Annotated in this window: 51 protein-coding genes and 1 pseudogene (1 of these 52 only partly in view); 30 read left to right on the top strand and 22 right to left on the bottom strand. The window is 65.6% G+C overall.

Going from position 1 to position 57,444, the window contains the following annotated elements; all coding sequences use genetic code 11:
* The 3 genes in view from aat to trxB are tightly spaced (at most 48 nt apart) and all read right to left on the bottom strand, a layout consistent with a single transcriptional unit that may run on beyond the window.
* A protein-coding gene (aat, locus tag CSC62_RS13660; protein ID WP_162407238.1) for a leucyl/phenylalanyl-tRNA--protein transferase crosses the window boundary here: on the bottom strand, positions 1 to 89 show its 5' end (the start). Its footprint begins 661 nt before the window's first position; only the first 89 of its 750 coding nucleotides appear in the window; it begins with the start codon at positions 87 to 89; the stop codon falls past the left edge of the window.
* A gap of 48 nt (positions 90 to 137) precedes the next feature.
* Positions 138 to 1,265, bottom strand: a complete 1,128-nt coding sequence (locus tag CSC62_RS13655; protein ID WP_162407237.1) for a GNAT family N-acetyltransferase — start codon at positions 1,263 to 1,265, stop codon at positions 138 to 140.
* Positions 1,266 to 1,304: 39 nt separating this feature from the next.
* Entirely contained in the window at positions 1,305 to 2,258 is a 954-nt protein-coding gene (gene trxB / locus CSC62_RS13650; RefSeq protein ID WP_162407236.1) for a thioredoxin-disulfide reductase, read from the bottom strand.
* Positions 2,259 to 2,422: 164 nt separating this feature from the next.
* Here trxB and CSC62_RS13645 point away from each other — a divergent pair, with 164 nt between their 5' ends.
* The 5 genes and pseudogenes from CSC62_RS13645 to CSC62_RS13625 all read left to right on the top strand — a co-directional run.
* Positions 2,423 to 4,783, top strand: coding sequence for a DNA translocase FtsK (locus CSC62_RS13645; protein ID WP_162407235.1), 2,361 nt, complete (start codon positions 2,423 to 2,425; stop codon positions 4,781 to 4,783).
* Positions 4,784 to 4,851: 68 nt separating this feature from the next.
* Positions 4,852 to 5,484 carry an outer membrane lipoprotein periplasmic chaperone LolA gene (lolA, locus tag CSC62_RS13640; protein ID WP_162407234.1) on the top strand — a complete coding sequence of 211 codons (633 nt, stop codon included), beginning with the start codon at positions 4,852 to 4,854 and terminating at the stop codon, positions 5,482 to 5,484.
* 25 nt (positions 5,485 to 5,509) lie between these two features.
* Positions 5,510 to 6,871, top strand: coding sequence for a replication-associated recombination protein A (locus CSC62_RS13635; protein WP_162407233.1), 1,362 nt, complete (start codon positions 5,510 to 5,512; stop codon positions 6,869 to 6,871).
* Positions 6,872 to 7,130: 259 nt separating this feature from the next.
* A complete protein-coding gene (locus tag CSC62_RS13630) occupies positions 7,131 to 7,529 on the top strand; it encodes a heavy metal-responsive transcriptional regulator (RefSeq protein WP_162407232.1) in 399 nt (132 codons plus the stop codon).
* A 110-nt stretch (positions 7,530 to 7,639) separates the two neighbouring features.
* Positions 7,640 to 8,980, top strand: a pseudogene (locus CSC62_RS13625) (HAD-IC family P-type ATPase); the annotation flags it as partial.
* 399 nt (positions 8,981 to 9,379) lie between these two features.
* Here the strand turns inward: CSC62_RS13625 and CSC62_RS13620 are convergent.
* Positions 9,380 to 10,141, bottom strand: coding sequence for an SseB family protein (locus CSC62_RS13620; protein WP_162109351.1), 762 nt, complete (start codon positions 10,139 to 10,141; stop codon positions 9,380 to 9,382).
* A gap of 2 nt (positions 10,142 to 10,143) precedes the next feature.
* On the bottom strand, positions 10,144 to 10,416 hold the full coding sequence (locus tag CSC62_RS13615) for a BPSL0761 family protein (RefSeq protein WP_046933515.1): 273 nt from the start codon (positions 10,414 to 10,416) through the stop codon (positions 10,144 to 10,146).
* A 213-nt stretch (positions 10,417 to 10,629) separates the two neighbouring features.
* On the opposite strand from CSC62_RS13615, the gene CSC62_RS13610 reads away from it, so the two are divergent.
* Positions 10,630 to 11,127 (top strand): DsbA family protein, encoded by a 498-nt coding sequence (locus CSC62_RS13610; RefSeq protein WP_281353321.1) that lies wholly within the window; start codon positions 10,630 to 10,632, stop codon positions 11,125 to 11,127.
* Between the two features lie 105 nt (positions 11,128 to 11,232).
* On the opposite strand, the gene CSC62_RS13605 is transcribed toward CSC62_RS13610, so the two are convergent.
* Together CSC62_RS13605 and CSC62_RS13600 are read right to left on the bottom strand one after the other, a co-directional pair.
* Positions 11,233 to 13,725, bottom strand: a complete 2,493-nt coding sequence (locus tag CSC62_RS13605; protein ID WP_162407229.1) for a heavy metal translocating P-type ATPase — start codon at positions 13,723 to 13,725, stop codon at positions 11,233 to 11,235.
* Between the two features lie 137 nt (positions 13,726 to 13,862).
* Positions 13,863 to 14,225, bottom strand: coding sequence for a hypothetical protein (locus CSC62_RS13600; protein ID WP_162407228.1), 363 nt, complete (start codon positions 14,223 to 14,225; stop codon positions 13,863 to 13,865).
* Positions 14,226 to 14,337: 112 nt separating this feature from the next.
* Between CSC62_RS13600 and CSC62_RS13595 the strand changes: the two genes are divergently transcribed.
* From CSC62_RS13595 to CSC62_RS13545, 11 genes are all read left to right on the top strand, one after another.
* Complete coding sequence (locus tag CSC62_RS13595; protein WP_162407227.1) at positions 14,338 to 14,781, top strand: hypothetical protein; 444 nt, start codon at positions 14,338 to 14,340, stop codon at positions 14,779 to 14,781.
* A gap of 54 nt (positions 14,782 to 14,835) precedes the next feature.
* Complete coding sequence (locus CSC62_RS13590) at positions 14,836 to 16,104, top strand: TolC family protein (RefSeq protein ID WP_162407226.1); 1,269 nt, start codon at positions 14,836 to 14,838, stop codon at positions 16,102 to 16,104.
* A 10-nt stretch (positions 16,105 to 16,114) separates the two neighbouring features.
* A complete protein-coding gene (locus CSC62_RS13585) occupies positions 16,115 to 17,152 on the top strand; it encodes an efflux RND transporter periplasmic adaptor subunit (protein ID WP_162407225.1) in 1,038 nt (345 codons plus the stop codon).
* A gap of 11 nt (positions 17,153 to 17,163) precedes the next feature.
* Positions 17,164 to 20,352: an efflux RND transporter permease subunit gene (locus tag CSC62_RS13580; protein ID WP_162407224.1), complete on the top strand. Its 3,189-nt coding sequence runs from the start codon at positions 17,164 to 17,166 to the stop codon at positions 20,350 to 20,352.
* A gap of 81 nt (positions 20,353 to 20,433) precedes the next feature.
* Complete coding sequence (locus CSC62_RS13575) at positions 20,434 to 21,330, top strand: cation diffusion facilitator family transporter (protein WP_162407223.1); 897 nt, start codon at positions 20,434 to 20,436, stop codon at positions 21,328 to 21,330.
* A 91-nt stretch (positions 21,331 to 21,421) separates the two neighbouring features.
* Entirely contained in the window at positions 21,422 to 23,041 is a 1,620-nt protein-coding gene (locus CSC62_RS13570) for a phosphoethanolamine transferase (protein ID WP_246194443.1), read from the top strand.
* 111 nt (positions 23,042 to 23,152) lie between these two features.
* Complete coding sequence (locus tag CSC62_RS13565; RefSeq protein WP_162407221.1) at positions 23,153 to 23,524, top strand: diacylglycerol kinase; 372 nt, start codon at positions 23,153 to 23,155, stop codon at positions 23,522 to 23,524.
* A 22-nt stretch (positions 23,525 to 23,546) separates the two neighbouring features.
* On the top strand, positions 23,547 to 24,293 hold the full coding sequence (locus CSC62_RS13560) for a hypothetical protein (protein ID WP_162407220.1): 747 nt from the start codon (positions 23,547 to 23,549) through the stop codon (positions 24,291 to 24,293).
* A gap of 63 nt (positions 24,294 to 24,356) precedes the next feature.
* The gene (locus CSC62_RS13555; protein WP_162407219.1) at positions 24,357 to 26,060 is read left to right on the top strand and encodes an ArnT family glycosyltransferase; all 1,704 of its coding nucleotides are present in this window, start codon (positions 24,357 to 24,359) and stop codon (positions 26,058 to 26,060) included.
* Between the two features lie 70 nt (positions 26,061 to 26,130).
* Complete coding sequence (locus tag CSC62_RS13550; protein WP_162407246.1) at positions 26,131 to 26,865, top strand: glycosyltransferase family 2 protein; 735 nt, start codon at positions 26,131 to 26,133, stop codon at positions 26,863 to 26,865.
* Between the two features lie 5 nt (positions 26,866 to 26,870).
* Entirely contained in the window at positions 26,871 to 27,236 is a 366-nt protein-coding gene (locus tag CSC62_RS13545; protein WP_407073747.1) for a lipid-A-disaccharide synthase N-terminal domain-containing protein, read from the top strand.
* Here the strand turns inward: CSC62_RS13545 and CSC62_RS13540 are convergent.
* Entirely contained in the window at positions 27,233 to 27,871 is a 639-nt protein-coding gene (locus tag CSC62_RS13540) for a cation efflux transmembrane domain-containing protein (RefSeq protein ID WP_162407217.1), read from the bottom strand. The genes CSC62_RS13545 and CSC62_RS13540 overlap by 4 nt on opposite strands.
* 100 nt (positions 27,872 to 27,971) lie before the next feature.
* On the opposite strand from CSC62_RS13540, the gene CSC62_RS13535 reads away from it, so the two are divergent.
* Positions 27,972 to 28,379: a MerR family transcriptional regulator gene (locus CSC62_RS13535; protein ID WP_162407216.1), complete on the top strand. Its 408-nt coding sequence runs from the start codon at positions 27,972 to 27,974 to the stop codon at positions 28,377 to 28,379.
* 271 nt (positions 28,380 to 28,650) lie between these two features.
* Here CSC62_RS13535 and CSC62_RS13530 read toward each other — a convergent pair whose 3' ends face one another.
* From CSC62_RS13530 to CSC62_RS13515, 4 genes are all read right to left on the bottom strand, one after another.
* Positions 28,651 to 28,851: a hypothetical protein gene (locus CSC62_RS13530; protein WP_155944466.1), complete on the bottom strand. Its 201-nt coding sequence runs from the start codon at positions 28,849 to 28,851 to the stop codon at positions 28,651 to 28,653.
* 146 nt (positions 28,852 to 28,997) lie between these two features.
* Entirely contained in the window at positions 28,998 to 30,410 is a 1,413-nt protein-coding gene (locus tag CSC62_RS13525) for a Cu(+)/Ag(+) sensor histidine kinase (protein ID WP_162407215.1), read from the bottom strand.
* Positions 30,403 to 31,083: a heavy metal response regulator transcription factor gene (locus CSC62_RS13520; protein WP_054665569.1), complete on the bottom strand. Its 681-nt coding sequence runs from the start codon at positions 31,081 to 31,083 to the stop codon at positions 30,403 to 30,405. Before CSC62_RS13520 ends, CSC62_RS13525 begins: the two co-directional genes overlap by 8 nt.
* Before the next feature lie 185 nt (positions 31,084 to 31,268).
* On the bottom strand, positions 31,269 to 31,703 hold the full coding sequence (locus CSC62_RS13515; RefSeq protein ID WP_054665567.1) for a hypothetical protein: 435 nt from the start codon (positions 31,701 to 31,703) through the stop codon (positions 31,269 to 31,271).
* A 219-nt stretch (positions 31,704 to 31,922) separates the two neighbouring features.
* Here CSC62_RS13515 and CSC62_RS13510 point away from each other — a divergent pair, with 219 nt between their 5' ends.
* From CSC62_RS13510 to CSC62_RS13480, 7 genes are all read left to right on the top strand, one after another.
* Complete coding sequence (locus CSC62_RS13510) at positions 31,923 to 32,168, top strand: DUF2933 domain-containing protein (protein ID WP_054665565.1); 246 nt, start codon at positions 31,923 to 31,925, stop codon at positions 32,166 to 32,168.
* Positions 32,158 to 32,823, top strand: a complete 666-nt coding sequence (locus CSC62_RS13505; RefSeq protein WP_054665562.1) for a methyltransferase family protein — start codon at positions 32,158 to 32,160, stop codon at positions 32,821 to 32,823. The genes CSC62_RS13510 and CSC62_RS13505 overlap by 11 nt, the downstream gene beginning before the upstream one ends.
* Before the next feature lie 134 nt (positions 32,824 to 32,957).
* Entirely contained in the window at positions 32,958 to 34,910 is a 1,953-nt protein-coding gene (locus CSC62_RS13500; protein ID WP_164490769.1) for a heavy metal translocating P-type ATPase, read from the top strand.
* A complete protein-coding gene (locus CSC62_RS13495; RefSeq protein ID WP_162407214.1) occupies positions 34,907 to 35,908 on the top strand; it encodes a ribose-phosphate pyrophosphokinase in 1,002 nt (333 codons plus the stop codon). The genes CSC62_RS13500 and CSC62_RS13495 overlap by 4 nt, the downstream gene beginning before the upstream one ends.
* A gap of 11 nt (positions 35,909 to 35,919) precedes the next feature.
* The gene (locus CSC62_RS13490; RefSeq protein WP_081420139.1) at positions 35,920 to 37,275 is read left to right on the top strand and encodes an MBL fold metallo-hydrolase RNA specificity domain-containing protein; all 1,356 of its coding nucleotides are present in this window, start codon (positions 35,920 to 35,922) and stop codon (positions 37,273 to 37,275) included.
* The gene (locus CSC62_RS13485; protein ID WP_054665550.1) at positions 37,272 to 38,798 is read left to right on the top strand and encodes a thymidine phosphorylase family protein; all 1,527 of its coding nucleotides are present in this window, start codon (positions 37,272 to 37,274) and stop codon (positions 38,796 to 38,798) included. Before CSC62_RS13490 ends, CSC62_RS13485 begins: the two co-directional genes overlap by 4 nt.
* Positions 38,799 to 38,915: 117 nt before the next feature.
* Positions 38,916 to 40,643, top strand: coding sequence for a DUF3141 domain-containing protein (locus CSC62_RS13480; protein ID WP_246194441.1), 1,728 nt, complete (start codon positions 38,916 to 38,918; stop codon positions 40,641 to 40,643).
* Between the two features lie 62 nt (positions 40,644 to 40,705).
* Here CSC62_RS13480 and CSC62_RS13475 read toward each other — a convergent pair whose 3' ends face one another.
* The 5 genes from CSC62_RS13475 to CSC62_RS13455 all read right to left on the bottom strand — a co-directional run bounded on the left by CSC62_RS13475 (position 40,706) and on the right by CSC62_RS13455 (position 48,522).
* Positions 40,706 to 42,286 carry an ABC1 kinase family protein gene (locus CSC62_RS13475; RefSeq protein ID WP_246194440.1) on the bottom strand — a complete coding sequence of 527 codons (1,581 nt, stop codon included), beginning with the start codon at positions 42,284 to 42,286 and terminating at the stop codon, positions 40,706 to 40,708.
* 126 nt (positions 42,287 to 42,412) lie between these two features.
* Positions 42,413 to 43,450, bottom strand: a complete 1,038-nt coding sequence (locus tag CSC62_RS13470) for a copper resistance protein B (protein WP_246194439.1) — start codon at positions 43,448 to 43,450, stop codon at positions 42,413 to 42,415.
* A 5-nt stretch (positions 43,451 to 43,455) separates the two neighbouring features.
* Positions 43,456 to 45,336: a copper resistance system multicopper oxidase gene (locus CSC62_RS13465; protein ID WP_162407212.1), complete on the bottom strand. Its 1,881-nt coding sequence runs from the start codon at positions 45,334 to 45,336 to the stop codon at positions 43,456 to 43,458.
* A 338-nt stretch (positions 45,337 to 45,674) separates the two neighbouring features.
* Positions 45,675 to 46,148 carry a Cu(I)-responsive transcriptional regulator gene (gene cueR, locus CSC62_RS13460; RefSeq protein ID WP_162407211.1) on the bottom strand — a complete coding sequence of 158 codons (474 nt, stop codon included), beginning with the start codon at positions 46,146 to 46,148 and terminating at the stop codon, positions 45,675 to 45,677.
* A 1-nt stretch (position 46,149) separates the two neighbouring features.
* Positions 46,150 to 48,522: a heavy metal translocating P-type ATPase gene (locus CSC62_RS13455; protein ID WP_211369013.1), complete on the bottom strand. Its 2,373-nt coding sequence runs from the start codon at positions 48,520 to 48,522 to the stop codon at positions 46,150 to 46,152.
* 151 nt (positions 48,523 to 48,673) lie between these two features.
* Between CSC62_RS13455 and CSC62_RS13450 the strand changes: the two genes are divergently transcribed.
* A complete protein-coding gene (locus CSC62_RS13450) occupies positions 48,674 to 48,877 on the top strand; it encodes a heavy-metal-associated domain-containing protein (protein WP_162407209.1) in 204 nt (67 codons plus the stop codon).
* Positions 48,878 to 48,990: 113 nt separating this feature from the next.
* Here CSC62_RS13450 and CSC62_RS13445 read toward each other — a convergent pair whose 3' ends face one another.
* Genes CSC62_RS13445 through CSC62_RS13425 form a run of 5 tightly spaced genes read right to left on the bottom strand, consistent with a single transcriptional unit; the run spans position 48,991 to position 53,654 of the window.
* Positions 48,991 to 49,374, bottom strand: coding sequence for a DUF1622 domain-containing protein (locus CSC62_RS13445; protein ID WP_054665533.1), 384 nt, complete (start codon positions 49,372 to 49,374; stop codon positions 48,991 to 48,993).
* A 12-nt stretch (positions 49,375 to 49,386) separates the two neighbouring features.
* Complete coding sequence (locus CSC62_RS13440) at positions 49,387 to 50,190, bottom strand: multiheme c-type cytochrome (protein WP_054665529.1); 804 nt, start codon at positions 50,188 to 50,190, stop codon at positions 49,387 to 49,389.
* Positions 50,187 to 50,873, bottom strand: coding sequence for a hypothetical protein (locus CSC62_RS13435; RefSeq protein WP_054665526.1), 687 nt, complete (start codon positions 50,871 to 50,873; stop codon positions 50,187 to 50,189). The genes CSC62_RS13440 and CSC62_RS13435 overlap by 4 nt, the downstream gene beginning before the upstream one ends.
* A complete protein-coding gene (locus tag CSC62_RS13430) occupies positions 50,874 to 53,009 on the bottom strand; it encodes a 2Fe-2S iron-sulfur cluster-binding protein (protein ID WP_162407208.1) in 2,136 nt (711 codons plus the stop codon).
* 12 nt (positions 53,010 to 53,021) lie between these two features.
* Complete coding sequence (locus CSC62_RS13425) at positions 53,022 to 53,654, bottom strand: hypothetical protein (protein ID WP_170298374.1); 633 nt, start codon at positions 53,652 to 53,654, stop codon at positions 53,022 to 53,024.
* Positions 53,655 to 53,898: 244 nt separating this feature from the next.
* Between CSC62_RS13425 and CSC62_RS13420 the strand changes: the two genes are divergently transcribed.
* From CSC62_RS13420 to CSC62_RS13405, 4 genes are all read left to right on the top strand, one after another.
* A complete protein-coding gene (locus tag CSC62_RS13420) occupies positions 53,899 to 54,270 on the top strand; it encodes a hypothetical protein (protein WP_056878756.1) in 372 nt (123 codons plus the stop codon).
* A gap of 304 nt (positions 54,271 to 54,574) precedes the next feature.
* Positions 54,575 to 54,970 carry a hypothetical protein gene (locus tag CSC62_RS13415; protein ID WP_162407207.1) on the top strand — a complete coding sequence of 132 codons (396 nt, stop codon included), beginning with the start codon at positions 54,575 to 54,577 and terminating at the stop codon, positions 54,968 to 54,970.
* Positions 54,971 to 55,044: 74 nt separating this feature from the next.
* Complete coding sequence (locus CSC62_RS13410; protein ID WP_211369012.1) at positions 55,045 to 56,349, top strand: TolC family protein; 1,305 nt, start codon at positions 55,045 to 55,047, stop codon at positions 56,347 to 56,349.
* Positions 56,346 to 57,365 carry a heavy metal-binding domain-containing protein gene (locus tag CSC62_RS13405; RefSeq protein WP_246194435.1) on the top strand — a complete coding sequence of 340 codons (1,020 nt, stop codon included), beginning with the start codon at positions 56,346 to 56,348 and terminating at the stop codon, positions 57,363 to 57,365. The genes CSC62_RS13410 and CSC62_RS13405 overlap by 4 nt, the downstream gene beginning before the upstream one ends.
* The last annotated feature ends 79 nt before the right edge of the window (positions 57,366 to 57,444 follow it).

Raw genomic sequence — 57,444 nt, 5'->3', positions numbered from 1 at the left:
AGCAGGCCATCGGGCTCGCGCAGGGCGGAGTCGGCCGGGGGGAAGGGGGCCTCGGGATCGGGGGACAGCAGACGGGGCTGGGCGGACATCACAGCATTCTCGCAGGCCGCAAGGCCCGGCCGCGCCGGCGACAGCCGTCAGGCCGGCTCCCGGAACGGCGAGTGCGCCTGCAGCGCCTGCGCGTAACGCCGCACCGACTGCGCTTCCCCGTCGCACCAGTCGCCGATGGCGGCACGGAACACCGGATCGGCGATCCAGTGCCGGCTGCGGACGAAGGCCGGCAGGAAGCCGCGCGCCAGCTTGTGCTCGCCCTGGGCACCGGGCTCGAACCGGGCCAGCCCCTGCTCGAGGCAGTACTCGATCCCCTGGTAGTAGCAGGTCTCGAAATGCAGTCCCGGCACGCTTGCCGTCGCTCCCCAGTAGCGGCCGTACAGGGTGTCGGTGCCTCGCAGGCAGAGCGCGCCGGCAACGGGATTCTCCCCGTGAAAGGCCAATATGATCAGAAGCTTGCGGGGCATTTCTCGCGCAAGATGTCCGATGAAATCCCGGGTCAGCGCCGGCGCGTTGCCGTATTCGCGGAAGGTCTGCAGGTAGAAGCCGTGGATCGCGTCCAGGTCGGCGGGCGAGGCCTCGTCGCCGTGCAGCCGGCGGAAGCCGACTCCCGCCCGCGCCACCTTCCCCCTTTCCTGGCGGATGTTCTTGCGGTGCTTGTGGTCCATCGCCGCGAGGAACCCGTCGAAGTCGCGCCAGCCGCCCCGGTTCTCCCAGTGGTACTGCACGTCCAGCCGCGGCAGCCACTCCGGACCGAACGCCGCGTCCTCGTCCTCGGAATGGAAGTTGACGTGGGCCGAGGACAGCCCGAGCGCGCCGGCTTCAGCGATGCTGGTCTCCAGCAGGGCGTGCCGGGCCGCGTCGTCCCGGGCCAGCAGGCGTGGCCCGGTGACCGGGGAGTAGGGCACCGCCCCCAGCCACTTGGGGTAGTAGCGGCGGCCGTGGCGGGCGGAGGCATCGGCCCAGGCGGGGGCGAACACGAACTCGCCGTGGGGGTTGTCCTTGAGGTAGCCCGCCGCGGCGGCGACCAGGCGCCCGCCCTCCCAGAGCGTCGGGTGGTGCGGCCGCCAGCCCCAGTCCGGGCGCAGGCAGCCGTGCCGCTCCAGGCCTTCGAGGAAGGCGTGCGCAACGAAGGGATTGGAACCGTCGTGCAGGGCGTCCCAGGCCGAGGCGGGGACCTGGGCGAGCGAATCGAGGAAGCGTACGGTCGGCACGGAAGCGCGGACTGCTGAAAGGCCAGCCCGCAAGGGCGGCTATGCGCCCTTGTCCAGGTAGCGCTCCGCGTCCAGCGCAGCCATGCAGCCGAAGCCAGCCGAAGTGATCGCCTGGCGGTAGTGCTGGTCGGCGACATCGCCGGCGGCGAACACGCCCTCGACCGAGGTCTGGGTGGCGTTGCCGCCCAGGCCCGAGCGGATCTCCAGGTAGCCGTTGTCCATCGCCAGCTGGCCCTCGAACAGGCCGGTGTTGGGGTGGTGGCCGATCGCCACGAAAAAGCCGTGGGCGGCGATCTCGCGGGTGCTGCCATCCAGGGTGGACTTCACCCGCACCCCGGTCACCCCGGCGTCGTCGCCCAGCACCTCGTCCACGGCGTGGTGCCAGACCGTCTCGATCTTGCCGGCCTCGACCTTGGCGAACAGCTTGTCCTGCATGATCTTCTCCGCGCGCAGGGTGTCGCGGCGATGGACCAGGTAGACCTTGCGGGCGATGTTGGACAGGTACAGCGCCTCCTCCACCGCGGTATTGCCGCCGCCGACCACGACCACGTCCTGGTCCTTGTAGAAGAAGCCGTCGCAGGTGGCGCAGGCGGACACGCCGCGGCCCTTGAACGTCTCCTCCGACTCGATCCCCAGGTACTTGGCGGTGGCACCGGTGGCGATGATCAGCGCGTCGCAGGTATAGGTGGCGTTGTCGCCGCTCAAGGTGAACGGCTTCTGCGACAGGTCGGCGGTGTGGATGTGGTCGAACACCACCTCGGTGTCGAAGCGCTCGGCATGGGCCTGCATCCGCGCCATCAGGTCCGGGCCCATCAGGCCATGGGCGTCGCCCGGCCAGTTGTCGACCTCGGTGGTGGTCATCAGCTGGCCGCCCATCTGCATGCCGGTGACCACCACCGGCTTGAGGTTGGCGCGGGCGGCGTAGACGGCGGCGGTCCAGCCGGCCGGGCCGGAACCGAGGATGAGCAGGCGCGAATGCTTGGTGGCGGTCATGTAGTCGGGCAAAGGGAGTAGGGCGGAGGGCAGCGCATAGAGTGGCGGCCGCACCGGGGCGAATCAAGGCGAAGGACGGGACGCAGCGGACTTCTCGCCGCGGAGCATTTAAGATCAATGCCTAACGCAGCATTCCTGCGAACAATTCCATATCCCGGAACGACGTGGCCAAGGCACTGACGGAACGCAGCAAGACCCCCCGCGGCGGCGGCAAGCCCGCACGCGAGGAGCGCACGCCCGGCACCCGGCGCCAGCGCCTGTGGCGCGACCTGACCCTGATCGTGGTCGCGCCCCTGCTGCTGTACCTGCTGGCCTGCCTGTTCACCTATTCGCCGACCGACCCGGGCTGGTCGCACAGCGGCAGCGTGGTCGCGCCGATCCACAACCTCGGCGGCCGCGCCGGCGCCTGGATCGCCGACGTGCTGCTGCAGCTGTTCGGCTACGCCGCCTTCGTCCTGCCGCTGATCCTGGGCGCGGTGGCCTGGATCGCGCTGTTCGGCCTGGGCGAGGAGGACGAGCTGGGCCCGGCCCTGCGCCTGGTCGGGATCGTCGGCTTCCTGATCGCCGCCACCGGCCTGCTGCACGTGCGCCTGCTCGGCGTCGGCGGGGGCGGGGACGTGGCCCAGGGCGGCGGGGTGATCGGCCAGCTGGTCGGCAAGTCGCTGGCCGCCGGCTTCGGGGAGCTGGGCGCCAACCTGTTCCTGATCGTGCTGCTGCTGGTCTCGGTGACCCTGGCCACCGGCCTGTCCTGGTTCTGGGTGATGGAGAGGATCGGCGCCGGCGTGCTGGCCTTGCCGGACCTGCTCCGGCGCAAGAGCCAGCAGGCCGAGGAATGGAAGCGCACCCGCGACCTGCGCGAGGAGCGCGAGGAAGTGCGCAAGACCGAGGCGGTGCGCCAGGCCCGGCGCGAGCCGGTGCACATCGAGCCGCCGGCCGCGCCGGTGGTGGAGAAGAGCGAGCGGGCCAAGCGCGAGACCCAGATCCCGCTGTTCCAGGGCGCCGGCGGCACCGCCGACGGCCTGCCACCGCTGGCCCTGCTGGACGATCCCAAGCCGCAGACCAAGGGCTATTCCGAGGAGACCCTGGAGACCCTGTCGCGGCAGATCGAGTTCAAGCTCAAGGACTTCCGGATCGACGTCCAGGTGGTCGGCGCCTATCCCGGCCCGGTGATCACCCGCTTCGAGCTGGAGCCGGCGCCGGGGGTCAAGGTCAGCCAGATCAGCTCGCTGGACAAGGACATCGCCCGCGGCCTGTCGGTCAAGTCGGTGCGCGTGGTCGATGTGATCCCGGGCAAGTCGGTGATCGGCCTGGAGATCCCCAACACCAGCCGGGAGATGATCTTCCTCTCCGAGCTGTTGCGCTCCAAGGAATACGACAAGTCGGCCAGTCCGCTGACCCTGGCCCTGGGCAAGGACATCGCCGGGCGCCCGACCGTGGCCGACCTGGCGCGGATGCCGCACCTGCTGGTGGCCGGCACCACCGGCTCGGGCAAGTCGGTGGCGGTCAACGCGATGGTCCTGAGCCTGCTGTACAAGGCCAGTCCGAAGGATCTGCGGATGCTGATGATCGATCCGAAGATGCTCGAGCTGAGCGTCTACCAGGACATCCCGCACCTGCTGGCGCCGGTCGTGACCGACATGAAGGAGGCCGCCAATGGCCTGCGCTGGTGCGTGGCGGAGATGGAGCGCCGCTACAAGCTGATGAGCGCGGTGGGCGTGCGCAACCTGGCCGGCTTCAACAAGAAGGTCAGGGACGCCATCGACGCCGGCCAGCCGCTGATGGACCCGCTGTTCAAGCCCAACCCCGAACTGGGCGAGGCCCCGCGGCCGCTGGAGCCGCTGCCGTTCATCGTCATCTTCATCGACGAATTCGCCGACATGATGATGATCGTCGGCAAGAAGGTCGAGGAGCTGATCGCGCGCCTGGCGCAGAAGGCGCGCGCGGCCGGCATCCACCTGATCCTGGCCACCCAGCGCCCGTCGGTGGACGTCATCACCGGCCTGATCAAGGCCAACATCCCCACCCGCATCGCCTTCCAGGTCTCGAGCAAGATCGACTCGCGCACGATCCTGGACCAGTCCGGCGCCGAGACCCTGCTCGGCCACGGCGACATGCTCTACCTGCCGCCGGGCACGGCCATGCCCGAGCGCATCCACGGCGCCTTCGTCAGCGACGACGAGGTCCACCGCGTGGTCGAGCACCTCAAGGCCAGCGGCCAGGCCGACTACATCGAGGGCGTGCTGGACGAGGTGCAGACGATGGGCGACGGGGTGGTGGTCGGCGCCACCGGCCTGCCGGAGAGCGGCGGCGGGGGCGGGGACGAATCCGACCCGCTGTACGACGAGGCGGTGCGGATCGTCACCGAGACCCGGCGCGCCTCGATCTCCGGGGTGCAGAGGCGGCTGAAGATCGGCTACAACCGCGCCGCGCGCCTGATCGAGGCGATGGAGGCGGCCGGCGTGGTCACGGCGCCGGAGCACAACGGCGACCGCAGCGTGCTGGCGCCGCCACCGCCGCGGGACTGAGCCGGGCCGCCACCTGTTCAGGTTGCCCGCGGCACACTTCCGCCCGACCCGATACGGACATTGCCTCCATGCCGCACCGTCTCCGCCACGCCCGCCTTGCACTCCTTGCGCTGGCCCTGCTTTCCGGCACCGCCTTCGCCGGCGCCCGCGACGAGCTGACCCGCTTCACCACCGGCCTCAAGGGCCTGGAGGGCGGCTTCAGCCAGCAGGTGTTCGACGCCAACGGCCGGGCCAAGGAAAGCAGCCAGGGCAAGGTCGCGGTCTCCGCGCCGCGGCTGTTCCGCTGGGAATACACCCGCCCGTTCGAACAGCTGATCGTCGCCGACGGCCAGAAGGTCTGGGTGTACGAGCCGGACCTGCAGCAGGCCACGGTCAAAACCCAGGGCGAGGAGGAGCGCAACAGCCCGCTGGTGGCGCTGTTCGACCCGGGCCGCCTGGACCGCCAGTTCGACGTCAGCGAGGAGGCCACCGCCAGCGAAGGCCTGCAGTGGCTGACCCTGACGCCCAAGGTCGACGCCGAGGCCAGCTTCCAGATGGCGCGGCTGGGCTTCGGCCCGCAGGGCCTGGCGCGGATGCAGGTGGTCGACCTGGTCGGGCAGAAGACCGAGGTCCGCTTCGAGGCCTGGAAGCGCAACCCGGCCTTCGCTGCCGGCACCTTCCAGTTCAAGCCCGGCAAGGACGTCGACGTCGTCGGCGAGTGACGGCCTGGCCGCCTATCATGGCCGCATGAGCCGTACCCGTAGCCCCCGCGCCGACAGCATCGACCTGTTGACCGACAGCAGCCGCCAGGAGGCCATGCGCCCGCTGGCCGAGCGCATGCGCCCGCGCACCCTGGACGAGATGGTCGGCCAGCGCCGGCTGCTCGCGCCCGGCTCGGCCCTGCGCCGGGCGGTGGAGTCGGGCAGGGTGCACTCGATGATCCTGTGGGGGCCGCCGGGCTGCGGCAAGACCACCCTGTCTTTGCTGCTGGCCCAGTACGCCGATGCCGACTTCCGCGCGATCTCGGCCGTGCTTTCCGGCCTGCCCGAGGTGCGTCAGGTGCTCGGCGAAGCCGCCCAGCGCTTCGCCGAAGGCCGGCGCACGGTGCTGTTCGTGGACGAGGTGCACCGCTTCAACAAGACCCAGCAGGACGCGTTCCTGCCGCACATCGAGCGCGGCAGTATCGTCTTTGTCGGCGCCACCACCGAGAACCCCTCGTTCGAATTGAACTCGGCTTTGCTCTCGCGCTGCCGCGTGCACGTGATGGAGGCGGTGTCGGCCGACGACATCGTCGCCGCCCTGCGCCGCGCCCTGGAGGATAGCGAGCGCGGGCTGGCGGGGCAGGGGATCGAAGTCGAGGACCAGGCCCTGCGCGAAATCGCCGGGGCCGCCGACGGCGACGTGCGCCGCGCCCTGACCCTGCTGGAGATCGCCGCCGAGCTGGCCGCCGACGAGGGCGGGCGGATCACCGAATCGACCCTGCTGCAGGTGCTGGCCGACCGCACCCGCCGCTTCGACAAGGGCGGCGAGCAGTTCTACGACCAGATCTCGGCCCTGCACAAGTCAGTTCGCAGCTCCAACCCGGATTCGGCCGTGTACTGGCTGGCGCGGATGCTCGACGGCGGCTGCGATCCGGCCTACCTGGCCCGGCGCCTGACCCGGATGGCGGTGGAGGACATCGGCCTGGCCGATCCGCGCGCCCTGCAGATGGCGATCGACGCCTGGGACAGCTATGAGCGCCTGGGCAGCCCGGAGGGCGACCTGGCCCTGGCCCAGGTCGCGATCTACCTGGCCAGCACCGCCAAGTCCAACGCCGCCTACGCCGCCTTCAACGCGGCCAAGTCCGACGTGCGCGAGCACGGCACCGCGGAGGTGCCCCTGCACCTGCGCAACGCGCCGACCAGGCTGATGAAGCAGCTCGGCTATTCCAAGGGCTACCAGTACGACCACGACGCCGAAGGCGGCATCGCCCTGGACCAGACCGGTTTCCCGGACGCGATGGGCGAGCGCGTGTACTACCAGCCGGTCGAGCGCGGGCTGGAAATCAAGCTCAAGGAGAAGCTCGATCGGCTGCGCCAGGCGCGCGAACAGGCGCGCAAGGGGCGCTGAGGGCGGACCCGGGCGGGGCACGGCTGTGCCCGCCCGCGCTTCATCGGTTCTCCCCATTGGCCGGGCACCCCAGGCCCAGTTGGGATGATAGGTGCAGGAAGGGAGGGATAGTTAGCGGTCACACCGGCTGCGCGCCTTGGGACCAAGGTCCAGAATTTTACATAATGTGCATTATGCGAAATATAGAAGATCCTGCACCCTTGACTCTGGACCAGACTCAAAGCATCACACTGTCTCCGGTTCCTCCCTGGACTCCCCCATGAACATCGGCCAGCTCGCACGCCAGGCCGGCGTGCCGATCGACACCATCCGCTACTACGAGCGCCAGGGACTGCTGCCCGAGGCGCGCCGCGGCGCCAACGGCTATCGCCAGTACGGGTCCGACGACATCCGCCGGCTGCGCTTCGTGCGCCGGGCCAAGGAGCTGGGCTTCTCGCTCGAGGAGATCGGCGGCCTGCTGGCGCTCAGCGATGCGCGCGGCGCCGACATGGCCGAGGTACGCAGGACCGCCGAGGAGAAGCTCGGCCTGCTGCAGCAGCGGATCGACGAACTGGTCCGGGTCCGCGACGCCCTGCGTGGGCTGGTCCAGGCCTGCCCGGGCCATGGCTCGCTGGAGGACTGCCCGATCATGGGCGCGCTGGCCGGAGAGCGGGCATGACCGGCGTTGGCGGCCACGCGCCGGAGGGCAAGTCCTGCTGCGGCGGGCATGCGCCCGACGCCGGTCGCCATCAGGGGCACGCAGTGGCGTCCGCGCCGGGCACCGACGCGATGGCGACCGACCCGGTCTGCGGCATGCGCGTCGATCCTTCTCGCACGCCCCACCATGCCGTCCACGACGGCCAGACCTTCCACTTCTGCGCCGCTCGCTGCCGCGAACGCTTCCTTGCCGACCCGGCGCGCTACCTCCAGGCGGACCCGGCCGCGGCAGCACCGCAACCGCCGGCGCCGCCGGGCACGCTCTACACCTGCCCCATGGACCCGGAGATCGTCCGCGACGGCCCCGGCACCTGCCCGATCTGCGGCATGGCCCTGGAGCCGATGCTGCCGAGCCTGGACGAGGGCGAGAACCCGGAGCTGGCCGACTTCCGCCGCCGCTTCCTGGTCGCCCTGCCCCTGGCTGCGGCGACCATGCTGCTGGCGATGGGCGGGCACCTGCTGCACGGCCTGTCGCCGGCCTCGCGCACCTGGCTGGAGCTGGTCCTGGCTACACCGGTGGTGCTGTGGGCCGGCTGGCCGTTCCTGCAGCGCTGGGCGACCTCGATCGCCACCCGTCGCCCGAACATGTGGACCCTGATCGGCACCGGGGTGCTCGCCGCCTACGGCTACAGCGTGGTCGCCACCCTGGCGCCGGGGCTGTTCCCGGCCTCGTTCCACGAGCACGGCCGGGTCGGCGTCTACTACGAGGCCGCGGCAGTGATCGTCGCCCTGACCCTGCTCGGCCAGCTGCTGGAACTGAAGGCGCGCTCGCGCACGTCCTCGGCGATCCGCGCCCTGCTGGAACTGGCCCCCGCCCACGCCCGTCGCCTGCGCGGGGACGGCGGCGAGGAGGACGTGCCGCTGGCCCAGGTCCAGGTCGGCGACCGCCTGCGGGTGCGCCCGGGCGAGAAGGTGCCGGTGGACGGCGAGGTGCTGGAAGGCCGCTCGCACGTGGACGAATCCATGCTCACCGGCGAGCCGATGCCGGTGGCCAAGGCGGCCGGCGACGCGGTGGTCGGCGCCACCCTCAACGGCAATGGCGCCCTGGTCATCCGCGCCACCCGGGTCGGCGAGCAGACGGTGCTGGCGCGGATCGTGCAGCTGGTGGCGCAGGCGCAGCGCTCGCGCGCGCCGATGCAGCGCCTGGCCGATCGGGTCGCGCGGTGGTTCGTGCTCGGGGTGATGGCGGTGGCCGTGCTCACCTTCGTGCTGTGGGGGCTGTTCGGCCCCTCGCCGTCGTGGACCCACGCGGTGCTCAATGCGGTCTCGGTGCTGATCATCGCCTGCCCCTGCGCCCTGGGCCTGGCCACGCCGATGTCGGTGATGGTCGCCACCGGCCGCGCGGCCCAGGCCGGCGTGCTGTTCCGCGACGCCGAGGCGCTGGAGCGCCTGCGTCGGGTCGACACCGTGGTGAGGGTCGGCAGGGATTCGTGAGAAAAACAGCCGAATCGGCTCTAACACCATGATTCAACGAGGAAACACCCCTCGACGTCAGGCAGTGCGTGGATTACAGACTTAGGCTTGATCGAACCAGAAGCCGCGTGACCCAGGCATTTCTGAAGTGCTGCTTAGGCACGCGTGCCCTTCTTGAATATTGGATTCAAGAGTTTCCACGCTCCTGACCCAACGGAAACCCTCAAGAAGGCTCCGACCATCGCCTGATCCATTGCAGTAGTTCCTCGTGCGGGATCGTACGTCCAGCGTCGACGTCGGCGATACCTTCGCGGGTCCGCCGATCCTTCTCTTCCTCGGTCAATTCCGGAAGGAGTGCTAGCAGTTTGTCTTCAGGGCTCATAGGCCGATGAGCTGCGCTCAAGTTGGCTTGATTCTCGTGAACATGGGCACGATCTGGGGATCATCCAGGCCCGCCGGCAAAGGCTGCGATACGTCGTGGACCGCCAAGTCGATGATGACGTCCAAATCTGAGCATAAGGGCTGTATGGCGGTGGTCACCAGACGAGCCGCCCGCTCGGCGAAAGCCAGGTCGACCACCAGCCAGATCAACAGACCGGGAGGCTGTTCGACGCCCCCCGACGAGTGAGTTTCCAGGAGATACGCCGACGAGACGAAGTCGGCGTGTTCAAGGCTGCCGCTGATGGCCGGAGCGAGCCAAGCCGGTGCGGCTTGGGCAGGTCTCACCGCGAACTCCGCCGGCTCCAGCCGTTCCACCCTGGCCAGAAAGCCCGTATCCAACAATGCCGCAACCTCTTCCGGGTAGAGGACAACGCCGTCGTCGTTGGGATTGAGCATCAACGTAGCGCCGCGAGTACCGGTTAGCAGCTCACGGCCTGGAACTCCCAGAATTCTGACAGCAGCCGAACTGGCCGCCTGCGCCTTGTCGAGCGAGGTAAAGAAGGGGATCGCATCGAAACCGTCAGGATGGCGGAACTGGACCAGCCGCAGTGTCCGCGCGTCATCCGAGACGGGCGCATGCACGTACACGATCGCATCCATCAGTCGCTTGAAGAATGCGCGTTCCTCGGCTGCGCTGTCGCGGGCCCGTTCAAAGGAAGCCTCCAGCGCTGCCTCTGCGGACGTAGTCCCTCTTGCACGCGGCCTGCTCGGTTGCTTCATAGTCAGATGCGATGAGGGCCAAGCGGGTATCCGGAGAACCAATCCGCCTCGATCTCGCTGCTCAGGTAGGGTCGTACGAAGGCCGACTGGGTCAGCGCTCGCAGCCGCTCTTCGTGCTCAGCAATCGCCTCGATGTCGCTGACGGTTGGATAGTGCCGCAGCAGTCGATATGCCTCTTGCCGCACCTCTTTGGGCACGGCTTGGCTGGCCGCTAGCTGCCGGAGGAACGCGCCCGCCTGCAACACATTGCGGGTGCGCTCAGATGGCGTCGTCATGACATCAAGAATGGCTGGAACTAAGGAATGCTTAGCTTATCGCGTCTGTGGCCGGCTAGCGCACGGTGCAACTACAGACCTTGCGATTTCCAAATTAATCCGGTATAATCAATAACTTACTTCGCATAACGTCGCTTATGTAAAGCCGGGGTGCGGCCGGTATCCTTGATTGATTCCGCGCGCTCTTTCTACTGGCCTGCCGGCGCACCGCCCATGGGGCCGGTGACTGCGCCAGGCACGATCGTGGAGTTCTGCGACTCCTGCCGTGCGATGTATCCCCACGTGAAGCAACTGCTGGCCGCCCATCCTAAGGACGTGCGTCTGGTGATCCGCTATGTGCCCTTCCATGGACAGGTCTCCAAGGAAGCCATTGGTGTGCTGGAAGCGGCCCGGGAACAGAAGAAGTTCGAGCCGGTGCTGGAGACCTTGATGAGAAACCAGCCTGTGTGGGCCAGCCATGGCGCGCCGGATCCGAAAAAGGTATGGGAGTTTGCTGTCGCCGTCGGTTTGGACCGTGCGCGTGCACAGCGCTATCTGGCGACCGGGGCGGTCGAGACCCTGATCAAACGCGATGTGGCCGCTGTGGAAGCGGCCGACATTCGTGGCACGCCAACGTTCTTCGTCAACGGCAAGCTGCTATCCGAACTGGGTCCTCAGCAATTGAGCGCGCTCGTGGCAGCCGAGCTCCAGCGCACCCGAAAGAAGCCCTGATCTTGGCGCGGCCTGCCGAGGTACTCGGCAGGCCATGACGACGCGGCGAAGGATCACGATGTGGCACCGCCGCGACCGTGATGTCATCAGCTTGAGGCTGTGGCGCTAGGACCTGTCCTTATAGGCCAACAGACGCAGTGCGTTGAAGACCACCAAGAGTGTGGAGCCTTCGTGCACGGCCACCGCCGGACCGATGCCGAGCCCGAAAATTGTGGCCGGCACCAGGAAGGCGACGATGCCGAGGCTGACGAAGACGTTCTGCCGGATGATGCCGCGCGTGTGACGACTTAAACCCACGGCGAATGGCAGGTGCTTCAGGTCATCGGCCATCAATGCCACATCGGCCGTTTCCAGGGCCACGTCCGAGCCGGCCGCGCCCATGGCGATGCCGACGGTGGCATTGGCCATCGCAGGCGCATCGTTGACGCCGTCGCCAACCATGGCGACCTTGTCCTGATCGCGCAGCTTGCGGATCGCCTCGACCTTGTCTTCGGGCATCAGGTCGCCCCACGCCTCGTCCAGGCCGACCTCCTTGGCCACGGCCTGGGCCACCTTCTGGTGATCGCCGGAGATCATGATCATGCGCTCGATGCCCATGGCCTTCAGGCGCATCAGCGCCTGCTTGGCCGCCTCGCGTGGCGTGTCCATCAAGCCGATCGCGCCGAGCTCCCGATCGCCCAACCGCACGACCATGGTCGTCCTGCCCTGCTCGCGCAACGCGGCGATGGCCGCTGCCGCGGCGGCACCCAGGGCGGGAACCCCGTCCGCGCCGAACATCTCGGCCTTGCCGATCCATACCGGCTGATCGCCCAGACGGGCTTTGACGCCGCGGCCGATCAGGTTTTCCAAGTCCGAGGCCGTTGGCAACTTGCCTCTATCCAATCGGCTGCGACCATCACGCGCGATCGCGGCGGCCAACGGATGATCGCTCAGCGACTCCACCGCGACCGCTACCTGCAGCAGCTCGGTCTCCGACGCCCCGTCAACCGCCACCACATCGGTGATGCGCGGGCGCCCTTCGGTCAGGGTGCCGGTCTTGTCGAAGGCCATCGCCTTCAACGAACCCAGATCCTCCAGCGGCGCGCCGCCCTTGATCAGCACGCCCCCACGCGCCGCGCGGGCGATACCGGACAGGACCGCGCTCGGGGTGGCGATGGCCAACGCGCACGGACTGGCGGCCACCAGCACGGCCATGGCGCGATAGAAGCTGTCGCGGAACGGCTCATCCACCACCACCCAGGCAAACAGCAGCAGGAACGCCAGCGCCAGTACCGCAGGTACGAAGATCCGCTCGAAGCGATCGGTGAAGCGCTGGGTGGCCGACTTGCGTGTCTCGGCCTCGCTCACCATCTTCACCACCCGCGCCAGCGCGGAGTCCTCGGCGCGCTTGGTCACTTCCACTTCGATCGCACCGGCCCCATTGATGGTGCCTGCGAAGACCCGACTGGCCGCATCGACGCTGTCGGGCCTGCTTCGTGCCAGCGCGGCATCTTCCACCGGCCGCTTGTCCACCGGGATGGACTCGCCGGTCACCGGTGCCTGGTTGATGCTAGAGTTGCCCTTCAGCAGGAATCCATCGGCCGGCAGGCGCTCGTTGGGACGCACCAGTACCCGATCACCGAGCTGGAGGTCGCCGACCGGAATCTCGGTGGTGGACTCGCCGCGGATGACGATCGCCGTATCCGGCGCGAGCTCGGCCAGCGCCTCGATGGCGCGCTTGGCGCGTCCCATCGCGTAGTGCTCCAGCGCATGACCCAAGCTGAAAAGGAATAGCAGCAACGCACCTTCGGCCCAGGAGCCCAGCGCGGCGGCGCCGGCGGCGGCGACCAGCATCAAGGTGTCGATTTCAAAGCGCTTGAGCTTGAGGTTGTCGTAGGCCTCGCGCAGCGTGTAGGCGCCGCCAAAGACATACGCACCGATATAGCAGGCTGTGGGCAACCACCCCGGCAATGAAGCGGCGAACTTCTCGATCAGAAAGCCCACCAGCAGCAACGCACCACAGGTCAGGGCGAAGATCAGCTCGGTGTTGGGGCCGAGCAGGCCGCCGGTGTGGTCGTGGTCGTGCTTCTCCTCTCCGTGCTCCCCTTGTTTGCCGTCATGCGCATGACCGGCATGATCCTCGTGCTGGGACGGCTTGCCCGTCACCACGCGTGTAACGCCCATGCGCTTGAGAGAGGCCTCCAACCCGCTCTCGTCGATCTTCTCGCGCTCGAACTCCAGGTACACCGTGCCGGCCGAGCTGGCGCGGGCTTCCAGCACGCCGAACACCGAGCTCATCTGTTCGGCCACAGTGCGGGCGCGTCGCTCATGTCCGATGCCGGTGACCGTCCAGGTGAGGTGACCGAAGCTTTCGGTGACGCGTGCGCCCGCGGCCTGTGTCAGCTCGCGAATGCGGGCCAGCGACATCACCTGCGGATCGAAGTGCACGCATAGCTGGCCCAGCCCCTCCCCTTCGGCAGGTCGAATGTGGACGCGATCCACACCGGGGCGTGCGAGCAGTTCGCTCTGCAGGCGCTCGATGCACGCATCGGCGGCATCTCGCACGTGGGGAAGCACAACGGGAATGTCCAGGCGCAACTTGCCAAGGGAGGTATCCATATCGATCTCGTCAGTGCTGCGCAGATGAACCTGAGTGTCCACAGCGCAAGTGAGTGCCACGCGACAGCACGGTCGTTGCGACCGGCGCACGCGATCCCGAAGCAGCGGCTACGCCAAGGCGGCGTGCGCCGGCGCGATCACGCGATGGGTGGGCGTAAGGGATGCGTAGAGCGCTGGGCCAGCGCCAAGACCGCGGCGATGGGCGTATAGGCCTGGCCGGGGATGAGCGGCCCAGGGGCCGGGAAGTCCGGCAGGATCACCGCGTGTGCGCACACGTCCGAGTGATGGAACAGGCTGTGCGCCCCCTTGGCGTGCTCATCGGGCACCTCGCCCTTGGCATCGTGCGCATGCGCGGCTGCGCGCAGGTGCGGTACGCTGTGCTCCAGACCATGCAGCTGCCCGAGCTGGGTCAGGACCGGATGGGCCAGCACCGCCGCCACGACCAGCCACAGCGCGCCCAAGGCGAGCCAGGATCGGGGATGGGCGGTCAGAAGGCGCACGCGGAGGTCCCGGGCTGCACGAATGGCCCGACGATACCCAACCCGGTCGCGCACGCCAAGCGCTGTTACACCCTAACGCTGCAGCGCGATGACAGTTTCCTGAATTGCGTGATTGTCTAACGCGCAAGGGACTGACTACCATGCGCGCACCATGACGCGTGCCCTACGCCAACTCAGCCGATTCCTGCGCCTGCCGGCGCTGGCACTGCTGTTGTTCGCGGTGGTGGCCAATCCGGTGCTGGCGGCCGTGGGCGATATCCACGAGTCGGCCCAGGCCGTGGCCGATCATGCCGATCCGGAGCACTGCGATGTCAGCGATGACGCCACCAGCGCGGTGGTTGATCAGGATGCCGGCGATCAGGACGAGGGTTCGGCCGGCGATCTGCTGCACGCGCTGGTCCATGGCGCCCATGCGTGCGGCCACCCGGTGGCTATTCCCTCGCCCGCCCTTGTGGTCGATCCGCTCGCTCCTCAGGCGATCGCGCCTGTGCACGAGATCCAGCCGCTGGATTCCCTGCAGCCGCTGTCCCTAACCCGTCCCCCGATTACGGCCTAACGCTGCACGCCGGCTTGCCGGTGCATCGTTCTTTCGCCTAATCGGAGATACCTCATGTGGTTGCGACTGGCAGCGTGCGCTGCCTTTTTGGTCGTGCCCGTTGCGTACGCGCAGACGGGGACGGCGCCCTCTTCTACCCTTTCGTTGGACGACGCCATTGCGCGCGTTGCCACGACACACCCTGACCTGCGCATCTTCGACGGACGTCGTCAGGTCCTGGATGCCAACTTGGCATCGGCGGCCCTCAAGCCCCCGATGACCCTCGGCGCAACCATCGAAAACACGCTCGGCACCGGCAACTATCGCGGTTTCAGCGAGGCCGAGCTCACGGTCACCCTGGCTGGGGTGATCGAGCGCGGCGGCAAGCTCAACGCCCGGCAAGCCCTGGCGCTGGCCAACATTGATACGTTGGCGCCGCAGCGTGAGATGGCAAGGCTGGACCTGCTGGCCGAGACGGCGCAGCGTTATCTGGCGGTCACCGCGGCGACCAAGCGCAAGAGCATCGCCGAGTTGGACATTGTTCAACGTAGGCGCGCTGTCGATGCAGCACGTACCCGCCTGACCGCAGGTGCGTCACCTGAGTCCGTCGTGCTCACCGCACAGGCGGCCTTGGCCACGGCCGAGCTGGATCGGGATCGTGCCATTGCCGATGAAGCGGCCACGCGCCAGAACCTGGCGGCCCTGTGGAATGAGCGCACGCCCAGCTTCACCGTGGCCGCGGGCAATCCTTTGGTGCTGCCGGAACTGCAGAGCTTCAATGCACTGAGTGACTACCTGCAGAACACGCCCGAGCTTGCTGAGTTGGCGGGCGTGGAGCGTGTGCGTGAGGCCCAGCTACGTCTGGCTCGTACGCAAGCTACGCCTGATCTGCAGTGGCAGGCCGGTGGACGCTACAACCGATCTACGAGTGATGTGGGGTTCATGGCCGGCATCAGCATTCCGCTGGGGTCGGCACGCCGTGCCGCACCGGGCATCCGGGCGGCTGAAGCCGAACTGGCCATGACGCCGATCGAACGCGAGTCCCTGCGTATCGATCTGTACTCCGCGCTCACCAACGCCTACGGCAATTACTCCACGGCACGGTTGGAAGTCGGTCGCCTGCGTACCGACGTGATCCCGCGCTTGGAGAAGGCTGAGAAGGCCGCCGAGTACGCGTGGAAAGCCGGTGCGATCAGCTATCTGGAGTGGTCGCAGCTGCAGGCGCAACGCGTGGAAGCCAGCGTGCGCCAGCTGCAAGTGGCCGTCGATGCACAAGCTGCCCTGATCGAGATCCAGCGCCTGACCGGGCAGCCGATCGTCGCCAGCGGCACCACCACTCCATAAGGATTTCCACATGAAGAACGTTGCAAAGATTGCAGCTCCGACGTTGCTGCTGGGCGCTGTCCTGATGCTGGCCGCTTGCGGTGGTTCCAAGGACGCCACGGAAGAGAAAACGGCGCCTGCCAAAGAGGCCAGCGCTGAGGGTGACGATCACGGCGCCGAAGGCGAAGCCGGGCACGAGGAAGGGGAAGCTGGCCACGGTGAGGAAGCCGGCGGTCATGAAGAAGAAGGTGCCGAGAAGACCACGATCCCGCAGGAAGAAGCTGACAAGAGTGGCGTGAAAGTGGCCAAAGTCAGTGAGGGTGCCATCAAGAACGAACTGGAAGCCCAAGGCGTGCTGACGCCGATGGAAGGCGGCGTGGCCCAGGTCACTGCGCGCTACCCCGGCGTGGTGCGTACCCTGCGCGCCAATGTGGGCGATACCGTGCGTCAAGGCCAGGCGCTGGCCGTGGTGCACAGCAATCTGAGCCTCACCACCTACACCATCACCGCACCGATCAGCGGCGTCGTCCTCAGTCGACAAGGAAGTGTCGGTGGCGTAGCCGCCGAAGGCCAGCCGCTGTTTGAGATCGGCGATCTGTCCAAGGTGTGGGTCGACCTGCATGTGTTCGGGGCCGATGCGCAGTACCTGCGTCCGGGCGTGGCCGTCACGGTCAGTCGCCTGTACGACAACGTCAGCGCTACGACGACCATCGAACGCGTGCTGCCCAGCACGTCAACGGCGAGCCAGAGCCTGGTCGCCCGTGCCGCACTGCCCAACGAGGATGGCTTCTGGCGTCCAGGCACCGCGGTCAAGGCGCAAATCACGATGTCCACCAGCGATGCGGGCGTCGTGATTCCGCAGTCGGCCATCCAGAGCATGGACGGCAAGGACGTGGTGTTTGTGCGTGACGGCGATACCTACACGGCGCGGCCGGTGAAGCTGGGTGATCGTGACTCCACGCAAGTGGCCGTGCTGGAAGGCGTGAAGGCCGGCGAGGACATCGTGGTGACCCAGAGCTACCTGGTCAAGGCGGACATCGAAAAGTCCGGCGCGACACACGCGCACTAAAGGAGACCGTCATGCTCGAAAAAATCATAAAAGTCGCGATTAATCATCGCTGGCTGGTCATGACGTTGACGGTGGCCTTGATCGCCATCGGCATCTGGAGTGCCCGTCAGATCCCTATCGATGTCACCCCCGACATCACCAACGTCCAGGTTCAGATCAACACCGAAGCGGCCGGTTACTCGCCACTGGAGGCCGAGCAACGCGTCACGTTCCCCATCGAGACGGCCATGGCCGGTCTGCCGAAGATGGAGTACTTCCGCTCGATCTCCCGCTACGGGCTGTCCCAGGTCACCGTCGTGTTCAAGGACGGGACGGACATTTACTTTGCGCGTCAGCAGGTCTCCGAGCGCGTGGCGCAAGTGAAGGCGCAAATGCCCGAAGGTATCGAACCCACCCTGGGTCCGATTGCCACCGGTATGGGCGAGATCTTCTCCTACACCATCGATGCCGATCCCAAAGCCCGCAAACCCGATGGCACGCCCTACACCGCCACCGATCTGCGTACGCTGCAAGACTGGGTGATTCGTCCGCAACTACGCAACGTTCCGGGTGTGACCGAAGTCAACACCATGGGCGGCTTCAAGCGTGAGGTTCACGTCACGCCTGATCCTGCCAAGCTGCGCTCGCTGGACCTGACCTTTGAAGATGTAGTGACGGCCCTGCAGGCCAACAACCAGAATGTGGGCGCCGGCTACATCGAACGTAACGGCCAGCAGTTCCTGGTGCGTGTGCCGGCACAGGTCTCGGACATTCCTGCCATTCAGAAGATCGTCGTCACCCGTCGTGACGGTGTGCCCATTCGGGTTCGTGATCTGGCCAATGTGGCCGACGGTGAAGAACTGCGTACTGGTGCGGCAACCCAGAACGGCCACGAGGTCGTGCTCGGCTCGGTGGTCATGCTCGTGGGCTCCAACAGCCGTGACGTCTCCCAAGCCGCGGCCGCCAAGCTTCAGGAAGCGGCCAAGAGTCTGCCCAAGGGCGTTACTGCCACGCCGGTGTACGACCGTACCTCGCTGGTGGATCGCACGATTACCACGGTCGCCAAGAACCTGATCGAAGGCGCGTTGCTGGTCATCGTCATCCTGTTCCTGCTGCTAGGCAACTTCCGAGCTGCTCTGATCACGGCTGCGGTGATTCCACTGTCGATGCTGTTCACCTTGACCGGTATGGAGCGCGGTGGCGTGTCGGCCAACCTGATGAGCCTGGGCGCACTGGACTTCGGTCTGATCGTCGACGGCGCGGTCATCATCATCGAGAACTGCCTGCGTCGCTTTGGCGAACGTCAGCATGAACTCGGGCGTGAGATGACGCTGGAAGAGCGTTTTGAAGTGGCCTCCAGCGCATCGGCCGAAGTGATCCGACCGAGCTTGTTCGGTCTGGGCATCATCACCGCCGTCTACCTGCCGATCTTTGCCCTGACCGGTGTGGAAGGAAAGATGTTCCACCCGATGGCCATCACCGTGGTGCTGGCGCTGACGGGCGCGATGATCCTGTCCCTGACCTTCGTGCCCGCTGCCGTGGCGATGTTGCTCGGTGGCAAGGTCGAAGAGAAAGAGAACTGGCTGATGCGCTGGTTCCGTGGGCGCTACGAACCTTTGCTGGATCTGAGCCTGCGTAGCGGCAAGCTGGTGGCCATCGGTGCGATCGCCCTGCTGGTTGGCAGTGGGCTGCTCGCCTCTCGCATGGGTAGCGAGTTTGTTCCCAGCTTGGATGAGGGCGACTTCGCGCTTCAGGCCATGCGTATTCCCGGCACCAGCATGACCCAGTCCTTGGGCATGCAACGCATCGTGGAAGAACGTTTGCTGCAGTTCCCAGAAGTGGAGCGAGTGTGGTCGAAGATTGGTACGGCTGAGGTCGCCTCCGACCCGATGCCGCCGTCGGTGGCTGACACCTTCGTGATGGTCAAGCCGCGTGATCAGTGGCCCAACCCGCGCAAGCTCAAGGCGGACCTGGTGGCGGAAGTTGAGGCGGAGATGAAGAAGATCCCCGGCAACAACTACGAGTTCACCCAGCCGATCCAAATGCGTACCAACGAGCTGATTTCGGGCGTGCGCGCGGACGTGGCGATCAACCTGTACGGCGATGACCTGGATACGTTGCTGGAAGTGGGCCAGAAGATCGAGGCCGCCGCCCGCAAGGTACCCGGTGCAGCTGACGTTCGCCTGGAACAGGCTGCTGGCCTGCCCATGCTCTCGGTGCTGCCCGATCGGGAGGCCTTGGCACGCTATGGCCTGAATCCGGCTGACGTGCAGCGCAACGTGGCCACGGCCATCGGGGGTGAAGTCGCCGGCCAGCTGTTTGAGGGTGATCGACGCTTCGACATCGTGGTCCGTTTGCCAGAACAGCAGCGACTGGATCCCACTGCGCTCTCAGCACTGCCCATCTCGCTGACGGCGGCCATCGCGGCCAACCAGGCTGATGAGTCGGTGGGTACACAGGCCAACGCCGCTCAGGCGCAGGTCGTACCGCTGAGTTCGGTGGCACGCGTGGAGATCTCCGAGGGAGCCAACCAGATCAATCGTGAGAACGGCAAGCGGCGCATCATCGTGACCGCCAATGTCCGTGACCGCGATCTGGGCAGCTTCGTCTCCGAACTGCAGTCCACCATCGATCAACAGGTGACGGTGCCTACCGGCTACTGGATCGAGTACGGCGGCAGCTTCGAGCAGCTGATCTCGGCCAGTAAGCGTCTGTCCATCGTGGTGCCGGTGACCCTGGTGCTGATCTTTGCCCTGCTATTCATGGCCTTTGGTTCGGCCAAGGACGCGCTCATCGTCTTCAGCGGTGTTCCGCTGGCCTTGACCGGTGGCGTGCTGGCGTTGGCGCTGCGCGGGATTCCTCTGTCGATCTCGGCGGGCGTGGGCTTTATCGCGCTCTCAGGTGTGGCGGTGCTCAACGGCCTGGTGATGATCAGCTTCATCCGAAGCCTCCGCGAGAGCGGTCAGCCGATGGCCGAAGCCATCCGCGAAGGTGCGCTCACGCGTCTGCGACCGGTCCTGATGACGGCGTTGGTGGCCTCGCTTGGCTTCGTGCCGATGGCCCTGAATGTCGGTGCGGGCTCGGAAGTGCAGCGTCCGCTGGCCACCGTGGTCATTGGCGGAATCATCTCCTCCACGTTGCTGACGCTGGTGGTACTACCGGTGTTCTACCGATGGGTGCACACCCGCTTCAATCGCACCCCGGCGCACATGAAATCGTGACAGGGCACGGCGGCGGTGTACGCACCGCCGCCCTACCCCGTTCCTAGCCGCTCTTTTGCATCTGTTCCCAGGAGAACACGCATGAGCACAGGGCATGATCATGAAACGTCCGAGATCCGGTACGAGAAGCCCCTATGGTGGGCGCTCGGCCTGACTTCCACGTTCCTCATCGCCGAGATAATCGGCGGTCTGGTAACAAATAGTTTGGCGCTGCTATCCGATGCGGCGCACATGATGACCGATGTCATCGCCCTCACCGTGTCGTTGATCGCGGTGCGTATGAGTCGACGTCCGGCTGATGCTCGCCGCACCTATGGCTATGCCCGTATGGAAGCCATCGGCGCGATCATCAACGGCGGTCTGTTGTTCGTGGTCGCCGGCTACATCCTGTGGGAGGCGGTGGGACGTTTTCGTGAGCCGCCGGAAGTTGCGTCCACGGGCATGTTGGTCATCGCCATGCTGGGTTTGATCGTCAACCTGATCTCCATGCGCCTGCTACGCGCTGGCAGCGGCACCAGCTTGAATGTGAAGGGTGCCTACCTGGAGGTTTGGAGCGATATGCTCGGGTCGGTGGGCGTCATCATTGGCGCGATCGTCATCAAGGTCACGGGTTGGACGCTGGTCGATCCGATCATTGCGGTGTTGATCGGCCTGTGGGTGCTACCCCGTACCTGGACCCTGCTCAAGCAGGCGGGCCATATCCTGATGCAGGGTGTGCCGGAAGGCATGGATGTGGCGGCCATCCGCAAGCGGCTGATCGAGATGCCGGCCGTGCAAGAGGTCCATGATCTTCATGTGTGGTCGTTGGGGACTGGGCAGGTCGTGCTGACGGCTCACATCGTACTGGCGGCGGGAGTGCCCGATCCGGACACGATCCAAGTCGAGCTCACCCGGGTGATCGAGCAGCAGTTCGATATCCACGACGTGGCTTTGCAGGTGGAACGCACTTCGTGCAAAAGCGAGGTGGGTCATGCCTGACCGGAATCGAGCGAGTTTCCGCAAGGTTTTCGCCCGATTCCAAGACACATCGCTCCGAGGTTCAACAAGCGCACACCGTCCGCGTTGGCGGGTGGCGCTGAGCCTGGAGCTGGTCATCCTGACGGTTGCCGTCTTCTTTGCGTTCACCGCAAACGGCGCCTTCTGGGCCAGTGTCAAAGAGTCAGACGTCCTAAGCGGGGCGAGAGAACTGCGTTTCTACATCGGGGTGACCGCTGCCCTGGTTGGCTTGCATGCGTTGCTGTTCGGCTTGGTGCTCAACCGCTGGATTGCCCGACCTGTTCTGGCGATCCTGCTGGTGACCACCGCCTCGGCGGCTTACTTCGCCAGCACGTACGCGGTCTATCTGGATCCGAGCATGGTCCGCAACGTGATCCGGACCGATGTGGCAGAGGCCCGTGAGCTGTTGACCTGGGACATGGTGGGCACGGTCTCGCTGATGGGCGTGCTGCCGGCGGCCGCTTTGTGGCTGGTGCACTTGCCGCGCTTCACGCTCAAGCAGGCCCTGCTACGCCGGATGCTGTTCCTGGGTGCGATGTTGTTACTCACGTGCGTGGGGGTGATGGCCACCTTCCAGGACGTGTCCTCGCTGATGCGCAATGACAAAGCGCTGCGCTACCTGATCGCGCCGGGCAACTACCTGGCGTCCATCACGCGCGTGCTCAGCCAAGAGGCCGGGAGCCCAAAGCTGCCGCGCCAGGTCGTGGCGGCCGATGCCCGCCAGCAGGCGCACGCGCCCTCGACCAAGTCCCACCTGTTGGTGGTCGTGGTTGGCGAGACCGTGCGCGCCCAGAACTGGGGCTTAAACGGCTACGAACGGCAGACCACGCCTCAGCTGTCGAAGTTGAACGTCATCAACTTCAGCGACGTCACTGCGTGCGGGTCCAACACGGAAGTCTCCGTGCCCTGCATGTTCTCCCTTGCTGGCCGGCGCAACTACGACCGCGAGAACATCGTGGGTTCCGAGTCGCTGCTACACGTGCTGGAGCGGGCCGGCGTCAAGACGTTGTGGCGGGACAACCAGACCGGCTGCAAGGGCGTCTGCGATGGTTTGTCCTTCGAGTCCTACCGCAAGCCGCCGGAGAGCTCGCTGTGCGATGACCAGGCCTGCCGTGATGCGGTGATGCTGCAAGGTTTGCACGATGTGATCGATGACAACCCCGGCGACACGGTGGTGGTTCTGCATCAACTGGGCAATCACGGGCCGGCGTACTTCAAACGCTATCCGGAAGCACTCCGTCAGTTTCGGCCTGACTGTCGTTCCTCGGATCTGGGCAGCTGCACGCGGCAAGAGATCGTCAACGCCTACGACAACGCCATCCTGGAAACGGATGACTTCCTGTCCAAGACGATCCAGATGCTCTCGCAAGACACCACGCACGACACGGCGATGATCTATGTCTCCGATCACGGCGAGTCGCTGGGCGAAGGCAACGTCTATCTGCACGGCTTGCCCTACTCCATTGCGCCGGACACCCAGATCAAGGTGCCGATGGTGGCCTGGCTTTCACCGGGCATGGCCGGCGGTAAGGGCGTCAACACCGCGTGCGTGCGCAGTCGGGCAAGCCAGCCGATCAGCCACGACAACCTGTTCCATTCCGTCCTGGCATTGATGCAGGTCAAGACCGAGGCCTACGAGCCGACGCTGGATGTGTTCTTCGGATGTCAGGCCACGGCGGGAGCCTCGCCATGAGGCCTTCCGACTGTACTCCCACCTCTGCCCGGCGAACATCGCCGGGCCTTCCGATGCTTTGCGCGAGATTGCGATCGAAGCGCGCACTCACTCTTTCTCGAGGAACGTCCCATGGCTGATGGGTATGGCCACCTGCCGCGTGGTCCCAAGCGTTTGATGATGGCCACGTGCTGGTCTTTTCAAGGACTGCGCGCCGCTTGGCTGCATGAATCCTCCTTCCGACTTGAAGTGGTAATCGCCCTTGTGATGGCACCGCTGGGACTGCTGCTGGGTGAGAACGGTGTGGAGCGCGCCTTGCTGGCGATCTCCGTCCTGCTGGTACTGCCCGTGGAGCTTCTCAACTCGGCCATCGAGGCAGTGATCGAGCGCTACGGCCCCGAACACCACGAACTGGCCGGTCGCGCCAAGGACATGGGTTCGGCCGCCGTCTTCCTGACTTTGGCCATGGCGGCGCTGACATGGCTGGCCATCTTGGCCAGCTGATGCGACGCCTTTGGAGCGTGATATGGCATACGTACTGTTAGCCGCACTGGTGATTGCCCTGGGCTGGGGACTGAAGTCGGCGATGTCGATTCCCCACCCCGATGGCCTCACCGTGATTCTCAGCAGCACCGTGGTGCTGACGGGCGCGCTGTTCTGGGTGGTGGTCACCCTGCACGCGCTGGATCTGCTGGTGGCGTTCAAGCGCGACGATCGCCGGTATCTGTCCGAGTTCGCGGCCGCGATGCGGCCACGCCTGCGTGAGTTGCTGGTGGCCGCGCCGGTGATGTTGCTCGGCTTGCTCATCGCCTATCGATCCGTGGGCACCGCCGGCACCGTGGTCGCCGCCCTGGAGGCGCCGTTCTACGCGCTCGCCATCGCGTCGGCGCTGATGGCCAGACCCCTGCAGGCCATACCCGTGCGCCGGCGGCGCACGGGCATTGTGCTGAGCGTGATCTACGGCGCCCTGTTCACCATCACGGCGGTCCTGCAGTCGGCTGTCGCCACCCGCACGGGCATGCAGGGCGCCGCGCCGTGGTTGGGGGTGACGTCGGCCCTGGCAGCGATCGCGGCCTGGGTGTCGGCGGCCAAATTCAGAGCTTCGATCGAGCAGGCACGCGCCCTGTCATCGCCGGTGATCGAGAGCTTCGGCAATCCCTTTCCCCGCCATCAGAACCGGCCGTCCCCACCGGACGGGACGTCGCCGCCTTTGCGCAAAGGGCCGTCCGGGCCGCCGCCGCACGGCGGACGAAAGCGTCGACGCCGCTTCTAGATCGCGCGATCCCGCACCGAAGGTTTCCCGTTCTCTTCCTCTGTTTGCACGAGCGATACGCCGATGCGTCATTCCCTTAGCGACCTCTCCCCTCGCCAGACGTGGCTGCTGATCCTGCTGGTCATCGCGGCGTTGCTGGCCGGCCTGGGCTTACGCGAGCCGATGCCCGCAGACGAGCCGCGCTTCGTACTGGCGGCCAAGACCATGGTGGAGACCAGCCAATGGCTGTTCCCGCAGCGCGGGATTGAGCTCTACGCCGAGAAGCCGCCCACCTTCATGTGGCTGCAGGCGGCCAGTTATGTGCTGGTGCGCAGTTGGGATGTGGCATTCCTGCTGCCGTCCTTGCTGGCCGCGCTGCTGACGCTGTGGCTGACCGGCGATCTTGCTCGGCGCCTGTGGGGAAAGCGCACGACCGACTACACCGTGTTGGGCCTGTTCGTCTGCCTGCAGTTCGTGCTGCAAGCCAAGCGCGCGCAGATCGACATGGTGCTGGTGGGCATGACCACGCTCTCGCTATGGGCGCTGGTGCGCTACCTGCTTGAAAAGCCCAGCCCCTGGCTGCTGATGGTGGCCACCTTCGCCGCTGGCTTGGGCACGGTCACCAAGGGCGTGGGCTTTCTGCCGTTGTTGGTGTTCGTGCCTTGGCTGTGGGTGCGGTGGAAGTCGCCCCACCTCCTGCCCTCGCACCGAGGGGTGCATGTGCTGGCCGGCATTGCGGGTTTTGTGCTGGGCGCGGGTGTGTGGCTGGTACCGATGCTGGCCACGGTGGCGGCCTCATCGGATCCGGCCCTGCACACCTACGCGCGGGAAATGCTGTTCAAGCAGACCGGCACCCGCTACGCCAATGCCTGGCACCACGTAAAACCCGCTTGGTACTACCTACAGACCATGCTCACGCTGTGGCTGCCAGGCGTGCTGCTCGCGCCGTGGTTGCTGCCGGCGTGGTGGCGGCGTGTGCGTCGCGTGGACCCGCGTTACGCGCTACTGCTCGGTTGGGCGCTGCTGGTGCTGGTCTTCTTCAGTGCCAGCCCGGGCAAGCGCGAGGTCTACATCTTCCCGATGCTGCCTGCCCTGGCGCTCGCCGCATCGCCGTTGTTGGCCGGCTTGCTGCGCCGGCGTGGCGTACGCGCGGTGCTGTGGTCGTACCTGTCGGTGGTGATCACCCTGACGGGCGCCTTGGGCCTGTGGTTACTGACCGCCTCGCCCGAACGCGTGCAAGGCCTGCTCGAAGGACGCGGCATGGACATGAGCACCGTCAAGCAGGTCAGTGGCTGGCTGCTGGCCTTCACCGTCGTGAGCCTGGTCGTGATGGTCGCCGCACGCCGGAGGGTGGTGTTTGCGCTGGTGGCGGTCACCGCCTCGCTGTGGATCGCCTATGGCGTGGGATTCATGCCGGCGCTCAGTCCTGACAGTTCTGCCAAAGCGCTGATGCAACGCGTGGAGGCCACCATCGATCTGGATGCGGAACTGGCCATGCTCGGCTGGCGCGAACAGCATCTGCTCCAGGCCGACCGGCCGGTTACCGAGTTCGGTTTCAAGAAGCCCTGGGTGGAGCAGTGGCAGCAGGCGCACACCTGGCTGCTGCAGGACCCGACGCGACGCTGGCTGTTCCTGCGCAAGGAAGCCATTGGGCCTTGCCTGGATCCAATGCAGGTCATCGACATCGGCGCCTCCAATCGACGCGCCTGGATTCTGGCACCGGGTACGGCCTGGATTCTGGACTGCGAAGTCCCGGCCACGTGGTCAGCCGATGTCAGCGAAGACTGAGTCATCCTTCTCCTTTCCCGCACGCCCTTCTGCTGAGTCCTTCGCCATGCAAAGCCCGTCCCTGCCCCGGATGCCCAGTCTGTCAGTCGTCATTCCCGTCTTCAACGAACGCGGCAACATCGGGCCGCTCGTGCAGGAGGTGGTGCATCACCTGCGCGGCAAGATCGCCTTCGACATCATCTGTGTGGACGATCGCTCCGACGATGACACGCGTGAGGTACTCGTCTGGCTCAAAGCCGAGGTGCCCGAACTGCGGGTGTTGCTGCACCATCAACGCAGTGGGCAAAGCACCGCCATCCGCAATGGCGTCAAGCACGCGCTCTCGCCCTGGATCGCCACGCTCGATGGCGACGGCCAGAACGATCCGGCCGACATCCTGAAACTACTGACCGCTCGCCAAGCGGCTTCGCCGCAGATACGCCTGTTCGCTGGCTGGCGCACCGAGCGCAAGGACACGGCCAGCAAGCGCTGGGCCTCGCGCTGGGCCAATCGCATCCGGCAATCACTGTTGCGGGATGACACGCCCGATACCGGCTGTGGCATCAAGCTGTTCGACCGCGCTGCATTCTTGGACCTACCCTATTTCGATCACATGCACCGCTACCTGCCGGCACTGATGCAGCGCGCCGGCTGGAAGACACTCAGTGTGCCGGTCTCCCACCGACCGCGGGGATCGGGCCAGTCCAAGTACACCAACCTGGGCCGTGCGCTGGTGGGCATCCGCGACCTGATGGGCGTGGGCTGGCTGATCCAGCGCAGCCATGTAACCGCCACCAGCGAGCTCAGTGCTGGCTGCAAGTCATGAACGTAATGGATCAGGAAATCCTATGGTTGAGCTGGACGGGCCTACATACAACGCCCTGGAAGCTCATTGGCCTGACCGGTGCGGCCTTCTTCGGCGTGCGCTGGCTGATCCAGTTCGTGGCGTCCAAACGCGCCGGCCGGCCGGTGATCCCGCGCCTGTTCTGGTACATGAGTTTGTGCGGCAGCCTGATGGCTTTGAGCTACTTCCTGTTCTCGTCCAAGCAGGATGCCGTGGGCGTCGTGCAGAACCTGCTGCCGGCCTTCACCGCCGCGTATAGCCTGTATCTGGACATACGCCATCACCGTAGCATTGGTACGAGCGCCGTAGCCAAACCCGCCTCGTCCCCTTCCGAGGACGATCACTCCTGCTAGATCGTGGCACTGGGCTGCGCGCTTGGTCGACTTTCGCGCCACGCAGCCCGCAACACGCGCACCGCCGAGCGCAGGAACAGAACCAGCAACGCTGCAGCAATCACTAGGTCGGGCCACCCCGCGCCGAAGGCCCACACCAGCGCCGCGGCCAGGATGACGGCGACGCCCTCGTAGATATCATTGCGCGAACACTCCCACGCCGAGGCCATGTTGATATCGCCGGCGCGATAGGGGTTCAGCAACCACAGGCAGACCGCATTGGCCGCCAAGTTAAGCAACGCAGCCACCCCCATGCTCTCAAAGATCGGAACACCCGGATGGGCCAAGCGCCAGACGATCTGTACGCCTACCGCGATCGCGGCCCCTAGGATCAAGAAGCCTTTGAGCAGGGCCACCCGGCCCTTCAGGTGTGCCGATGCGCCCACCACCGCCAGGCTCACCGCATAGGTCAGCGCATCCCCGAGGTTGTCCAGGCTTCCGGACAACAGGGACGAAGAGTGGGAGTGCCACGCGGCGAGGGCCATCATGACGAAGGTCGCCAGGTTGATCAGCAGCACGATCACCAGCACCTTGCGCTGCTTGGCTTGCATACCCGCTACATCGACTACCTTGCCGCAGCCACAGCATTCAGACATCACGCGCTCCGTTGAGGGGCCACTCCTGCAACCGGAAAATCACAGTTTGGGCCCGGCTAGCGTAAAGTCTGTAGTAACTACAGAGTCAAGCGATCCTTCCATGAAGATCAGTCAGGCTGCCGAAGCCAGCGGATGCCACCTTGAAACCATCCGCTACTACGAGAAGATCGGGCTGCTGCCCCACCCCACTCGCACGGACAGTGGTTATAGGGCTTATACGAGCGCCGATATCGAGCGCCTGCGGTTCATCGCGCGAGGGCGGGATCTGGGCTTCAGTCTGGAAGAGATCCGCAGCCTCCTGCAACTGGCCAGCGATGAGCGTTTGTCCTGCGACGACGTCGATCGCCTGGCGCGTACACATCTGACCGATATTCGTGCGCGCCAGGAAGATCTTCGCCGGATGGCCGATGAACTTGAGCGTGTCATCATCAGTTGCCACGGGGGACAGCGGGCCGAGTGCACGATTCTTTCGACGCTACGTCAGCCAACGCAAAGCTTTGAGGTGTAACTGTGTAGCGTTTTTTTACTATCGGCCAAAAGCGCTGCGCTTATGTTAGCAATCCCATATCAAGGAAATTGTTCAGAACCCACTGACGCCGCCACGATGCGTGGAGAGATACGTAGATTCACCCTCGCCCTGTGCGGCTTTGCGATGCTCGCCGCTCAGCTCTTCCACATCTATCTTCCCTGGCTGATTGCGCGACCGGCGATGCTCGCCTTCCTGATGCTGATGCTGTTCGGCACGCCTATGCTCCTGTTTCCGCTGGCAAGGAGCCCGATCACTCTGGCGGTTCTCGTTGCGATGGCAGGCTGGTCGCCAGCCTGTGGATCGGCGGTGAAGGCACGCCTTCTGCATCGAGGCTCGGTCCGCAGCAATCGGCGACCAGCATCGGGCCGATTCTGGCGCCGATCGCCGTCGCCGCCATCAGCACGGATGGGCAGTTTGTCGTTGCCTGGGGGCTGGCCGCGGCTTCGCTCATGCTGACGCTCAGCCTTTCACGGCTCTGGCCCCAGCGCGGCGCTGGCTCCCCCGATTGTCCCCGTCCCTGAACCTCGCGGCACGGCAGAAGTCCGCAGCTCTCGATGCCCCATCACCCGCCTGCGCGCGGCGATGAAGAACGTGTTTTCAGCTCTCGGTCAACGGCAAGAGGATGTAGAACTTGGTCAGCTTCTCGTCGGACAGCGCGCTGACCGACCCGCCATGCGCCTCGACGATGGATTTGACGATGGCCAGTCCCAGCCCGGCGCCTTCGCCCTTTCGGTGGGCGGCGTGCCCCACCCGGTAGAAGCGGTTGAAGATGCGCGAGAGCTCCTCGGGTGGAATCTTCTCGCCGGGATTCTCCACGCTGATGATGACGTCCCGATCCTTCTGCGAGAACCTCACGGTGATGGTTTCGCCACTGGGCGTGTACCGGATCGCATTGGAGATCAGATTGCTGAGCGCCCGGCGAAGCATTTCCCGATCACCGCGGATCGGTGTCGTGCGGCCGCGAAGTTCGAGCTTCACGCCTCGCTCTTCCACCAAGGCCTCGAAGTACTCGAACAGCCCCCGGACGGCGTCCTCAAGGACCACGCTCTCCAGATTCAGATTGCCCGGATCGTTCTCGGTCTGAGCCAGGAACAGCATGTCGTTGATCATGCGGTTCAGGCGCCCGAACTCTTCCAGGTTGGAATAGAGAATCTCCCGATACTCGTCGGCCGAGCGGGCCTGACCGAGCGCCACTTCCGTCTGCGTGGTCAGGTTCGTGACCGGCGTGCGCAACTCGTGGGCGATGTCGGCCGAGAAGTTCGCCAGTTGCTCGAACCCATCCTCGATGCGCCCGAGCATGTCGTTGAAGGACGCGATGGTTTCTTCCAGCTCGACCGGTACAGCCTTGGGATCCAATCGCAGATACAGCTTGGACGAGGTGATCGCGCGAATCTTCTCGTTCGCCCTGTGGATCGGAATGTGCCCCCAGCGAACCGCGAACCAGGCGACAAGGATCGCGATGCACATGACCACGCAGATGGTCCACCACTGGATGCGCTTGAAGCTCCGGATGAATTCGAGATGGCCGCCGATGTTCATCGCCACGGCGATCGTGTAGGTACCGCTCAGACTGGTGTCGCCCCCGACCTGGATGACGCCACCTCGATAGGACTTCCCGTTCTCTTCCCATATCGTCATGCTTTGCCTGTCCGCCAGAGGGACGGGAGGTGTGCGCCGGGCGAAGCTCGCCAGGTCCGGACCGTCCTTCGGCGCGTACAGCGTCTTTCCGCCGGCATCAGCGACATAGTAGTAGACCCCGTGATGCCCCCGAACCGCACGGCGCAAGGCCTGCGTATCGCTTCCGTCCTGCACCTCGCCCAGTGCCCGGATGACCGAACTGGCGATCACGCCCAACTCTTCCTCATCCATTTCGGCGAAATGCCGGTCGAGGGATCCCACGCTGACCCAGCTGAACAGCAGGAGCACCACCATCATTGCGATGCCGACGAGGCCGGTGACCCGTGCGGAGAGCGAAGCCGGACGCCGCAGAAAGGCAAACCGGTCAGGCATCCGGCAGGTCCAACGTGTAGCCCATGCCACGTACGGTCTGGATGAGCTTGGGCTCGAAGCTGTCGTCGATCTTGGCGCGCAGCCGCCGGATCGCGACGTCGATGACGTTGGTGTCGCTGTCGAAATTCATGTCCCAGACCTGCGAGGCGATCAGCGAACGCGGCAGCACCTCGCCTTGGCGACGCGCCAGCAGTTCGAGCAAGGCGAACTCCTTGCTGGTCAGGTTGATACGCTGCCCGGCCCTCGTGGCACGACGGCGCGCCAGATCCAACTCCAGATCCGCAATCTGGATGCGATCGTGCGGAATAGGCGAACCCCCTCTGCGCAACAACGTCCGGACGCGCGCGAGCAGTTCCGAGAACACGAACGGCTTGACCAAGTAGTCGTCGGCGCCCAACTCCAATCCCTGGACGCGATCGTCGACGCTGCTGCGAGCGGTCAGGAACAGCACCGGCACCTGGTTGCCTGCCGCCCGGATGGTTTGCAGGATTTTCCGCCCATCCATGCCCGGCAACATGACGTCGAGCACGATCAGGTCGTAATGCTCGGTCGTGGCCATGTGCAGGCCGTCGGGCCCATCGCGCGCCAAGTCGACGACGAACCCGGCCTCCATCAGCCCTTGACGGACGTAGTCCGCCGTCTTGTGCTCGTCTTCGACAACCAGAAGTTTCATGTCAGCCCTATGCCCGCACTCGTTCGTGCTTCCGGCTCCCGCCACGACGGATGGATCATGATGGGTCACTGGAATCTACCGAGGCGAAGCTGCCATAAGGATGACGCAAAGATTACATATCAGTAATCATTTCGTCACCATTTGGGCCGGAGCGGCGTTGAACGAGTGAATGCCAAACGATCGTGTCAGCGTCCGCGCCTCAGCAGCAGGCTGATCGCGGTTGCGGCGGCCAGCGCGAACAGGGCCGAAATGAACCAGAGGAAATCCGAATCCAGGAGGATGTTGCTGAACAGGAAGCGCCCAAACGCGACGACGGCACCGATGGCCGTGGCCCAGTACAGGCATCGCGCCCGGCCGGAGAGCAGGAAGCCTCCAATCCCCAGCAGCAGGACGCCAAATCCGGCAATGAAACCACCCCAGGTGCGGAACACGGTGCCGAGCCATTCCAGGAACGCCGGGGGCAACGTGCCTGGGTCGATACCGGTGTGCCGGATATCCTCGGGCAGAAGCGCGGGGCGCAACACTAGGAAGAACACCGCAGTCCCCATGGTGAGGAGGCCGAGCACCAGGAGCAGGATGCCGCTCAGCGCGTCCCTCCGATCGACAATGTGCTGCTTCATCGCGTCCAATCTCCACGACCGCTTCGAGCGCCGACCCGACCAGGTCGGCAAGCCAGGCTGCTACTGACACTGCAAGACGCCATCTGCCACAACGATGACGTGGTGATTACATGAATGTAATCAACGCGTAACTGACCCGACAGCGACGCCTTTCTACGCTCAGGAGGCATCGTCGCCAATTGTCCCGTCCATTCTTAACTGGCGCCCTGGAGCATCGAGATGAGCGAAATTCCTGATCGGAAGCGAGGCGGTTGGCGCAGCCCCGCCGTCCTGACCGTGTGCGTCTTTCTCTCTATCGCGGGACTCTTCCTGTGGCTGGAGCATCGGGCGCACGTACTCGGTGCGCTCCCCCTCTTGCTGCCCCTGGTGATCTGCATCGGCATGCACTTCTTCCTGCACCGCGGTCACGGCGGTCACGGTGGCCACCAGACGCATCGGGAGGAGGGCGACCGCGATGACCGGTAACCCGCCCGCCTACGGCCTCTGGTTTCTGGCGCTGGTGAACGCCGGCATCTTCATTCTGTTCGCCCTGAGCTTCTTCAAGCCGACGACGGCGCGCGACTGGCGCTCGCTGGGCGCGTTTTCCGCCTTCATCGTCGCCCTGTTCGTGGAAATGTACGGCTTTCCGCTGACGCTCTACCTGTTGGCGGGTTGGGTGGGCAATCGTTTCCCGGGACTGGACCCGCTGTCCCACGACGCCGGCCACATCTGGCCCGCACTCTTCGGTTGGTCGGGAGATCCTCATCTCAATCCGTTCCACCTGGCCAGTTACGTGCTGATCGGCAGCGGGTTCTGGCTGATCGCCGCGGGCTGGCGGGTGTTGCACGAGGCTCAACGCGCCGGATCGCTTGCCACCACCGGGCCGTACGCCCATGTGCGGCATCCGCAGTACGTGGGCTTCATCCTGGTGCTGATCGGATTCTTCCTGCAATGGCCCACACTCGTGACGGGCGTGATGCTGCCGATTCTGCTGGTCATGTACTGGCGGCTCGCCAAGCGGGAGGAGCGCGAGGTCGAAGCGACGTTCGGGGATCAGTATCGACGCTACGCGAGCGACGTGCCTGCATTCGTGCCGCGGCTTGGGCGCTTGTTCAACAATAAAGAAGGCCAGATCGAATGAGTCACCATGACCCGCACGCACACCACCAGCACGATCACGGCGCACACGTCCATGCGTCTCCACCCGGCACCGGCGCCGTCGTAAGCGCCGCCGGTTCGAGTCACGCAGGCCATGCCGGCCATGACCATGGCGCCATGGTCGCCGACTTCCGCAGACGCTTCTGGGTCACGCTGCTGCTGACCCCGTTTGTCCTCGCGCTGTCGCCCATGATCCAGCACGCGCTCGGCCTGGGCGAGGCGTTGGCATTCACAGGCGATCGTTACCTCCTGTTCGCCCTGTCGACCGTCGCCTATCTCTACGGCGGCTGGCCCTTCCTGGTCGGCGTCGTCTCCGAACTGCGCAAGCGTCAGCCCGGGATGATGACGCTGATCGCGTTGGCCATTTCGGCCGCCTACATCTTCTCGGTGGCAGTGACCTTCGGCTTTCCCGGGCAGGAGTTCTACTGGGAACTGGTGACGCTGATCGCGATCATGCTGCTGGGCCACTGGGTCGAGATGCGCTCGGTCATGGGGGCGTCGCGTGCCCTGGAGGAACTGGTCAAGCTGTTGCCCGACAGTGCCACCCGCATCGATGCCGATGGCAGCCTGCACGACGTGCCGATCAGTGCGTTACAGCCAGGCGACCGCGTGATCGTCCGTCCCGGCGCCAAGGTGCCGGTGGACGGGGAGATCACCGAGGGCTCCTCGGACTTCAACGAAGCCATGCTCACCGGCGAATCCCGCCCGGTCGCCAAAGGAGTCGGTGCCACCGCGATCGGCGGGGCCATCAACGGCGCGAACGCCGTCATCATACGCGTCACCGCAACTGGCGATGCCACGTATCTGTCGCAGGTGATCGACCTGGTCAAGAAGGCGCAGCAGACCCGCTCGCGCACGCAGGACATCGCCAACCGCGCTGCCGCCTGGCTGACCTACATCGCCTTGGCCGTGGGCGTCGGCACGCTGCTGGTCTGGTGGCTGGTGCTCGACGCGCCGCTCAACTTCGCCATCGAGCGCATGGTCACCGTCATGGTCGTCGCCTGCCCGCACGCGCTCGGACTGGCTGTGCCCCTGGTGGTCGCGGTCAGCACGTCGCTGAGCGCGAGCAACGGCCTGCTGATCCGTGACAGGGCGGCGTTTGAGCGAGCGCGCCGACTGGATGCGGTCGTGTTCGACAAGACGGGCACGCTGACCGAGGGACGATTCGGGGTCAGCGACATCGTGATGCTGCAGGAGGGCGATGAGCGCCAGGAGTTGGCCTTCGCCGCGGCGGCCGAGAGCCAGTCGGAACATCCCATCGCCCATGGCATCGTGGCCGAGGCAAAGCGCCGCGACATCGCCATCCCCAAGGCCAGCGACGTGCGCAACATCACCGGCGAAGGCATCGTAGCCAACGTGGGCGACGAGCGCGTGCGCATCGTCAGCCCAGGTCATCTGGCCCGCCAGGGCAACGCCATTACCCACGAGCGGCTGGGACAGCTCGAATCGGCAGGCAAGACCGTCGTCGTACTCGAACGCGATGGTCAGCCGCGCGCACTGTTCGCGCTTGCCGATATCGTTCGGTCCGAATCCCGGGATGCCATCGCCGAATTGACCCGGCTGGGGATTCGCTCGGTGATGCTGACAGGTGATGCCCGAGGCGTGGCCGAATCGGTGTCCAAGGAACTTGGGATCTCAGAGTACTTCGCCGAGGTGCTCCCGGATCAGAAGTCGCAGAAGATCCAGGAGCTTCAGGCCCGCGGGCTATCGGTCGCCATGGTGGGCGATGGCGTAAACGACGCCCCGGCGCTGGTCCAGGCCGACCTGGGCGTGGCCATCGGCGCGGGCACCGACGTCGCCGTGGAGTCGGCCGACGTCGTGCTCGTGCGCAGCGATCCGCGCGATGTCGGCGCCATCCTTGGCCTGTCTCGCGCCACTTACCGCAAGATGGTGCAGAACCTGATCTGGGCGACCGGCTACAACACGATTGCGGTGCCCATGGCGGCGGGCATCACCTTCGGTACGGGCTTCCTGATGACGCCTGCCATCGCCGCCGTCTTCATGTCGGCCAGCACGGTGATCGTCGCCATCAATGCCCAGCTTCTCCGTTTCTACAGGCGACAAACATGACTACGACAGATTCCTCCAGCCGAGTGATCCTTCCCCTTCCCGGCAACGAAGCATTCGCCCGCCAGTTGGCGGTCGCTGGAAGGTGGGAGCTGGGAGAGCTGGAAACCCGGCGATTCCCCGACGGCGAAAGCTACGTGCGCATCGCCGCGGAGGTGGCGGACAAGTCGGTCGTCCTCGTGCAGACCCTGGCCCAGCCCGATCCCGGCTTCCTGTCGCTTGTCTTCGCCGCCGACGCCGCCCGCGACCTCGGTGCCCGCGACGTGATCCTGGTCGCACCTTACCTGGCCTACATGCGGCAGGATCGCCGCTTCCACCCCGGAGAAGCGATCACCTCCCGGAGCTTTGCCCGTCTCGTGTCGTCGAGCTTCGACCGCCTGGTAACGGTCGATCCCCATCTGCACCGTTACCCGGCGCTGTCGGCGCTCTACACCGTGCCCGCCGACACCCTTCATGCCGCTCCGCTGCTGGCCGACTGGATCACCGGCGAGGTGAAAAGGCCGTTGGTGATCGGTCCGGACGAGGAAAGTGAGCAGTGGGTGGCGGCCATCGCCCAGCGCATCGGCGCACCCCATGCAGTCCTGCGCAAGATCCGCCACGGCGACCGCAATGTCGAGGTCGCATTGTCCGACCTGTCCGCTTGGCGCGATCGCCAGCCCGTGCTGGTCGATGACATTGCGTCCTCCGGACGCACGCTGATCGAGGCCGCGCGGCAGCTGCCTCAGCAAGGCTTCGCGCTGCCCGTGGTCGCTGTGGTGCATGCCATCTTCGCCGAGGATGCCTATCCACAACTCGCGCAGCTATGCAGCCGCATCGTCTCCACCGATGCCGTGCGTCATCAGAGCAATGCGATTGCACTGGCCCCGCTGATCGCACAGGCCCTTGCCACCGACACGGAGGCAGCGACCAGCCTCGTGCGCCATCGCCGTCCACCCGAACCTCTCGATGACATCGACCCGACGACGGGTGCCGACTCCGTCACCGCGACTTCCACACTCTGAGGATTCCTCTCTTGAAGCTCACCTCGTTCGGCGGTGCTGGCACCGTCACCGGCTCCAAGCACCTGCTGAGCCACAACGGGAAACACATCCTGGTCGACTGTGGCCTGTTCCAAGGCCTAAAGAATCTGCGCGAGCTGAACTGGGAGCCGTTGCCGATCGCGCCGAAGGAACTCGACGCGGTGGTGTTGACGCATGCGCATCTCGACCACTCCGGTTATCTGCCAAGACTCGTGCGCGATGGCTTTCGCGGACGCATCTACGCCACCGCCGCAACCCGCGACGTGGCCGAATTGATCCTCAAGGACAGCGGCCATCTGCAGGAAAAGGATGCCGAGTACGCCAATCGCAAGGGTTTCAGCAAGCACAAGCCCGCCCTGCCGCTGTATACCGTGCAGGATGCCGAGCGCGCGCTCAAGCAGTTCTCCAATGTGCCGTTCGGCAAGCCGGCCCCGCTTCCCGACGGTGCGACGCTGACGTTCCGCTACGCCGGGCATATCCTGGGTGCCGCTACGGCGGAGATCGACTGGGGCGGCAAGCGCATCGTGTTCTCGGGTGACCTCGGCCGCTACGACGACCCGATGCTGTTCGATCCGCAGCCCGTGACCGAAGCCGATTATGTGGTGATCGAGTCCACCTACGGCAACCGGACCCATGCCCCGAGCGATGCCGCCGAAGCACTCGGGGCCGTCATCGAGACAACGGTCGGCCGCGGCGGCACGGTTGTCATTCCCGCGTTCGCGGTGGGCCGCGCACAATTGCTGCTCTATTACCTCTGGAAGCTGCGCCAGGCCGGGCGCCTGGGTTCGGTGCCCATCTATCTGGACAGTCCGATGGCGATCAACGCCAGCGAGCTGCTCTGCGATCACCTCGCCGACCACCGCCTGCCCGCCGAGATCTGTCATGCCGCCTGCGGGATCGCCACGTATACCCGCGAGGTCGAGGAATCCAAGCAGATCACCGCCAGCCGATTCCCCAAGGTCGTCATCTCGGCCAGCGGCATGGCGACCGGCGGCCGCGTGCTGCACCACCTCGCGGCGTTCGCGCCCAAGCGCGAGAACACGATCCTGTTCTCCGGCTACCAGGCCGCAGGAACGCGCGGCCAGGCGATGCTGCAAGGCACACGCGAAATCAGGATTCACGGTCAATGGGTGCCGGTCAATGCGCAGGTCGCCAACCTGCCGGAATTGTCCGCGCACGCCGATGCCAACGAGCTGATGCGCTGGCTCTCCGGTTTTCGGCACGCGCCTTCGCGGATCTTCGTCGTGCATGGCGAACCGGAGGCCTCCGAGGCACTGCGCGTACGCATCGACAAGGAGAACGGCTGGCCTGTCTCGGTGCCGCGCTTCGGGCAGGTGTTCGAACTATGAACGCGCGTGATGCCCAGGTGGCCGATTCGCCGCCGACGCTACGCGCTCGGCGCCTGGGGCTTTATGCCCAACACCAGTCGATTGCGGTCATGCGCACGGATTGCCACGTGTGCCGCGCCGAGGGACTCGCCTCACGATCGCAGGTGTTGCTTTCGGCCGGTGGGCGACAGGTGCAGGCAGTGCTCTATCAGGCCGATGGCGATCTGGTTGCGCCAGGCGAAGCCGCACTCTCCGAATCCGCCTGGGAACGACTGGGCGTCGCCGAGGGCGCCCCCATTGAGGTCTCCCATGCCCCCGCCCTGGACTCCTTGGCCAGCGTTCGACGGCGGATCTATGGCCATCGGCTCGATGCGGCCGCGCTGCAAGCCGTCGTCGCGGACGTGACGGCGGGACGCTACACGGACGTGCATCTAGCCGCGTTCCTGACGGCCAGTGCGGCCCTGCCGCTGGACGAACAGGAAACGGTCGATCTGACCGCCGCGATGATCGATGCCGGGGAGCGCCTGACGTGGAACGCTCCGGTGGTGGTGGACAAGCACTGCATCGGCGGACTGCCAGGCAACCGGACCACGCCGATCGTCGTCGCCATCGTGGCAGCCCACGGCCTGGTGATGCCCAAGACCTCATCGCGCGCGATCACGTCGCCGGCGGGCACCGCCGACACCATGGAAACATTGGCGCCTGTGGATCTTGACCTGGCCACCATGCGGCGCGTCGTGGATCAGGAAGGCGGCTGCATCGCCTGGGGCGGTGCTGTGCATCTCAGTCCCGCCGACGACATCTTCGTTCGCGTGGAACGGGAACTGGACGTGGACACCGAGGGGCAATTGATCGCCTCCGTGCTGTCCAAGAAGATCGCGGCGGGCTCCAATCACGTCGTGCTCGATATCCCGGTCGGGCCGACCGCCAAGGTCCGCACGGAGGAAGCCGCAGATCGGCTGGGCGACCGCCTGATCGCGGTCGCCGCGCACTTCGGGTTGGCCGCGACGTGCATCCGCACCGACGGCAGCCAGCCGGTGGGCCGAGGGATCGGCCCCGCCCTCGAAGCGCACGATATTCTCGCCGTCCTTCAGAACAAACCCGATGCGCCCGGCGATCTGCGGCACCGGGCCGCAGTGCTCGCCGGCGCCGCGCTCGAAATCGGCGGCGCGGCAGAGCCAGGAGCAGGCTATGCGCTGGCCTTGGCCACCTTGGCTGACGGTCAGGCCTGGACGAAGTTCCAGCGGATCTGCCAGGCGCAGGGCGGCATGCGCGAGCCGCCCAGGGCCTTGCACATCCGGCCCCTGACTGCGGCGCGTGCTGGGAGGATCGTCCAGATCAACAACCGCAAGATTGCCCAGCTCGCTAAGTTGGCCGGTGCGCCCGAGGCCAAGGCCGCCGGCGTCACCATGGAGGTCATGCTGGGAGCTGACGTCGGCATCGGACAGCCGCTGCTTCAGTTGCACGCCGACACCGCGGGTGAACTGGCCTATGCCATGGAATATGCGTCCCGGAACCCGGACATCATCGAAATCGCGACTTGAGACGTCGCGGCAGTATCTCCATTGGAGGCCAAGATGCGCCCACGTGAAACCCGGACTCGTTCAGCGAAGCGCGCTGCGGGCAGATCCAGAAGCGAAAGGGCTGTTCACGCATCACCCGTGGCAGCCGTGCCGTCGGTGTCGACAGATCATTCCGCCGAACAAGCGCTTGCAGGTTCTGCCGTGTACGACTTCGCTCAGGCAGTGGGCTACTCGCGTGACGTGTTCGAGCGCGCGGTGCTGTTCTGGGACACACTGCGCCAGCGGGCCGACGACATGATCGCCCACGAGCGCGCGGGCAAGCCTCCGCTGCTGGACTTCGACTACGAAACGCTGCTCGATGCCCGGCGCTTCGAGCATCCGGCCAACTACGCGCTCCTTCGCATCACGCGGGCCGGGGACCACTGCATCGAAGACTGCCTGGATGCCTCCAGGCCGCCCGTGGTGGTCGTCGATCCGCGTGCCGGACATGGCCCAGGCATCGGCGGCTTCAAGACCGACTCCGAAGTCGGTATCGCGCTGCATCGCGGCCATGCCGTTTACTTCGTCTCGTTTTATCCTGAACCATGTCCCGGCCAGACGCTCGCGGACGTGTTGCAGGCGCTGCGGCGCTTCGTGGAGGAAGTGGCGAGGCGCCATCCCGGCCAGCCTCCTGTGCTGTACGGCAACTGCCAGGCGGGTTGGGCACTCACGCTGCTCGCGGCGGACTGCCAGGGCCTGAGCGGGCCAGTCGTGCTCAACGGATCGCCGCTGTCCTACTGGGCGGGCGCCGCGGGTATGAACCCGATGCGGCTCGCCGGAGGATTCGTGGGCGGCGTGTGGATGACCCATCTGCTCGCGGATCTAGGCAATGGTCGTTTCGACGGCGCCTGGCTCATCCAGAACTTCGAGAATCTCAAGCCGGAAGGCGTGTGGGAGAAGTACGCCAACCTCTTCGCGCATGTGGATACCGAGCGTGATCGCTTCCTCCAGTTCGAGCGCTGGTGGAATGCCTGGTACTTCATGAGCCGCGAAGAGATCGTCGCCATTGTCGAGAACCTGTTCATCGGCAACCGTCTCGAGGAAGGCAAGCTGCGGATCGACGAGCACTGCGCCGTCGACCTGAAGCGCATCCGCAACCCGCTGGTGGTCTTCGCCTCCTACGGTGACAACATCACGCCGCCTCACCAGGCACTGGGCTGGATTCCCGTGGTCTATCCCGACACGGACGCGCTCAAGCAGGCGGATCAGCGCATCGTCTACCTGACCAACCCGCATGTTGGTCATCTGGGGATCTTCGTCTCCGCGAAGGTCGCCCGCTTCGAGCATCGGGCCATCCTGGAGACCCTGGCGGACGTCGAGGCATTGGCCCCGGGCCTCTACGAGATGAAGATCGACAGCCCCACCGGCGACCCGGATTGCGCGCGGTCGCAGTACACCGTCCGTTTCGAGGAGCGACAGGTCGAGGACCTGCGGTTCGATGTCCCTAATGCAGCGTTCGAGAAAGTGCGAGGGATGTCGGAGACGAACGAATTGTTCTACAAGACGTTCGTGAGTCCCGTCTTGAGCGCCATGAGCAATCCCTGGAGCGCCTCGGCGCTGGAATGGCTGCATCCGATGCGCACCAGCCGCTACCTGCTTTCGGAGGCCTTCAGCCCCTGGATGCACGCCGTCGCGGCCCTGGCGCCCCTGATCAGGAAGGAGCGGACGCCATTGCCCGCGGACAACCCCTTCGCAGCGCAGGAGCAGGCGGCGAGCGCGCAGGTTACCCAGGCCATCGAAGATGGGCGCAAGCATCGCGACGAGGCGATGGAATGGTGGTTCGCGCTTGTGTTCGGCGCCATGCCGGGAAGGCTCGGCGCGGCCTGACGATTCGCGCTCGCGGCTTGGTTGCGTAGTGGATCGGCGGATGAAGGCTTAGGCGCCAGTCGTCACAAGTGACCGGAGCGCGAGATCGCCAGAACCAGGCGTAGCGACAGCAATAGGGCCAGCAAATACGCGACGACCGCGAACAACGGCATGTCGCCCGAGATGCGAGGCCCAATGCTGTGCTGCATCAAGAGCGATCCAGCAAGGTAAAGCCCCAGCGTGATCAACGCGACCGACAGTCTGTTGCCGGTCCGGCTGATGTTGGCCTGCAATGCCTCAAGCCCCCGGTGGTACATGGTCAGGCTCGGCCTGCCATCATCCATCATCGCCGACCTGAGCAGTTCCGATGCGATCGTCGACAAGCTGTCGGCCGTGCGCGCAGCACGCTCGGCCACCGGCCGCCGGCTGCGGGCCGCCTCCTTGCTCAACGAAGCGGCAAGGGTTTCGCGGTGGAACTCGAAACTTCCCAGCAGGTTGAACTCCGGATCGAGCTGGCGAATCGTGTTCTCGACCAGGAACAGTGTTCGGATCAGGACCAGCAGATGCCGGGGCAGCCGGAAACGCTCTCCTCCGCCCAGGCGTGAGATCCGCCACACCATCTCGGCCAGCGACCACTCGGTAACGGGCAGGCTCTCCAGTTCGTCGAGAATCTCGCCGATGGCGCGCGTGTACTCGCGACGGTCCACGGGCACAACGATGAAGCCCAGGAGAAGCGCCGAGTCCAACACCTCGTCCGCGTCCGCATAGGGTACGGCAGCGATCATGCGTGCAAGCGCACGTCGCGCCGCCGGATCCAGATATCCGATCGAGCCGAAGTCATGAAAGCACAGGCGCCCGTCCGCCATCGCGAACAGGTTTCCTGGATGTGGGTCGGCGTGGTACACGCCGCGAACGAACAAGAGGTGCAGATAGGCATTGAACAACTGATCGGCAATGGCGCGCCCTCGGTCGCTTCCGGCGAAGTCGGTGACGACGCCGCCGCTGCTGTATTCCTGAACTAGTACGTTAGGCGAGACATAGGGCTCGACGACGCGGGGCATCATGACGCCTGGCAGCCCCGCGATTGCTGACTGCAAACGCCGCATATTCCGCGCTTCGTGATCCAGATCGATTTCTGCAAGCAACTGCATGCCGAGTTCGTCGATCAGCGCCAGCGGCTGTTGCCGCCTGAGCTGCGGCCACACAGGAAGCAAAATCCTCACCAGCAAGCGCAGCAGCAGAAGATCGGTCTTGACCTGGGAGACGACACCGGGGCGGCGAACCTTGACCACGGCCTCTTGCCCGTCGTGCGTACGGGCTCGATGAACCTGGGCCACGGACGCTGCAGCAAAGGGAATTGCATCGAACCGTGCGAACAGCGTTGCCGCCGGTTGGCCGAACGCATCTTTGATGGCAGCTTCGGCAAGCTGCGACGAGAACGGCGGCACCCGGTTATGCAAGTCCTCCAGCACCACGCGGTACGCGTCGGGCAGCATGTCGCGACGCAAGCTCAAGCCTTGACCGAGCTTCACGAAAGTCGTGCCCAGCCCCTCCAGCGTCTCGCGCAAACGCTCCGCCAGCACCGATGGCGTGGTCTTCCGCAGGCGCCACCATGCCAAACCGAATCCAAGGGCAGCGACCACAATCTGAATGCCACGACGCAACGATGAGATTCGGGGTGGACGCATATGACCTTCGATTTCGTGTTCGATGGCCTGATGCGGGTTGCATTCCAGGCCCTCCTACGATGGCACCACCCCGCCATCTCCCCAACCCCAAACGCATCTACGTCAGAACCACAAGCGCAGGCCGACCACCCAGCGGTTGTCGGTTCGGGAATGACCGCTGAGCCTGCGCAGGTCGGACGTCTCGCCGAAGCTCCATTCGCGCTCGAACCCGATATAGGGCGCGAACTGCCGCGTGATCTCGTAGCGCAATCGCACACCTCCTTCTACCGTGCTCAAGCCTGACCCGATGACTTCCGCCGGATCGGACTGCCCGAACCAGTTGGCTTCGACACCCCAGCTTGCGATCAGCCGGTTGGTGAACAGCATGTCGTACTCGGCCTCGACGATCGCCGCCGTCTTGCCGCCTTCTGCGACGTAACCCGTTGCGGAAACCTCGAACTTATAGGGCGCCAGCCCCTGAACGCCGAACGCGGCCCAGGTGCGCGGCGTTCCGCCTCCGCCGAAGTCACCGAAATCCCGGCGCACGCCCACCACTGCATCCCACCAGGGATGGATCGCGCGTCCGTACATCGCCTCCACCCGCGCGCGCTGCAGGTTCTCGTCCAGGGCGTGCCCCTTGGTCCTCAGCCAGAGGCGGTTGATGTCGCTACCGACCCAGCCGATTCCCTCCCAGGCGATCTCCCTGCCTTCATCCGTGTTCGCCCCTTCCAGCTGATCCATAAGCCAGAAGGAGTTCAGGCTGGTTCCATGCTTGTGGTAGTCCTTCAGCGTCGGAAATGCCGCCAGGCGATCGGCATCCGTGACGGCGGGGATGGGTTCGCGTGGCGAGTCGAACACCCCCATCCGGGAATGATCCATCTGCGAATGGTCGACCTGCGAATGGTCGACCTGCGGACGATCATGCTGCGAATGATCCATCTGCGAGTGGTCGACCTGTGGGCGACCATGCTGTCCATGATCCATCTGCGAGTGGTCCATGCCGGCATTGGGAGACTGCGCTGTCGTCGCGTCCTCTTCCTGCTGGTTCGCAGTCGGACTCGACGGGACAGGCTGGCCATGACCGGCGTGCTGCGCGTGGGCGCCGACAGGAGGGAGCAGCAATGCTGCGGCCAGCGCAGCCCAACGCATCGATGTTCTCACGCTCGTCATTCTTCGACCCTCACTTCCCGGAACATCCCGGATTCCATGTGGAAGAAGAGATGGCAGTGGTAGGCCCAGCGACCGAGCGCGTCGGCGCGCACCCGGTAGCTGCGCTTCGTGCCCGGCGGCATGTCGATGGTGTGCTTGCGCAAGTGGAAGTTGCCCTGTTCGTCCTCAAGATCGCTCCACAGGCCATGCAGATGGATCGGATGCGACATCATGGTGTCGTTCACCAGCACGATGCGCATGCGTTCGCCGTAGTTGAGGCGCAGCGGCTCGGCGTCGGCGAACTTGATCCCATCGAACGACCAGGCAAAGCGCTCCATGTGGCCGGTCAGGTGCAGCTCCACCGTGCGCCCCGGCTCGCGACCGTCGGGGTCCTCGAACAGGCTCTTCAGGTCGGCATACGTCGCCACCTTACGGTCGTTGCCGCGCAGACCGATCCCAGGATCGGACAGTCGCGGCTCCGGCGTCATGGTCCGCATGTCCACCAGGGGATTGCCCGTTTCGCTGGCCGGATGAGTCTGCATCTGCATGCCGCCGCCTTCATGCGCGGAGTGCGCGCCTGGTGCGGCCGGAACGCCGTGCCCGGCATGCGGATCGGCGGCCACGGCCCCCGCCCCGTGGCCCGCGTGGGGGTCCGGCGCCGGCGCGGCGCCATGCCCGGCATGCGGATCGGCCGATGCGGCCGCCAGTCCGGAATGGGCACCGTGGCCGCCATGCCCCATGTCGGCCATGGTCAGCAGCGGCCGCGGGTCCACCGCCGGTACCGGAGCACGCAAGCCCTCGCGGACCGCAAGCGTGCCACTGACGTAGCCGGTGCGCGCGGAGTCTTGGGCGAAGATCGTGAAGGCGTCCTGCCCGGTAGGCTCGACGATCACGTCGAAGGTTTCGGCAGTGGCGATGCGCAGCTCGTCCACCGTCAGCGGGTGGACGTACTGGCCGTCGACCTCGACGACCGTCATCTTCAGGCCCGGGATGCGGACGTCGAAGTAGGTCATCGCCGCACCGTTGATGAAACGCAGGCGCACCTTCTCACCGGCACGGAAAAGTCCCGTCCAGTTGCCCAGCGACGTGGTCCCGTTTATCAGGTAGGTGTAGGTATGCGCGTTGACGTCGGACAGGTCGGTCGGCGTCATGCGCATGCGTCCCCATGCCTCGCGATCGCTTAGCGTCGCGCTCAAGCCGTCCCGGCGCACGTCGCGGAAGAAGTCGCCCACCGTACGCTGGTAGTAATTGTCGTACTCCGACAGCTTCTTCAGCCGGGCGAACAGGCGCGCCGGGTCCATGTCGGTCCAATCGGACAGGAAGACCACGTAGTCTCGATCGTAGGAGAACGGAGGCGGATCGATGGGGTCGATGATCAGCGGCCCGTACATGCCGCCCTGTTCCTGGAACCCCGAATGACTGTGGTACCAGTAGGTTCCGCTCTGGCGGACATCGAACTCGTACAGGTAGCTCTCGCCGCGGTTGATGCCGTCGAAGCTGAAGCCGGGAACCCCATCCATGTTGGCGGGCAGCAGGATGCCGTGCCAGTGGATCGACGTCGCGTCGCCGTGGATCGAGCCGGGGGGAAGGTCATTCCGGGCCCTGAGCTGCACCCGCGTGCCTTCGCGCCAGCGCAGGATCGGTGCAGGCACCGAGCCGTTGACGGTGATGGCGGGCCGCGTCTTGCCCGTGTAGTTGACCAGGGTCTCGCCTATGGTCAGGTCGAACTGCGTGCCCGACAGGACTTCGAGCTGGCCAGGGGAGCGGAGCGCCCAGCTCTGCTTCGGCCAAAGTCCCAGGCCCAGCACTGCGCCACCCGCTGCCAATCCTTGAACGAACTGCCTTCGAGACAGCAGCAGCTGCTCGGCGGCGTTCGTGCCTGAAAGTCTGGATCGCATGCATGACCTCCTATGATCGGTATCGGCTGACATCGAGCCCGCCCGGCCCATCGCCACGATCTGGGTGCCGGCCACGCGCGCCGGAGAAAGCGCCAGCGTGGTGAGGAACGCGGGTCAGCGTGCGCATGACAAGCCACGTGACGGTGGCCGGAATGCTTGCCAGATGGGCCGCACAGGATCCAGGCAACGGTCGGGGTTGAACGCAAGGGCGTGGTGCTCGCGTCATGGTGACCAGCCTAGGAGGGGGTCACTTTCGGCGGGATGACCCATCCATTACATTCCCGTCATTTCATGGTCATTCGCCCTGCCAGAGGCCTCGATGCTTGGGCGGTTGCGCCTTACCCCCGCTGGGCCTTGCGCTTGCCGACACCACGGTCGTCGACCGCGCCGCGTCGGCGCTTGGGTTCTTTCGCCGCCGCCGCAGACGCCTGTTCGAGATCGGCCAGGATCGGGCAATCGGGACGGTCGTCCCCCGAGCAGCATGTCGGCAGCTGCTGGAGTGTCGCTGCCATCTCTTGCATGTCGGCGATCCGCCGTTGCAGATCCTCGATGTGGTCCAGGGCGATACGCTTGACGTCGGCGCTGCGCCGGCGGCGGTTGCGCCAGAGCTGCAACAGGCCATCGATCTCGGCGACGGAGAATCCCAGATCCCTCGCGCGCCGGACGAAGCGCAGCACGTGGACGTCCTTTTCGGTGTAATCCCGGTAGCCTGCGTGCGTGCGGCCAGCCGGTGGAATCAACCCGATCTGCTCGTAGTAGCGGATCATCTTGGCCGATACACCCGAGGCCTTCGCCGCGTCACCGATGTTCACCTCATTCTCCTTTCGGTCCCAAGCCCGCCGCCCCGAAACTCGCCGAAGCGGCGGCACCCCTCGAAGCCGGCAGTTGGCCAGCCGACGCGGCCGTCGTCGGCGGTTGGAATCGCCGTAACCTGAGTGCGTTGCCGAGGACGAAGACGCTCGACAACGCCATGGCGCCTGCCGCGAAGACCGGCGAGAGCAAGACGCCGTACGCCGGATACAGCACACCCGCGGCAACCGGGATCAGGGCCGCGTTGTAGGCGAACGCCCAGAACAGGTTCTGCCGGATGTTGCGGATCGTCCTCTTCGACAGCGCGATGGCGTTGGGCACGCCCTTGAGGCTGCCCGACATCAGCACCACGTCGGCCGCCTCGATCGCGATATCGGTGCCCGTGCCGATGGCGATACCCACCTCGGCCTCCGCCAAGGCCGGCGCGTCGTTGATGCCATCGCCCACGAACACCAGATGGCCATGCAAGGCCCTGAGCCTGCGCACCGACTCCACCTTGCCCTCCGGCAGCACCTCGGCGACCACCTCGTCGATGCCCAGATGGCGGGCGATGGCCTCGGCCGTGCGCCGGTTGTCGCCGGTGATCATGGCCACCTTGAGACCCAACACGTGGAGCGCGGCGATGGCCTCGTGGGTTGTGTCCTTGATCGGATCGGCCACGGCGATGACGGCCGCGAGCTTGCCGCCGATCGCTGCGTAGAGCGGCGATTTGCCCTCGTCGCCCACCCGTTGCGCGTTGCCGGCGAAGGCGGTCACATCCAGCCCCAGCCGGTGCATGTAGCGGTCGGCACCGATCTGGACACCCAATCCGTCCACCTTGGCCTCGACGCCGTACCCGGTCTCGGACCTGAAGCCGGCGACCTCCGGCAAGACCAGGCCTTCGGCTTGGGCGGCCTCCACGATGGCGCGGCCGACCGGGTGTTCCGACATCGCCTCGACGGCCGCGATCCGCGCCAGCACCTGCGCCCGGTCGAAGCCCTCGGCGAGTTCCAGATCGGTGAGCACCGGCCGGCCTTCGGTCAGCGTACCGGTCTTGTCCAGCGCGACGACCTTGGCATCCTTGAGCAACTGCAAGGCCTCGCCCTTGCGGAACAACACGCCCATTTCCGCGCCGCGCCCGGTGCCGACCATGATCGAGGTGGGCGTGGCCAGCCCCATCGCGCAGGGACAGGCGATGATCAGCACGGCGACGGCGTTGACCAGCGCGAACGTCAGCGCCGGTGAGGGGCCGAAGGCGAGCCAGAGCAGGAATGTCAGCAGCGCCACGCCGATCACGGCCGGGACGAACCACGACGTCACCTGGTCGACCAGAGCCTGGATGGGTAGCTTGGAGCCCTGTGCTTCCTCGACTATGCGGATGATCCGGGAGAGCACCGTGGACTCGCCCACTGCGGTCGCGCGGAACGCCAGCGCGCCGTTCTGGTTGACCGTGCCGCCGACCACCGCGCTGCCGGCGGTCTTCGCCACCGGCACCGGCTCGCCCGTGATCATGGACTCATCGACGTAGCTGTCGCCCTCGATCACCTCGCCGTCGACCGGTACACGTTCGCCGGGCCGCACTTCGACGGTATCCCCCGGCGCCACCTCGCCGAGAGCGATCTCGGCCGTCTGCCCGTCACGGCGCACGCGCGCGGTCCGCGCCTGCAACCCGACCAGCCGCTGGATCGCCTGGGAGGCGCGCCCTCTGGCCCGCGCTTCCAGGGACCGGCCGATGAGAATCAGGGTGACGATGACGGCCGCCGCCTCGTAGTAGACGTTGACCGCCTGCGCGGGCAACAGCGCGGGCGTGAAGGTCGCGACCAGCGAGTAGGCGTAAGCGGCCAAGGTGCCGACCGCCACCAGCGAGTTCATGTCCGGCGCCAGGCGCAACAGCGCGGGGAAACCCTGCTGATAGAAGCGCCGGCCTGGCCCGAGGATCACCAGCGTCGTCAGCGCGAACTGGATGATCCAGTTCCACTGCATGCCGATGGTGCGCACGATCAGGTGATGCAGGCCGGGAACGAGGTGCGAGCCCATCTCCAGCGCGACGACCGGCAAGGTCAGCGCAATGGACACGACCACCGCGCGTTTCAGTGCCGCCTGCTCGGCCTCCTTGCGGGCTGCGTCATCGGCCTCGCGCAAGGCCGCCCGGTCGATCGGCCGTGCCGCATACCCTGCGTCGTCGATGGCCTGGATCAGCAGTGGGGAGTCCGCGCCGCCTTCCACGACTGCGCGCTCCGTCGCCAGATTGACGCGCGCCGCCATCACGCCAGGGACGGCGCGCAAGGCGCGCTCCACACGTCCGACACAGGACGCGCAGGTCATGCCCTCGATGGCGAGTTCGGTCTTCCGCACAGCGTTCGTTCGCAGGGAGGCGCTTGGGGCAACGGAATCCATGGTGTTCATCTCGCCGGTGCAATGGTCAGTAAACAAGTCTGCGGGTTCCTACGGTGGGAAGGTCAACCCCTGCATGGCCCGCGAAAACCCTTGACCTTCCAACGATGGCAAGGCCCATCCTAACCGTACACAAATCAGCAGGAGGTGCCCCATGCACGCATTTCACATCCAGAACATGACGTGCGGCGGCTGCGTCCGAGGTGTGACGCGCGCCATCCAGTCCGTCGACCCGGATGCCCGGGTTCAGGCTGACGTTCATACCCGACGGGTGCAGGTCGTGTCCGAGCAGCCTAGCGAGATCGTGAAAGCCGCCCTGACCAAGGCGGGCTACCAGGCGATTGGCGTCGATCCCTGACGCGCCGCCCGGCGGAGCGTTCAAGTCCCATTGATCGGCTGCAAGCAGCGAAGGGGCTCTCGCCAGCGCGGTCGTCGCACGACGCTGTGCCTTGAGCGTGTGGGCCGGTTCGCTCAGCCGGGATCATCCGGGTGGTCGGGCGCCGCCGGTCGACGGCGCCGCCACGACCATCCTCGTTCGATCTCGATTTGCAGTGCAACGCTCAGGAAGGTGCGGATCAGCACGATCAGCGCAAGGATCGCCACGCCCTGGAGCGAGGGATCGATGGTGACGGTGCGGATGATGTCCGCGGCCACGAGGAACTCCAGGCCCAAGACGATCGTGCCGCCGAGCTCCTGCCGCAGGGCGTGATAGCGCGCCGTCATCCCGACCTTCGTGTGAAGGAAGGCGAACCGCCCACACGCCAACAGGCTTCCCAGCGTGATGACGCCGACACCGAACAACTCGAATCCAGCCACCGCGATTCCGATGGCGGCATGTGGCAAGTCGACGCTCATCGGCCTGTCCGGTCAATGGTGGTCGTAGATGCCCACCCCGCGAATGTCGTTCCAAGACGTGGTCTGGTGGCAGAGGTAGCATTGCTCGGGCTGCGCATTCCGGACACCCGCAATCGGCTTGGACATCATCGAGAAGTGCTCCTTGTAGTGGCTGAGCGGCGCGAGATGGCACTGGCCGCACTCGGTGGAACTGGGCAAGGGATGCCTGAACCCGGCGATCGACCACGTGCCGGTGCCGTGGCATGTCGCGCAATCGTTTCCGAACACCTGGACGTGAGGGTCCGTGGTCTTGTGGCAGCTCGCGCAGTCCAGCAGCGTCTCCTTGTAGGTCATGCCGCTGGCGAGCGAGACGTTGCCGGGCAGCGCCTCTGGCCTGTGCGCCTTCACGTGCGCGAGCAGCAGCGCGCCCTCGTGGCGCTCCGGAGCACGATCGAGCCATCGCACGATGATGTCGGTCAGCGCCGCATGGTCCATGCCGCGCAGGCTGCGACCGGCGTCATGTTCCTTGTGGCAGGCCACGCAGTTGTTCGTCTCGGCGATGTCGGCATGGAACGCCGTCGGCTGCCGCTGCAGGAGGGCGGTTTCGTTGGCATGGCAGGCAACGCAGGTCGCATCCTGCACCCCCTTGACCGGCGTGTGGCACGCCGCGCAATCCTCCTGCAGGAACGCATGCGCGCTGGACAGTGGGCCAGGCGAGGCCATGCTCTGCCACGTCGCGACGTGCAGCGTCTGCGGCACCGCCTTCCACAGCGCGAGTGCTGCCACCGACGCCAGCACCGCGAGCAGCGCGACGATGATCGTTCCCTTTCGACTCATCTGAACCAGCGCAGCCCGAAGTAGATGCCGGCCCAAATGTGCAGCGCCAGCAGGAGATAGAAGACGATCGAGAACGCGATGTGCGCCGACAGCCAGCCGGTGAACAGCTTGCGCACCCGCTCCTGGAACTGGATTGAGTACTGCAGGTCGCCGGCGCCGGACGCCAGCGGCAGCAGTTCGGCGCCGGCCTTGGCCGTGCCGGCGCCGCCTGCCGGCGCCTGCGCGTAGGCCCAGTACGCCCCATCCAGGAGGCGCCACAGGCCGTCGAGCTGTGTCTTCTTCTCGCGGATGTTCTCGGCGACGTAGCGCAGGTAATGCTGGCCGATGAACCCGGTGAGCACGCTCAGCAGCATCGACGCCGTCAGCGCGATCCCGAGCACGCTCTGGAACTTGTGCCCGCTATGGATGATGGCCAGCAGCGCGCCGATCAGGCCGAAATACACGTGCGCCTGCAGCAATGCGGCGAAGCTGTGCTCGCGGGTGAATGCGCGGCGTAGCGTGGCGCTGCGCTTGACCACGGTGTAGACGAGCGGCACCAGCAAGAACGCGGCGCCCACGACGCCGAACACGCCACCCCACAGGCTACCGGCGAAGAACGGAGCGCGGTGTACCAGGAAGCCCAGCCACAGCACCGCCAGCATCGACACGATGATCGTCGCGGCGATGCGATCGTGCCTGCCCATCTAGGCATCCACCGAGATGTCGGCCGACGCTTTCGCCTGGCAGGCCAGGATCATCCCCGACGAGCGGTCGAGCGGGGTCAGGCTGTCGTCCACCGCCATGGTGACCTCGCCCGAGAGCAGTTTCACCTTGCAGATGCCGCAGTAGCCCTGCCGGCACGCGTACTCGATCGGGACGCCGACTTCTTCGGCGGCCTCGAGGACGGTCTGGCCGGCGATCAGCGGCGCCCTTTTCCCGGATCGCTCGAAGCGGCATGTCACGGCCGCAGCGGTGTCGCCGGCTTGGCCCGGTTCGGGCGTCGCCGGCTTGGGCGGGCTCAGGAACAGCTCGGAGTGTATCGACGCCGGATCGATGCCCAGCTTGCCCAGCTCGTTGCGCACCGCATCCATCATCACCGGCGGACCGCACAGGTGGATGCGGCGCGAGCGGATCTCGGGGATCTGCCCCAGCAGTTCGGCGGTGATGAACCCGCGTGCGCCGGTCCACTCCTCTGATGACTCCTCACTCAACACGATGGACACATGCAGGTTCGGATGCCGACGGGCAAGCTGGTTCAGCTCGTCGTGGAAGATCACGTTCTCCAGGTCCTTGCAGGCGTAGACCAGGTCGATCCGGCCGTTCCAGCTCTGGTCGGTCAGGTAGCGGATCGAGCTCATCAACGGCGTGATGCCGACACCGCCCCCCAAGAGCACGACGCTGTCGGACTCGACGCCGCGGAAGGTGAAGCGGCCGTACGGGCCGGACGCATCGAGCAGATCGCCTTCCTGGACGTGTTCGTGGAGGTATCCGGACACGATGCCGCCGCTTTCGTGCTTGACGGTCAGGTCGCACCAGCCATGGCAGCATGGCGATGAGGCGATCGAATAAGAGCGCTTGACCTGTTTCCCTTCCGAGGGCACGGAGAGCGTGAGGAACTGGCCGGGCTCGAACTCGAAAGGCAGGGCACCTGTCCCCTCGACGGGTGCCAGGCGGAACGTCTTGACCCGGGATGTCTCCGGGAAGATGCGCGCGACCCGCAGCTTGCCGACCCAACTGCCCGTGGTGGACGCAGGCGTGCGCGCCTGCGGGGCGCCTTCGGGCGAAGCAACGGCAGGTGCCTGTACCGCGGGGCCTGGCGATGCGCCGGCACGCGGTGCCGGGGAGGACGCCGGAGACGCCGGTGCTCCCGTGCGCAACGTGGCCAGCACCGCGTTCGTACGCCGGTTGCGGGCGACGTACATCCACGCACCCAGCAAGGCAAAAGCCGACAGCAGCGCCATCGTGAAGTAGTGAAAGCCCGACAGGCCGAAGACCCCGTGCGCCGGGACCGTGGTCAGGGGATCGGTCAGATTCATTTCGCGACGGAACCAGTCCAACGCGATGCCGCGCGGCGCCTGTCCTTCGGCCAGCGCGCGGTAGGCCGACAGGCCGCTGTCAAACTCGCCCCAGGCCACGCGCATCCGATCAGACGCCTCCTGCAAGCCGGCGTAGTCGTTGCGTTGAACCGCATGCGACGCCTCCGACGACAGGGTCGCCAACTGCTGGATGCCTTCGTGCATCCGATGGTGGGCGAGCTGCTCGACGCTGGCACGCCGCTCCGGCGGAAGGTCCGGCAGAGCCATCAGTTGGGGATACAGCAGCTTGTTGAGGCGCCGATCGCGACCGCACTCGTCTCCGCGGCAGCCGCGCATCATGTCGTCCATCATGCCGCCCATGGAGCCGCCCATCGACGCACCTGCCGCAGCCGGCATGCCGCCAGCCGCGTCAGGGTGATGCGCGGCATGGTCGTCATCGCCCATGCCTGCGTCAGCCGGGGGTGGGGTGCCCATCGGCATGCCCTGCATCGGGCTGCTGCCTTGCATCGATGCGCCCCCGACAGCCGGTTGCGGCGCCGCCATGTTTGCGGCTTGGTCAGCGTGATCGTCGTCGCCCATCGGCGCGTCAGCCGACGGCGCGGGTTCCATCGGCATGCCACCCATCGAACTGCTGTCTTGCGCGGCTGTCGTTCCAGCGGCCGCCGTGCTGTTGGTCTTGTTCGGTGGATGAACAGCGTGCGGATCGGCGGTTGTCTGAGCGCCGGCCGCAGCATACGCCAGCGACATCGCCAGCACGGCCAGGGCAACGATTCGCCTCCACCCCATGAAGCTCTCCGTCGACACAGCGGCCGCCTCCTACATATGGCCCATCTTCTTCTTGGCCATGCCGCCGCCCATGCTCGAATCCATCTTCTGCATGGTCGAATCGACTTGCTGCATCTGCCGCTCGCAGTTCTCCATATCCTTCTTCATCTGTTCCATGTGCTGCATCGCGGCGGACATGTCCATGTCATTGTGCGTGGACGTGTCTCCTGCCTTCATCGACATGGCCTGCTGATGCATCTGCGTGCTGCCTTCCTGCATCTGGCGGCCCATCGCTTCCATGGCCTTTCCCCGTTCACGCATCATCGTTGCCATTTCCTCCATATGCGAAGCCATGACGTCGGGCGTGGCAGGCGAATTCGGGGAAGCAGGCGACTGCGGACCCGGAGCATGTGCCGCCGGGGGATGGGGCGCCGCTGGGGCGCTCATGCTGGCGGGCGACTGCCCCATGGCGCCTGACTGACCATGCTTGTGCTTGTCGTCATCGGCCAGCGCTGAGCCGGCGAGCATCCCACCAAGCAAACAAACGATCACCAGTGACGGCCGACGATAATGCCTCATGACAACCTCCGATAAGTTGGCGGCGATTCCCATCGGGAACCGGCGGATGCGGCGCACCCACAAAAGAAACCGGTCCGCGTCTGTGGCCGGCTTGTTCGCTTCCACCCTACGTACGGCAAGCTGTCGACGGGATGACCCCGCCATTACGATGCTGCAATCGTCTCGTCATTCAACCAAGACCTTTGGATCAATGATGCGCGTATTGAATTCGCTCCTCTCGTGGACGCACTCAGCCGCCTCCGAAGTGACCAGCGCATTGCAGAAATGTAATGAATGGGTCATTCAGATGAAAGAAGGGCTTTCCTAGGCTGGCACCGGGCATACCTGCCCAGCCCATCAGGAGATTTCAATGAAGTCTGTCAAAGCGTCTTGGGTCATGATGTTGTGTGCGATGTTCGCCGTAGCCATTCCGGTCTATGCGCAGCAGCCCACCGAAGAACCGGTCATAACGCTCCTGAACGATATCGCGGACAAGCCGGAGAACCATCTGGCCATCGCCGCGTATTACCGCACGCTGGCCCGCGAAGCCCTGGCAGAAGCCGAAACGCACAAGACGATGCGCAACACGTATCGCCATAATCATCAAGCCTTCAAGAGTGGGACGGCCACGGACCAAACTCTGGCCAGACACTGCGATAAGCTGGTCAAGTTGAAGGAAGAAGCCGCTACGGAATACGAGGAGCTTGCAAAGCTCCACGAAGCCGAGGCGGCAGCGAGGTAAATGGCAGACTGCAAGCTTCCATTACCCCGCTCTCCTCTGAGTTGATTGGAGCGGGGAATTTTCACAGCGTAAGGCGACTAGCCAGGACCAATGGTGTTAGATCCGGAGCCAGGCAGGCCGCGGAGGCCATTCGGATACCGCTATTTGTGCAGCTTGCCTTACGCTGGAACCTTGCTGCGGCTTGATCTTGATCAATGCCAGTCGGCCCCAAGAGGGCTAGACTGGCCATCATGAGAGCTGGCACGTCCCCTACCCTGATCCGCCCAGCGTCCGCAGGCGCTGCTTCGGGCGTGCGTGAGCTGTCATGGTGAAGCTGCTCAGGCGATGGCGGCGTTCCCGCCCTCGTGCCCGACTGGCATGGCTGGGACTGTGGGCGCTGCTGTTGCAGCAGCTGGCGCTGGTGGCCTACGCCTGTCCGCTGGAATCGGTGGAAGCTGGACAAGCGACCCTGATGGTCAGTTGCGAAGAGATGCCCGCGCCGGATCCCGATGCTCCGGCGTTGTGCGACCAGCATTGCCTGCGCGATCACATCACCACGGCCGATGCGAAGGCCCCTCAAGTGCCTTACCAGCCGGCGCTGGTCGCCTTCGCGCTGGCGCAGGCTCTGTTGCCACCGGTACACGCGCAGTTCTATCGGGATGTTCCGGTGTGCGTGTCCGATCCGCCTCCCCTGCAGCGCTTCTGTAGCCTGCTGATTTAAGCCCCCTCCTGGATTGACCCGTGCTCGTGCTGCATGCATTGCAGCGCGCTCGTTGTCGTTTGTCCGGAGGTCTTATGGAGATGTCTTTCTTCTTGCATGCAAGGCGCAGGATGGCGTGTGGATTCGTGTTTGCCCTGGCGCTCAGTGGTCCTGTGGTGGCAGCACCGCCCGCTATCCCGATCAGCTACACAGAAGCCCCACAACGGGCGCTTGCCAACGCCCCTACCCTGCAGGTGCGCCGATCCCAGATCGATGCCAGTACTGAAGAAGCCGCGCGTGCTGGCGCGCTGCCCGACCCACGTTTGATCGTGGGGCTGGCGAACTGGCCCGTCAGCGGACCCGATGCCTTCAGCCTGCGCGCCGATGAGATGACCACCCAGCAGGTCGGTCTGATGCAGGAGTTTCCTGCGCGTGCGAAACGACGTGCCGAGCAAGCGCTGGCTCAAGCGACGCTGGCGCAAGCGCGCTCACTGTCGTTGGCCGAACAACAGATGGTGGCCCAAGCAGCTGCGCAGGCCTGGATCGAGCTGTGGAGTACCCAGCAGGCCGTAGATGCGTTGGAGGGTTTGCGCGAGCCGGCGCGCATCGCCGAGCGTGCGGCGCGTGCGCGCTTGGCAGGCGGCACGGCAGGGGCCAGCGACGTGCTTGCCGCCCAGGCCGCGCTACTGCAGTTGGACGATCGCCTCGAACAGATACATGCGGAGCACGCCGCGGCACAGGCCGGTCTGGCGCGATGGTTGGGTATCTCACCTGAAACGGTACTGGCCAGCGGTCCGGCCCCGGATTTTTCGCAGTTGCCATTGGAGCCCACCCAACTGCTGGCCAAGCTGGACCAACACGCGCCGCTACTGGCCTGGGAGGCACGCCAGGACGTTGCCCAGGCCCAGGTGGATGCGGCGGTGGCCCAGACCCGTCCGGATTGGAGTGTAGAACTCACCTACGGACGTCGCGAGCGCGCACCCGACGGCATGGCGCGCAGCGACATGCTCATGGTGGAAGTGGGCGTGGGCCTGCCGCTGTTCCAGAAGAACCGCCAAGCACGAGGCATCGCGGCACGACGGGCCGAGCTGGAGGCGGTGTCCGCAGAGCGCGATGAGGCCCGGCGCATCCAAGCCGAGTCGGTACACCGCGCGATGGCGCGATGGCGCGGATTAACCGGCCAGTTAGAGCGTCAGAACACGCAGAGCCTGCCTTTGGCGCGCGATCGCGCACGCACGGCGTTGGCTGCCTACGGCGCCGGTGCCGACCTGCAGCCGTGGCTGGAAGCGCGGCGCGATGAGATCGAACTGCAACTGGAGAACGCCCGCCTGCTGGGCGAACAGGGCCGTGCCTGGGCGGCACTGGCCTATCTGCTGCCCCATGAGGAGAACACGCCATGAGCCCGACCAAAACGCGTCTCACACAGCTCGCCGTGGCCCTCGGGTTGCTCGCGCTCGGCTTTGCCGGCGGCTATGCCTGGATGACTCGAACCTCTGATACCACCCCACCCATCGGCAAGAGCGGCGCAGATCAAGCACGCAAGGTGCTGTACTGGTACGACCCCATGGCGCCGGAGCAGCGATTCGACAAGCCGGGCAAATCTCCGTTCATGGATATGGAGTTGCTGCCCAAATACGCAGATGAGGCCATGGGGGGCGGAACGCAGATCGATCCGCGCCTGCAGCAGAACGTGGGCATACGCACTCAAGAAGTGGCGGTAGAGTCACTAGGAAGTGCCGTACGCGTGCCGGGCACGCTGACGTGGGATCTGACCCAGGAAACCGTGGTCAGTGCGCGCATGGAAGGCTTGATCACCCACGTGCAGGTAAAGGCGCCGTTTACCGAGGTTCGTCGTGGTCAAGCGCTGGCCACAGTGCAGGCCCCGGCATGGAACGCCGCCATCGCCGAAGCCCATGCGCTGAGCCAAGCTCAGTCCGCGAGCGCGCGTGAGCTACAGGGCGCCGCGCAACAACGTTTGCGTTCGTTGGGCGTTCCTTCTGGCGCCTCGGTCAGAAGTGGCGTCGTGCTTGGCGCAGACCACAATGGTGTCGTGACCGAGATCCTTGCACGCGAGGGGCAGACGGTGATGCCCGGTACGCCACTTTTCAAGATCAATGGGCTGGACACGCTGTGGCTGGAGGCCTCGGTGCCCCAGGCGGCGCTGGGCACCTTGCGACCGGGGACCTCAGTGCAGGCCACGGTCAGTGCATGGCCGGCAGAGCGCTTTGCCGGACAGATCCAGGCGTTGCTTCCCCAGGTCGACATGGCCAGTCGCACGCAGCGGGCGCGAATTGTGCTGCGCAACCCGCAGCGTCGGCTGGTGCCGGGCATGTTCGCCGAGGTGCTGGTGCAGCCCGATGCCGAGCAGTGGACCGGCCAGAGTTCCGTAGACACTCAGTTGCCACTTTGCGCGTAGCGCCGTTCGAACTCTACCGGTGACAGTCCGCCAGCGGAACCATGCCGGCGGATCGGGTTGTAGAACATCTCGATGTAAT

The sequence above is a fragment of the Pseudoxanthomonas jiangsuensis genome (genome assembly GCF_010093185.1).
Lineage (GTDB): Bacteria > Pseudomonadota > Gammaproteobacteria > Xanthomonadales > Xanthomonadaceae > Pseudoxanthomonas > Pseudoxanthomonas jiangsuensis.
This window is presented reverse-complemented; position numbering and strand designations above follow the sequence as displayed.

What these genes read in the sequence shown, in the direction of transcription:
- lolA (WP_162407234.1), top strand. Translation starts at nt 4,852, where the DNA reads ATGCCGCACCGTCTCCGCCACGCCCGCCTTGCACTCCTTGCGCTGGCC.
- CSC62_RS13455 (WP_211369013.1), bottom strand. Translation starts at nt 48,522, where the DNA reads ATGGATTCCGTTGCCCCAAGCGCCTCCCTGCGAACGAACGCTGTGCGG.
- CSC62_RS13440 (WP_054665529.1), bottom strand. Translation starts at nt 50,190, where the DNA reads ATGAGTCGAAAGGGAACGATCATCGTCGCGCTGCTCGCGGTGCTGGCG.
- CSC62_RS13505 (WP_054665562.1), top strand. Translation starts at nt 32,158, where the DNA reads ATGACCGGTAACCCGCCCGCCTACGGCCTCTGGTTTCTGGCGCTGGTG.
- CSC62_RS13565 (WP_162407221.1), top strand. Translation starts at nt 23,153, where the DNA reads ATGGCTGATGGGTATGGCCACCTGCCGCGTGGTCCCAAGCGTTTGATG.
- CSC62_RS13555 (WP_162407219.1), top strand. Translation starts at nt 24,357, where the DNA reads ATGCGTCATTCCCTTAGCGACCTCTCCCCTCGCCAGACGTGGCTGCTG.
- CSC62_RS13465 (WP_162407212.1), bottom strand. Translation starts at nt 45,336, where the DNA reads ATGCGATCCAGACTTTCAGGCACGAACGCCGCCGAGCAGCTGCTGCTG.
- trxB (WP_162407236.1), bottom strand. Translation starts at nt 2,258, where the DNA reads ATGACCGCCACCAAGCATTCGCGCCTGCTCATCCTCGGTTCCGGCCCG.
- CSC62_RS13560 (WP_162407220.1), top strand. Translation starts at nt 23,547, where the DNA reads ATGGCATACGTACTGTTAGCCGCACTGGTGATTGCCCTGGGCTGGGGA.
- CSC62_RS13580 (WP_162407224.1), top strand. Translation starts at nt 17,164, where the DNA reads ATGCTCGAAAAAATCATAAAAGTCGCGATTAATCATCGCTGGCTGGTC.
- CSC62_RS13605 (WP_162407229.1), bottom strand. Translation starts at nt 13,725, where the DNA reads ATGGATACCTCCCTTGGCAAGTTGCGCCTGGACATTCCCGTTGTGCTT.
- CSC62_RS13450 (WP_162407209.1), top strand. Translation starts at nt 48,674, where the DNA reads ATGCACGCATTTCACATCCAGAACATGACGTGCGGCGGCTGCGTCCGA.
- CSC62_RS13485 (WP_054665550.1), top strand. Translation starts at nt 37,272, where the DNA reads ATGAACGCGCGTGATGCCCAGGTGGCCGATTCGCCGCCGACGCTACGC.
- CSC62_RS13525 (WP_162407215.1), bottom strand. Translation starts at nt 30,410, where the DNA reads ATGCCTGACCGGTTTGCCTTTCTGCGGCGTCCGGCTTCGCTCTCCGCA.
- CSC62_RS13545 (WP_407073747.1), top strand. Translation starts at nt 26,871, where the DNA reads ATGGATCAGGAAATCCTATGGTTGAGCTGGACGGGCCTACATACAACG.
- CSC62_RS13630 (WP_162407232.1), top strand. Translation starts at nt 7,131, where the DNA reads ATGAACATCGGCCAGCTCGCACGCCAGGCCGGCGTGCCGATCGACACC.
- CSC62_RS13575 (WP_162407223.1), top strand. Translation starts at nt 20,434, where the DNA reads ATGAGCACAGGGCATGATCATGAAACGTCCGAGATCCGGTACGAGAAG.
- CSC62_RS13405 (WP_246194435.1), top strand. Translation starts at nt 56,346, where the DNA reads ATGAGCCCGACCAAAACGCGTCTCACACAGCTCGCCGTGGCCCTCGGG.
- CSC62_RS13495 (WP_162407214.1), top strand. Translation starts at nt 34,907, where the DNA reads ATGACTACGACAGATTCCTCCAGCCGAGTGATCCTTCCCCTTCCCGGC.
- CSC62_RS13510 (WP_054665565.1), top strand. Translation starts at nt 31,923, where the DNA reads ATGAGCGAAATTCCTGATCGGAAGCGAGGCGGTTGGCGCAGCCCCGCC.
- CSC62_RS13590 (WP_162407226.1), top strand. Translation starts at nt 14,836, where the DNA reads ATGTGGTTGCGACTGGCAGCGTGCGCTGCCTTTTTGGTCGTGCCCGTT.
- CSC62_RS13540 (WP_162407217.1), bottom strand. Translation starts at nt 27,871, where the DNA reads ATGTCTGAATGCTGTGGCTGCGGCAAGGTAGTCGATGTAGCGGGTATG.
- CSC62_RS13635 (WP_162407233.1), top strand. Translation starts at nt 5,510, where the DNA reads ATGAGCCGTACCCGTAGCCCCCGCGCCGACAGCATCGACCTGTTGACC.
- CSC62_RS13615 (WP_046933515.1), bottom strand. Translation starts at nt 10,416, where the DNA reads ATGACGACGCCATCTGAGCGCACCCGCAATGTGTTGCAGGCGGGCGCG.
- CSC62_RS13530 (WP_155944466.1), bottom strand. Translation starts at nt 28,851, where the DNA reads ATGAGCGAAGCCGCGGCCAGCCCCCAGGCAACGACAAACTGCCCATCC.
- CSC62_RS13585 (WP_162407225.1), top strand. Translation starts at nt 16,115, where the DNA reads ATGAAGAACGTTGCAAAGATTGCAGCTCCGACGTTGCTGCTGGGCGCT.
- CSC62_RS13445 (WP_054665533.1), bottom strand. Translation starts at nt 49,374, where the DNA reads ATGAGCGTCGACTTGCCACATGCCGCCATCGGAATCGCGGTGGCTGGA.
- CSC62_RS13415 (WP_162407207.1), top strand. Translation starts at nt 54,575, where the DNA reads ATGGTGAAGCTGCTCAGGCGATGGCGGCGTTCCCGCCCTCGTGCCCGA.
- CSC62_RS13515 (WP_054665567.1), bottom strand. Translation starts at nt 31,703, where the DNA reads ATGAAGCAGCACATTGTCGATCGGAGGGACGCGCTGAGCGGCATCCTG.
- CSC62_RS13550 (WP_162407246.1), top strand. Translation starts at nt 26,131, where the DNA reads ATGCCCAGTCTGTCAGTCGTCATTCCCGTCTTCAACGAACGCGGCAAC.
- CSC62_RS13610 (WP_281353321.1), top strand. Translation starts at nt 10,630, where the DNA reads ATGGGGCCGGTGACTGCGCCAGGCACGATCGTGGAGTTCTGCGACTCC.
- CSC62_RS13410 (WP_211369012.1), top strand. Translation starts at nt 55,045, where the DNA reads ATGGAGATGTCTTTCTTCTTGCATGCAAGGCGCAGGATGGCGTGTGGA.
- CSC62_RS13620 (WP_162109351.1), bottom strand. Translation starts at nt 10,141, where the DNA reads ATGAAGCAACCGAGCAGGCCGCGTGCAAGAGGGACTACGTCCGCAGAG.
- CSC62_RS13500 (WP_164490769.1), top strand. Translation starts at nt 32,958, where the DNA reads ATGGTCGCCGACTTCCGCAGACGCTTCTGGGTCACGCTGCTGCTGACC.
- CSC62_RS13520 (WP_054665569.1), bottom strand. Translation starts at nt 31,083, where the DNA reads ATGAAACTTCTGGTTGTCGAAGACGAGCACAAGACGGCGGACTACGTC.
- CSC62_RS13420 (WP_056878756.1), top strand. Translation starts at nt 53,899, where the DNA reads ATGAAGTCTGTCAAAGCGTCTTGGGTCATGATGTTGTGTGCGATGTTC.
- CSC62_RS13535 (WP_162407216.1), top strand. Translation starts at nt 27,972, where the DNA reads ATGAAGATCAGTCAGGCTGCCGAAGCCAGCGGATGCCACCTTGAAACC.
- CSC62_RS13435 (WP_054665526.1), bottom strand. Translation starts at nt 50,873, where the DNA reads ATGGGCAGGCACGATCGCATCGCCGCGACGATCATCGTGTCGATGCTG.